Source organism: Streptomyces netropsis, assembly GCF_014203545.1.
GTDB lineage: Bacteria > Actinomycetota > Actinomycetes > Streptomycetales > Streptomycetaceae > Streptomyces > Streptomyces netropsis.
Genome location: NZ_JACHJG010000003.1, coordinates 568,089 through 625,759, shown reverse-complemented (window position 1 = coordinate 625,759; position 57,671 = coordinate 568,089). Strand labels below are relative to the sequence as shown.

The 57,671-nt window shown below is 71.2% G+C and carries 50 protein-coding genes (1 of these 50 only partly in view); 31 read left to right on the top strand and 19 right to left on the bottom strand.

Translation table 11 applies throughout. From position 1 onward, the window contains the following. Both FHS38_RS10635 and FHS38_RS10630 read left to right on the top strand, forming a co-directional pair. Window positions 1-751, top strand: the 3' portion of a protein-coding gene (locus FHS38_RS10635) for an efflux ABC transporter ATPase subunit, DrrA-related (RefSeq protein ID WP_184733167.1). 356 nt of this gene lie to the left of the window's left edge; 751 of the gene's 1,107 nt are visible here — the last part of the coding sequence; the start codon falls outside the window, past its left edge; it ends in the stop codon at window positions 749-751. Further along, window positions 748-1,608: an ABC transporter permease gene (locus tag FHS38_RS10630; RefSeq protein WP_229822279.1), complete on the top strand. Its 861-nt coding sequence runs from the start codon at window positions 748-750 to the stop codon at window positions 1,606-1,608. Before FHS38_RS10635 ends, FHS38_RS10630 begins: the two co-directional genes overlap by 4 nt. 97 nt (window positions 1,609-1,705) lie before the next feature. Here FHS38_RS10630 and greA read toward each other — a convergent pair whose 3' ends face one another. After that, a complete protein-coding gene (gene greA / locus FHS38_RS10625) occupies window positions 1,706-2,203 on the bottom strand; it encodes a transcription elongation factor GreA (RefSeq protein WP_130879623.1) in 498 nt (165 codons plus the stop codon). A 187-nt stretch (window positions 2,204-2,390) separates the two neighbouring features. Continuing rightward, a complete protein-coding gene (locus FHS38_RS10620) occupies window positions 2,391-2,801 on the bottom strand; it encodes a DUF4307 domain-containing protein (RefSeq protein ID WP_184733165.1) in 411 nt (136 codons plus the stop codon). Between the two features lie 119 nt (window positions 2,802-2,920). Between FHS38_RS10620 and mca the strand changes: the two genes are divergently transcribed. Together mca and FHS38_RS35220 are read left to right on the top strand one after the other, a co-directional pair. Then, on the top strand, window positions 2,921-3,790 hold the full coding sequence (gene mca / locus FHS38_RS10615) for a mycothiol conjugate amidase Mca (RefSeq protein ID WP_184733164.1): 870 nt from the start codon (window positions 2,921-2,923) through the stop codon (window positions 3,788-3,790). Window positions 3,791-3,794: 4 nt separating this feature from the next. Continuing rightward, window positions 3,795-4,088, top strand: coding sequence for a hypothetical protein (locus tag FHS38_RS35220; RefSeq protein WP_229822284.1), 294 nt, complete (start codon window positions 3,795-3,797; stop codon window positions 4,086-4,088). Between the two features lie 244 nt (window positions 4,089-4,332). Here the strand turns inward: FHS38_RS35220 and FHS38_RS10605 are convergent, their stop codons facing one another. After that, window positions 4,333-7,683, bottom strand: coding sequence for an ATP-binding protein (locus FHS38_RS10605; RefSeq protein WP_184733162.1), 3,351 nt, complete (start codon window positions 7,681-7,683; stop codon window positions 4,333-4,335). A gap of 161 nt (window positions 7,684-7,844) precedes the next feature. On the opposite strand from FHS38_RS10605, the gene FHS38_RS10600 reads away from it, so the two are divergent. Further along, a complete protein-coding gene (locus tag FHS38_RS10600; protein ID WP_184733160.1) occupies window positions 7,845-9,935 on the top strand; it encodes a thioredoxin domain-containing protein in 2,091 nt (696 codons plus the stop codon). Between the two features lie 30 nt (window positions 9,936-9,965). On the opposite strand, the gene FHS38_RS10595 is transcribed toward FHS38_RS10600, so the two are convergent. Next, window positions 9,966-10,598 (bottom strand): TetR/AcrR family transcriptional regulator, encoded by a 633-nt coding sequence (locus FHS38_RS10595; protein ID WP_184733158.1) that lies wholly within the window; start codon window positions 10,596-10,598, stop codon window positions 9,966-9,968. A 379-nt stretch (window positions 10,599-10,977) separates the two neighbouring features. Beyond that, the gene (trhA, locus tag FHS38_RS10590; protein WP_184733156.1) at window positions 10,978-11,712 is read right to left on the bottom strand and encodes a PAQR family membrane homeostasis protein TrhA; all 735 of its coding nucleotides are present in this window, start codon (window positions 11,710-11,712) and stop codon (window positions 10,978-10,980) included. Window positions 11,713-11,986: 274 nt separating this feature from the next. Here trhA and FHS38_RS10585 point away from each other — a divergent pair, with 274 nt between their 5' ends. Continuing rightward, window positions 11,987-13,807 (top strand): phosphoenolpyruvate carboxykinase (GTP), encoded by a 1,821-nt coding sequence (locus tag FHS38_RS10585; RefSeq protein WP_184733154.1) that lies wholly within the window; start codon window positions 11,987-11,989, stop codon window positions 13,805-13,807. Window positions 13,808-13,924: 117 nt separating this feature from the next. Here FHS38_RS10585 and FHS38_RS10580 read toward each other — a convergent pair whose 3' ends face one another. The 4 genes from FHS38_RS10580 to FHS38_RS10565 form a co-directional block, all read right to left on the bottom strand. Further along, entirely contained in the window at window positions 13,925-14,350 is a 426-nt protein-coding gene (locus FHS38_RS10580) for an SCO4983 family protein (RefSeq protein WP_184733152.1), read from the bottom strand. Window positions 14,351-14,455: 105 nt separating this feature from the next. Continuing rightward, window positions 14,456-15,667, bottom strand: a complete 1,212-nt coding sequence (locus FHS38_RS10575; protein ID WP_184733150.1) for a pyridoxal phosphate-dependent aminotransferase — start codon at window positions 15,665-15,667, stop codon at window positions 14,456-14,458. Between the two features lie 87 nt (window positions 15,668-15,754). Continuing rightward, entirely contained in the window at window positions 15,755-17,371 is a 1,617-nt protein-coding gene (locus FHS38_RS10570) for an N-acyl-D-amino-acid deacylase family protein (protein ID WP_184733148.1), read from the bottom strand. Between the two features lie 105 nt (window positions 17,372-17,476). Next, window positions 17,477-18,781, bottom strand: coding sequence for an amino acid deaminase (locus tag FHS38_RS10565; RefSeq protein ID WP_184733403.1), 1,305 nt, complete (start codon window positions 18,779-18,781; stop codon window positions 17,477-17,479). Window positions 18,782-18,915: 134 nt separating this feature from the next. On the opposite strand from FHS38_RS10565, the gene FHS38_RS10560 reads away from it, so the two are divergent. Genes FHS38_RS10560 through FHS38_RS10550 form a run of 3 tightly spaced genes read left to right on the top strand, consistent with a single transcriptional unit; the run spans window position 18,916 to window position 21,238 of the window. Beyond that, entirely contained in the window at window positions 18,916-20,067 is a 1,152-nt protein-coding gene (locus tag FHS38_RS10560; protein ID WP_268246172.1) for a sugar kinase, read from the top strand. Further along, complete coding sequence (locus FHS38_RS10555; RefSeq protein WP_184733146.1) at window positions 20,064-20,837, top strand: IclR family transcriptional regulator; 774 nt, start codon at window positions 20,064-20,066, stop codon at window positions 20,835-20,837. The genes FHS38_RS10560 and FHS38_RS10555 overlap by 4 nt, the downstream gene beginning before the upstream one ends. Continuing rightward, window positions 20,834-21,238: a RidA family protein gene (locus tag FHS38_RS10550; RefSeq protein ID WP_184733144.1), complete on the top strand. Its 405-nt coding sequence runs from the start codon at window positions 20,834-20,836 to the stop codon at window positions 21,236-21,238. The genes FHS38_RS10555 and FHS38_RS10550 overlap by 4 nt, the downstream gene beginning before the upstream one ends. A gap of 105 nt (window positions 21,239-21,343) precedes the next feature. Here the strand turns inward: FHS38_RS10550 and FHS38_RS10545 are convergent, their stop codons facing one another. After that, a complete protein-coding gene (locus tag FHS38_RS10545; protein WP_184733143.1) occupies window positions 21,344-22,636 on the bottom strand; it encodes a M14 family metallopeptidase in 1,293 nt (430 codons plus the stop codon). Between the two features lie 216 nt (window positions 22,637-22,852). On the opposite strand from FHS38_RS10545, the gene FHS38_RS10540 reads away from it, so the two are divergent. After that, complete coding sequence (locus FHS38_RS10540; RefSeq protein WP_184733141.1) at window positions 22,853-23,758, top strand: trypsin-like serine peptidase; 906 nt, start codon at window positions 22,853-22,855, stop codon at window positions 23,756-23,758. Between the two features lie 64 nt (window positions 23,759-23,822). On the opposite strand, the gene FHS38_RS10535 is transcribed toward FHS38_RS10540, so the two are convergent. Continuing rightward, window positions 23,823-25,565, bottom strand: a complete 1,743-nt coding sequence (locus tag FHS38_RS10535; protein ID WP_229822287.1) for a chitinase — start codon at window positions 25,563-25,565, stop codon at window positions 23,823-23,825. Window positions 25,566-25,861: 296 nt separating this feature from the next. Between FHS38_RS10535 and FHS38_RS10530 the strand changes: the two genes are divergently transcribed. The 12 genes from FHS38_RS10530 to FHS38_RS10475 all read left to right on the top strand — a co-directional run bounded on the left by FHS38_RS10530 (window position 25,862) and on the right by FHS38_RS10475 (window position 37,366). Beyond that, window positions 25,862-26,749, top strand: coding sequence for a hypothetical protein (locus FHS38_RS10530; protein WP_184733139.1), 888 nt, complete (start codon window positions 25,862-25,864; stop codon window positions 26,747-26,749). Window positions 26,750-26,841: 92 nt separating this feature from the next. Further along, the gene (gene cpaB / locus FHS38_RS10525) at window positions 26,842-27,564 is read left to right on the top strand and encodes a Flp pilus assembly protein CpaB (RefSeq protein WP_184733137.1); all 723 of its coding nucleotides are present in this window, start codon (window positions 26,842-26,844) and stop codon (window positions 27,562-27,564) included. Between the two features lie 26 nt (window positions 27,565-27,590). After that, on the top strand, window positions 27,591-29,276 hold the full coding sequence (locus FHS38_RS10520; protein ID WP_184733135.1) for a P-loop NTPase: 1,686 nt from the start codon (window positions 27,591-27,593) through the stop codon (window positions 29,274-29,276). Window positions 29,277-29,372: 96 nt separating this feature from the next. After that, the gene (locus tag FHS38_RS10515; protein ID WP_229822289.1) at window positions 29,373-29,897 is read left to right on the top strand and encodes a TadE family protein; all 525 of its coding nucleotides are present in this window, start codon (window positions 29,373-29,375) and stop codon (window positions 29,895-29,897) included. After that, window positions 29,894-31,237, top strand: a complete 1,344-nt coding sequence (locus tag FHS38_RS10510; RefSeq protein ID WP_184733130.1) for a TadA family conjugal transfer-associated ATPase — start codon at window positions 29,894-29,896, stop codon at window positions 31,235-31,237. The genes FHS38_RS10515 and FHS38_RS10510 overlap by 4 nt, the downstream gene beginning before the upstream one ends. 17 nt (window positions 31,238-31,254) lie before the next feature. Next, a complete protein-coding gene (locus tag FHS38_RS10505) occupies window positions 31,255-32,193 on the top strand; it encodes a type II secretion system F family protein (protein ID WP_373301791.1) in 939 nt (312 codons plus the stop codon). A gap of 13 nt (window positions 32,194-32,206) precedes the next feature. Further along, complete coding sequence (locus tag FHS38_RS10500; protein ID WP_184733126.1) at window positions 32,207-33,094, top strand: DUF5936 domain-containing protein; 888 nt, start codon at window positions 32,207-32,209, stop codon at window positions 33,092-33,094. A 665-nt stretch (window positions 33,095-33,759) separates the two neighbouring features. Further along, window positions 33,760-33,942 (top strand): Flp family type IVb pilin, encoded by a 183-nt coding sequence (locus FHS38_RS10495; protein WP_184733400.1) that lies wholly within the window; start codon window positions 33,760-33,762, stop codon window positions 33,940-33,942. Next, on the top strand, window positions 33,939-34,616 hold the full coding sequence (locus tag FHS38_RS10490; protein WP_184733124.1) for a pilus assembly protein TadG-related protein: 678 nt from the start codon (window positions 33,939-33,941) through the stop codon (window positions 34,614-34,616). Before FHS38_RS10495 ends, FHS38_RS10490 begins: the two co-directional genes overlap by 4 nt. A 20-nt stretch (window positions 34,617-34,636) precedes the next feature. Next, on the top strand, window positions 34,637-35,209 hold the full coding sequence (locus tag FHS38_RS10485) for a hypothetical protein (RefSeq protein WP_184733123.1): 573 nt from the start codon (window positions 34,637-34,639) through the stop codon (window positions 35,207-35,209). Window positions 35,210-35,216: 7 nt separating this feature from the next. Next, the gene (locus FHS38_RS10480; RefSeq protein WP_184733121.1) at window positions 35,217-35,849 is read left to right on the top strand and encodes an OmpA family protein; all 633 of its coding nucleotides are present in this window, start codon (window positions 35,217-35,219) and stop codon (window positions 35,847-35,849) included. A gap of 257 nt (window positions 35,850-36,106) precedes the next feature. Next, complete coding sequence (locus FHS38_RS10475) at window positions 36,107-37,366, top strand: hypothetical protein (protein ID WP_184733119.1); 1,260 nt, start codon at window positions 36,107-36,109, stop codon at window positions 37,364-37,366. 72 nt (window positions 37,367-37,438) lie between these two features. On the opposite strand, the gene FHS38_RS10470 is transcribed toward FHS38_RS10475, so the two are convergent. Further along, window positions 37,439-37,831, bottom strand: a complete 393-nt coding sequence (locus FHS38_RS10470) for a DUF192 domain-containing protein (protein ID WP_184733118.1) — start codon at window positions 37,829-37,831, stop codon at window positions 37,439-37,441. Between the two features lie 105 nt (window positions 37,832-37,936). Between FHS38_RS10470 and FHS38_RS10465 the strand changes: the two genes are divergently transcribed. The 3 genes from FHS38_RS10465 (at window position 37,937) to FHS38_RS10455 (ending at window position 40,718) form a co-directional block, all read left to right on the top strand. Next, window positions 37,937-38,662 (top strand): prepilin peptidase, encoded by a 726-nt coding sequence (locus FHS38_RS10465; protein ID WP_184733116.1) that lies wholly within the window; start codon window positions 37,937-37,939, stop codon window positions 38,660-38,662. Window positions 38,663-38,758: 96 nt separating this feature from the next. Beyond that, window positions 38,759-39,340: a TetR/AcrR family transcriptional regulator gene (locus FHS38_RS10460; protein WP_184733114.1), complete on the top strand. Its 582-nt coding sequence runs from the start codon at window positions 38,759-38,761 to the stop codon at window positions 39,338-39,340. Window positions 39,341-39,452: 112 nt separating this feature from the next. Further along, complete coding sequence (locus FHS38_RS10455) at window positions 39,453-40,718, top strand: Cmx/CmrA family chloramphenicol efflux MFS transporter (RefSeq protein WP_184733112.1); 1,266 nt, start codon at window positions 39,453-39,455, stop codon at window positions 40,716-40,718. A gap of 356 nt (window positions 40,719-41,074) precedes the next feature. Here FHS38_RS10455 and mgrA read toward each other — a convergent pair whose 3' ends face one another. After that, entirely contained in the window at window positions 41,075-42,112 is a 1,038-nt protein-coding gene (gene mgrA / locus FHS38_RS10450; protein ID WP_184733110.1) for an L-glyceraldehyde 3-phosphate reductase, read from the bottom strand. 112 nt (window positions 42,113-42,224) lie between these two features. On the opposite strand from mgrA, the gene FHS38_RS10445 reads away from it, so the two are divergent. The 4 genes from FHS38_RS10445 to FHS38_RS10430 all read left to right on the top strand — a co-directional run bounded on the left by FHS38_RS10445 (window position 42,225) and on the right by FHS38_RS10430 (window position 47,473). Continuing rightward, complete coding sequence (locus FHS38_RS10445) at window positions 42,225-42,986, top strand: isoprenyl transferase (RefSeq protein WP_229822293.1); 762 nt, start codon at window positions 42,225-42,227, stop codon at window positions 42,984-42,986. A 370-nt stretch (window positions 42,987-43,356) separates the two neighbouring features. Next, a complete protein-coding gene (gene phoH2 / locus FHS38_RS10440; protein WP_184733106.1) occupies window positions 43,357-44,679 on the top strand; it encodes an RNA 5'-3' helicase PhoH2 in 1,323 nt (440 codons plus the stop codon). A gap of 487 nt (window positions 44,680-45,166) precedes the next feature. Beyond that, window positions 45,167-45,883 (top strand): aggregation-promoting factor C-terminal-like domain-containing protein, encoded by a 717-nt coding sequence (locus FHS38_RS10435; protein ID WP_338932024.1) that lies wholly within the window; start codon window positions 45,167-45,169, stop codon window positions 45,881-45,883. Between the two features lie 147 nt (window positions 45,884-46,030). Continuing rightward, a complete protein-coding gene (locus FHS38_RS10430; RefSeq protein WP_184733103.1) occupies window positions 46,031-47,473 on the top strand; it encodes an AI-2E family transporter in 1,443 nt (480 codons plus the stop codon). A gap of 83 nt (window positions 47,474-47,556) precedes the next feature. Here FHS38_RS10430 and FHS38_RS10425 read toward each other — a convergent pair whose 3' ends face one another. Further along, a complete protein-coding gene (locus FHS38_RS10425; RefSeq protein ID WP_184733101.1) occupies window positions 47,557-48,090 on the bottom strand; it encodes an alkyl hydroperoxide reductase in 534 nt (177 codons plus the stop codon). Between the two features lie 6 nt (window positions 48,091-48,096). After that, window positions 48,097-48,651 (bottom strand): peroxiredoxin, encoded by a 555-nt coding sequence (locus FHS38_RS10420; RefSeq protein ID WP_130879659.1) that lies wholly within the window; start codon window positions 48,649-48,651, stop codon window positions 48,097-48,099. A gap of 240 nt (window positions 48,652-48,891) precedes the next feature. Between FHS38_RS10420 and FHS38_RS10415 the strand changes: the two genes are divergently transcribed. Beyond that, a complete protein-coding gene (locus FHS38_RS10415; RefSeq protein WP_260420694.1) occupies window positions 48,892-49,794 on the top strand; it encodes a LysR substrate-binding domain-containing protein in 903 nt (300 codons plus the stop codon). A 145-nt stretch (window positions 49,795-49,939) separates the two neighbouring features. On the opposite strand, the gene FHS38_RS10410 is transcribed toward FHS38_RS10415, so the two are convergent. After that, on the bottom strand, window positions 49,940-50,194 hold the full coding sequence (locus FHS38_RS10410; RefSeq protein WP_184733099.1) for a type II toxin-antitoxin system antitoxin: 255 nt from the start codon (window positions 50,192-50,194) through the stop codon (window positions 49,940-49,942). After that, entirely contained in the window at window positions 50,191-51,147 is a 957-nt protein-coding gene (locus FHS38_RS10405) for an SPFH domain-containing protein (protein WP_184733098.1), read from the bottom strand. Before FHS38_RS10405 ends, FHS38_RS10410 begins: the two co-directional genes overlap by 4 nt. A gap of 250 nt (window positions 51,148-51,397) precedes the next feature. Between FHS38_RS10405 and FHS38_RS10400 the strand changes: the two genes are divergently transcribed. Next, window positions 51,398-53,668: a transglycosylase domain-containing protein gene (locus FHS38_RS10400; RefSeq protein ID WP_184733095.1), complete on the top strand. Its 2,271-nt coding sequence runs from the start codon at window positions 51,398-51,400 to the stop codon at window positions 53,666-53,668. An 86-nt stretch (window positions 53,669-53,754) separates the two neighbouring features. Here the strand turns inward: FHS38_RS10400 and FHS38_RS10395 are convergent, their stop codons facing one another. Both FHS38_RS10395 and FHS38_RS10390 read right to left on the bottom strand, forming a co-directional pair. After that, window positions 53,755-55,218 (bottom strand): catalase, encoded by a 1,464-nt coding sequence (locus tag FHS38_RS10395; RefSeq protein WP_184733093.1) that lies wholly within the window; start codon window positions 55,216-55,218, stop codon window positions 53,755-53,757. A 262-nt stretch (window positions 55,219-55,480) separates the two neighbouring features. Next, window positions 55,481-57,622, bottom strand: coding sequence for an ATP-binding SpoIIE family protein phosphatase (locus FHS38_RS10390; RefSeq protein ID WP_184733091.1), 2,142 nt, complete (start codon window positions 57,620-57,622; stop codon window positions 55,481-55,483). Window positions 57,623-57,671 lie beyond the last annotated feature (49 nt).

Sequence of the window (57,671 nt, the reverse complement as noted above, 5' to 3'; positions counted from 1 at the left end):
GCTGGAGCGCTTCAATCTCGGCGAGGCCGCCGACCGCACCGCCAAGACGTACTCCGGCGGCATGCGCCGCCGCCTCGACCTCGCGGCGGCCCTGGTCGTCAGCCCGCCCGTGATGTTCATGGACGAGCCGACCACCGGGCTCGACCCGCGCAACCGGCAGCAGTTGTGGGAGGTCATCCAGGAGCTCGTCGCCGGCGGTACGACCCTGCTGCTGACCACGCAGTATCTGGAGGAGGCCGACCACCTCGCACACGACATCGCCGTCGTCGACCACGGCCGGGTCATCGCGCGCGGCACCTCCGACCGGCTCAAGGCCCGTACGGGCGGGGAGCGCGTCGAAGTCGTCGTGCACGAGGCCCGCGACATCTCCGTGGCCGACGGGATCCTGCGGTCCTTCGGCAAGGGCGGCTCCAAGATCGAGGAGCACACCCGCAAGGTCACCGTCCCGGTCTCGGGCGGCGCGAAGCTGCTCGCCGAGGTCATCCGCGAGTTGGACGCGCGGGGCATCGAGATCGACGACATCGGACTGCGCCGCCCGACGCTGGACGACGTCTTCATCTCGCTCACCGGCCACGCGGCCGAGGTGGAGGAGGAGCGGGCGAACGGGGCCGGGAAGCCGGGCGGGAAGCCGGACGGGACGCAGGAGGGGGAGCGGGAAGGGGTGCGGGAGGGGGAGCCGGAAGGGGAGCGGGAGCGTCGTCGTCCGGTGGTCGGAGGGCCGACGCGCCAGGACGAGGAGGCCGCCACGTGAGCGTCATCGGCAACACCGCCCTCAGGACGGCGGCCCCCAGAGCGCGCGGCGGGGTCGTCCAGTCCGCGCGGGACTCCCTGGTCGTCGCCAAGCGCAATCTCATCCGCATGGCGCGCATCCCCGAAGTGGTCATCTTCGGGCTGATCCAGCCGATCATGTTCGTGGTGCTGTTCAGCTATGTGTTCGGCGGGTCGATCGCCGTGGGCGGCAGCACCGACCCCTCCACGTACCGGCAGTTCCTGATGGCGGGCATCTTCGCCCAGACCGTCACCTTCGCCACGGCGGGTGCGAGCGCCGGTATCGCCGACGACATGCACAAGGGGCTCATCGACCGCTTCCGGTCCCTGCCCATGGCGCGCGGCGCCGTCCTCACGGGCCGTACGCTCGCCGATCTCGTCCAGACCGCGCTGACGCTGGTGGTGCTGGCGATCGTCGCGGTGATCGTGGGGTGGCGCATCCACGAGGGCATCCTCAAGGCGCTGGCGGGCTTCGCACTGCTTCTGCTGCTCGGCTACGCCTTCTCCTGGATCGGCGCGCTGATCGGGCTGTCGGTACGGACCCCGGAGGCGGCCACCTCGGGCGGACTGATCTGGCTCTTCCCGCTGACCTTCATCTCGAACGCCTTCGTGCCGTCCGACAACATGCCGACGGCGCTGCGCTACATCGCCGAGTGGAACCCGTTCAGCGCGACCGTGCAGGCGGCCCGCCAGCTCTTCGGCAATCTGCCGGTCGGCTATCCGGTGCCGTCGGCGTGGCCGATGCAGCACCCGGTGTGGGCGTCGCTGATCTGGTCGGTGGTGATCATCGTCGCCTTCCGCACCCTGTCGGTCCGCAAATACCGCTCGGCGACGGCTTGAGCGTGAGGTGCCCGGTACGGGTGGGAAGCGAAGAGCCCCGGACCTCATACGAGGTCCGGGGCTCTTCGGCCGCGCCCGGGGGCCGGGCGCGCTCGGATCAGGCCTGGTAGGGCTTGGCCTCCAGGATGCGGACCTTGGCCTTCTTGCCGTTCGGCAGCTCGTACTCGGCGTCCTCGCCGATCTTCTTGCCGTTCACGCCGGTGCCCAGCGGGGACTGGGGGGAGTACGTCTCGATGTCCGAGCTGGCGTACTCGCGCGAGGCGAGCAGGAAGTCGAGCGTGTCGTCCGGGTCGCCGTCGAAGGCGATGGTCACGACCATGCCGGGGGCGACCACACCGGTCGCGGCAGGGGCCTCGCCGACCTTCGCGGCCTCCAGCAGCTGCGTGAGCTGACGCACACGGAGCTCCTGCTTGCCCTGCTCCTCCTTGGCCGCGTGGTACCCGCCGTTCTCTCGCAGGTCACCCTCCTCGCGGGCCGCCGCGATCTTCATCGCGATCTCGGTGCGAGCGGGACCAGACAGGTACTCCAGCTCGGCCTTGAGCTGGTCGTACGCCTCCTGAGTCAGCCAGGTGACGTTGTCGCTGGTCTGGGTCACAGGTGCTCCTCGTCGGTACTGGGAATGCTTGGGGATACATCGCGATACAAATGAACGCCCTACTCAGAAGGGTGCGCCTTCAGAGGTGGGCGAAACCACGAGCCTAACAATTCCGCACGGGAAGGGGGAAGGAGCAAGCGGGCGATACCGCGCAAGAATCGCGTCAGGGCAGGTCAGCGCGGTGCGATCAGCCGCTCGAAGCGAGCTTGCAACCTTCGAGTTGCGTGGCGACGGCCCGCTGTGTCGTGCGGAGCGTGACCAGCTCGGTGAAATGGGTCTCACGGCGGTTCAGCGTGACGTCCTTGCGGCCGGCCTCGGAGCGGTCCTCGGCCAGCGCGCGCAGGGTGCAGACCGCGTCGGCGTCCTTCTCCTTGCGGACTTCCAGCACCGCCTGAACGCTGGTGTCCGACATCGGCTTCGACCGGAGGAGCTCGGCGCTGACATCCGTCTTGGTGATGTAGTGCACGCCGGACCAGACGACCACGCCGAGCAGCGCCGCGCCCAGCACCGCGCCGATGATCTTGAGCTTGCGGTCCGCGCGCTCGTCCGCCGAGCGGCCGTACCGACCCTCGGGCAGCCCGTCACGCACCGCAGCCATGATCTTTCCTCCTGCTCGGGGGGTCGGTGGAAGGCCGGTAGTGGAAGCCGGAATGAATCGACCCCTGCTTCGGTCACTATAGGAGGCGTCTCCCGTGACCAGTGACTGAGGATCGAGCCTTGACTGAGCAGCTCCGACTGATGGCCGTTCACGCCCACCCCGACGACGAGTCGAGCAAGGGCGCGGCCACGATGGCCAAGTACGTGTCCGAGGGGGTGGACGTGCTGGTCGCCACCTGCACGGGTGGTGAGCGTGGCTCCATCCTGAACCCCAAGCTCCAAGGCGATGCCTACATCGAGGAGCACATCCACGAGGTCCGCGCCAAGGAGATGGCCGAGGCGCGCGACATCCTCGGCGTCAAGCAGGAGTGGCTGGGCTTCGTCGACTCCGGGCTGCCCGAGGGCGACCCGCTGCCGCCGCTGCCCGAGGGCTGCTTCGCGCTCCAGGACGTCGAAGAGGCGACCGGGGCGCTGGTCAAGCTGATCCGCGAGTTCAAGCCGCACGTGATCACCACGTACGACGAGAACGGCGGCTACCCGCACCCCGACCACATCATGACCCACAAGATCTCGATGCTGGCCTTCGAGACGGCCGGTGACCCGACCCGCTACCCCGAGGCCGGCGAGCCGTGGCAGCCGCTGAAGCTCTACTACAACCAGGGCTTCAACCGGCAGCGCACCCTGGCGCTCCACGAGGCGCTGCTGGCGCGCGGCATGGAGTCCCCGTACGGGGAGTGGCTGGAGCGGTGGCTCACGGCCGGCCGCGAGCGGACCCTGACCACGTTCGTCCCGTGCGGTGACTTCTTCGAGATCCGTGACAAGGCGCTGATCGCGCACGCCACGCAGATCGACCCGGACGGCGGCTGGTTCCGCGTGCCGCTGGACCTCCAGCGGGAGGTCTGGCCGACCGAGGAGTACGAGCTGGCGAAGTCCCGCGTCGGCACGTCCCTCCCCGAGGACGACCTCTTCGCGGGCATCCGCAACAATTGACCCCATGATGAGCGCGACCGCTTCCCTCGCCGTCACCCACCTGGTGCCGTTCGCCGCTGATGACCTGGACAAGAACAAGGTCACTCCCGGTGTGCTCGGTTTCATCGTCTTCGCCCTCATCGGCGGTGCCGTATGGCTGCTGATGAAGAGCATGAACAAGCACATGAAGAAGGTGGACTTCGAGGAGACCCCGGCGAGCCCGGACCAGGGTGGTGCGGGGCGGGGCGGCAAGACCGTCCAGACCACCGCCACCAACATGACCAAGGGCGCCGTGCCCGAGGGCAAGCCCGCCACCTGACCGGCGGGCTCGGCCACCCCGGTCGGTGAGGCCGGCCGCCCGACGGGCGACCGGTCGACCGCCGGGTGAGGTCGGCGCGCCCGGACGGAACGGTCGACCCACCCCGACGGGTGGTCGACCCGACCGGCGGGCGGGCCGATCCTGACGCGCGGGCCGACACCCCGACGCGAGAGTCGGCCTGCCCGAAAGGCGCGGGCCTGACCTGCGCGTCGGGGCCCTGGTCGCACGACCCGCCACGGGTGGCTCAGGCCTCCCGGGGCAGCACCGCCATGACCTCGCGGGCCCGGCGGTTCGGCACCATGCCGAGCCGCCATGCCTGCCATCCCGTTTCCGGCGAGGCACCTCTCTCCAGCATCACGGCGTACGCCTCCGCGTAGTCCTCCAGAGCCGGGTCGCCCGCCCAGTCGGCGTCCCGCAGCTCGCGCAGGAGCGCGGCCAGCTCCTCCTCGGCCACCGCCGCCCCCACCACCGCGCCTCCCGGCGAGGCGTACGGCAGCAGCGTGCAGCGCAGGAACCGGGCCCAGCTCCCACCGCGTCGGTCGCCGTACTCCGCGAACAGCCGCGTCGCCTCCTCCAGCAGCGTCAGGGCCTGCACCGCGCGCCCGTTGCCCGCGTCGATCACCGCCAGCTCCGTACAGGACCACGCCTCGCCGTGCGGGACGGCCAGACGCCGGAAGTCCGTCCGGGCGTCCTGCAACAACTGCCGGGCGAATCCGCTGTTGCGCAAGCTCCCCGTCTGCGCCGCCCGCTGGTCACGGGTGACCCGCCCCGAGTGGTGCCGGGCGCAGGCCAGGCCGTACCCGTCCCGCATCCGGTTGAACATCGTGCGCGCCCGCTCAAGGGACCGCACCGCCGCGGCCTGGTCCCCGCACTCCTCCAGCGACTGGCCCAGGTAGTACAGCGACCAGGCCTCGCCGCGCGCGTCCTCGTTCTCCCGGTGGCGGGCCGTCGCCCGCCGCAGCTGATCCGCCGCTCTGGCCGGATCCCCGGCCACCAGGCGGGCCCGCGCCAGCTGGGTCAGGGCCCAGGCCTCACCACGGCTGTCCCGTGTCCGCCCGTAGCTCTCCAGGGCCTCGCGGAGCTCCGCCTCCGCGCGGGTCACCTGGCCCATCCGCAGCCGCACCTGGCCGAGCTGGAAGTGCGCCCAGGCCTGGCCGTGCACGCTCTCGCTCCGCCGGTGCAGCTCCAGCGCCTCGTTCAGCAGGTCCAGTGCTTGCGCTATCCGTGCCCGGTCCCGCTCGACCGCCGCCAGGGCGTGCATGGTCCAGGCCCGGTCCCCGCTCAGCTCCGGCGCGGCCTGGAGATCCAGCGCCTCCCGGAGCCTCACCGCCGCCTCCTGGAGATTGCCCTGATGCTGCAAGGTGACGCCCAGGTCGCGCAGCGCCCGGGCGGCCCCCGCCGGATGCTGGGCGTCGAAGTACAGATCGACGACGGAGGACAGGGTCGTACGGGACTTGTCCAGCTCGCCCAGCTGCCGGGCCGCGACACCCGTGCGCCACTGCACCGAACGCGACAGCAGGCCCCGGTCCGTGGCCTGTGTCAGGTCACTCAGCTCACCCAGCCGGTAGAGATCGCCACGCAGCAGGCAGTAGTCGCACAGGGCGCCCAGCAGGTGCAGCACCGCCGCCTGGTCGACGCCCTCCGCGTGGCGCAGGGCCGCGGTGATGAAGCTGGACTCGTCGTCCAGCCAGCGCAGCGCCGCGGCCAGTGAGGCGAAGCCGTGGCCCCCGGCGGCGCCCTGGGTGAACATGTCCGCCCGGGTCGAGGTCTTGCCGTCGACCATGCGGATCACCGTGTCGGCCAGCTCCGCGTAGCTGCGGATCAGCCGCTCCTGTGCCGCCGCCCGCTCGTCGGGCTCCTCCTCGTCGAGCAGCCGGGCCTGTGCGAAGTCCCGGACGAGGTCGTGCATCCGGTACCGGTTGGCGCGTACGTTCTCGATCAGCCCGGCCCGGGCGAGTGCCGTCAGCTGGTGGGCCGCCTCCTGCTCGTCCGTCGCCAGCAGCGCCGCCGCCGCGGCCGCCCCGAGCGAGGCCCGCCCCGCCAGCGCCAGCCGCCGCAGGAGCCGACGGGCGCTGTCCTCCTGGTCGGCGTAGCGCAGTCGCAGGGCCCGCTCCACCGGATCGGCCGTTCTGTGCGCCTCCAGGTCCGCTGCCAGCGACTGCGGGCTGCGTGACCCCAGTGAGGAGCCCGCCACGCGCAGGGCGAGCGGCAGCCCGCCGCACAGCTCCCGCACCCGGGCCATGGCCTTCTCCTCGTCCGGTCCCGGCGCCGCGGGATCGGGCGAGGCCGGTCCGGAGTGCTCCCGCGGCCCGTCGGGGCCTCCCGGGGCTGTGGCCGGGGGAGATTCCTCGGCCGCCGAACGCAGCAGCTCCTCCGCGCCCGCCTCGTCCAGCGGCTCGACCGGCAGCTCGTGCACCCAGGCCACCAGATCCGGGGGCAGGGCCAACGGGGCGCGGGCCGTGACCAGCACCAGGCTGTCGGAGCGCTCCGGGATCAGCGTGCGGACCTGCTCCGCGTCCGAGGCGTCCTCCAGGACCACCGTCACCGGCAGCCCCGTGAGGTGCTGGTGGTAGAGCTCGGACAACCGCCGCAGGTGCCGCTCCTGCGGGGAGCGCTCCCGGAACAGCAGCTGATCGCGCGGCGCGCCCAGCCTGTTGAGCAGATGCAGCAGCGCGTCCCGGGTCGGCAAGGGCGGCGCCCCCTGGGTCTCCCCGCGCAGGTCCACCACGCACGCGCCCCGGAACTGGTCGCGCAAATGGTGGGCGGCCCGCACCGCGAGCGTCGAACGGCCGGACCCGGGCGGCCCGTACAGCAGGACGACCGTCGGTCTGGTCTCCGTGCTCGCCCGCGCCTGATGGACCCACTGGGCGATCTGCGTGATCTGCGCCCTGCGCCCCGCGAACAGACCGTCCGGGGCCGGGAGGTGATCGAAGGACTGCTCCAGCACACTGCGCCGCAGGGCGGCCGCGCTACGGTCCGTGCCCCGTCGCAGCGGGTCGTGGCCCACGGTGTCCGTGCTCGGCTGCCCGCCCGTGCCGTTGGCGCGCGTCGCCGCCGACACGATGCGCTGCTGGTCCAGGAACGGGCGGATGCCCCGCACCTCCACCGCCGTCAGCCACTGCAAGCGCAACTGCTCGGCGCCGCCGGGCTGCCCCCGCAAGCCCGCCCGCCGGTGCGCGGCCGGCCAGTGCCCGGCCGTCAGCTTGAGGAGGGTGGCGGCCGAACCGGCCACGGCCACCACGGCCCCCGCGCCGAGTGCGGTCCCGGCCGACGTCCCGTACCCCAGGTCGACACCGAACGCCGTCGCCGCCGCCACGGCCGTGACCAGCAGCGGAGTGCTGAGCGCGGCACGTGACAGACGGGCCGTCAGCGGCCGTGCCGACGCCGCCTCCTCGTCGAGGGCGCGCACATACGCGCCGTACTCCTCGGCCGCCGTGGCCGCTATGGCGTCGAGCTCCTCGCGCGCCCGGCGCAACAGCGCCACGCCGTCGGCCCGGCCACCCGAACGGCGCACCTCTTCCTCGACGGCGCGCCCCAACAAGCCCTCGACATCCGTGCGGTGGACCTCTCGCAACACAGCCAGCGAACCCGGCATGTGGTTCCCCCTTCACCAGCGATTGCTCTGTGCCTCACGTGTTCACCCCAAGTGTTCCGCCTGGACAAGTTTTCCGGCAGCCCTGTGGATAACCGAAGGGCCGCGCTTGTCGTGCTTGTGGATAACTCACCCTCGGGCTCGGTTGGGGTAAGGATGGGGTCATGCCGAACCGCCTGGCGCATGAGACGTCCCCGTACCTCCTCCAGCACGCAGAGAACCCGGTCGACTGGTGGCCCTGGTCTCCCGAGGCCTTCGACGAGGCCCGGCGCCGTGGTGTGCCCGTGCTTCTGAGCGTCGGGTATTCGAGTTGTCACTGGTGCCACGTGATGGCGCACGAGTCGTTCGAGGACGGGCCGACCGCCGGGTTCCTCAACGAGCACTTCGTGTCCGTCAAGGTCGACCGCGAGGAGCGGCCGGACATCGACGCGGTGTACATGGAGGCCGTCCAGGCCGCCACCGGTCAGGGCGGCTGGCCGATGACGGTCTTCCTCACCCCCGAGGCCGAGCCCTTCTACTTCGGCACCTACTTCCCGCCCGCGCCCAAGCACGGCATGCCGTCGTTCCGGCAGGTGCTGGAGGGGGTGAAGGTCGCGTGGACCGACCGCCGCGAAGAGGTCGGAGAGGTCGCCGGCCGTATCGTGCGGGACCTGTCCGAGCGCACCCTGGCCTTCGGCGTGCCGACGTCGGAGGACGGCGGCCCGGCCGCCCCGCAGCCGCCGACCGTCGAGGACCCGCACAGGGCGCTGATGGGGCTGACCCGCGATTTCGACGCCGTGCGCGGCGGCTTCGGCGGTGCGCCGAAGTTCCCGCCGTCCATGACGCTGGAGTTCCTGCTGCGCCACCAGGCCCGCACCGGTTCGGCGGCCGCCCTCCAGATGGCGGAGGCCACCTGTGAGGCGATGGCCCGCGGCGGGATCTACGACCAGCTCGGAGGCGGCTTCGCGCGGTACTCCGTCGACGCCTCGTGGGTCGTGCCGCACTTCGAGAAGATGCTGTACGACAACGCCCTGCTGTGCCGGGTCTACGCGCATCTGTGGCGTGCCACCGGCTCCGAGCTCGCCCGGCGGGTGGCTCTGGAGACGGCCGACTTCCTGGTGCGCGAAATGCGCACGGAGCAGGGCGGGTTCGCCTCCGCTCTGGACGCCGACAGCGCGGTGCCGGGCGACGGGAGCGGCAAGCACGTCGAGGGCGCCTATTACGTCTGGACCCCCGCCCAGCTGAGGGAAGTGCTGGGGGAGCAGGACGCGGCGCTCGCCGCGGCCCACTTCGGGGTGACCGAGGACGGCACCTTCGAGGAAGGTGCCTCCGTCCTTCAGCTGCCCGACACCGAGCAGCTCATGGAAGCGGGGAAGATCGCGTCCGTACGGGCCCGGCTGCTCGCGGCGCGCGAGGAGCGGCCGCGGCCCGGCCGTGACGACAAGGTCGTGGCCGCCTGGAACGGCCTGGCCATCGCCGCGCTCGCCGAGACCGGCGCCTACTTCGATCGCCCCGACCTCGTCCAGGCCGCGACGGACGCCGCGGACCTGCTCGTACGCACCCACATGGACTGGCACGCGCGGCTGTTCCGCACCTCCCTGGACGGTGTCGCCGGCTCCCACGCCGGCGTCCTGGAGGACTACGCCGACGTCGCCGAGGGCTTCCTCGCCCTCTCCGGTGTCACCGGAGAGGGGGTGTGGGTCGACTTCGCGGGGTTGCTCCTGGACACCGTCCTGGTCCACTTCACCGCCCCGAACGGCACGCTGTACGACACCGCCGACGACGCCGAGGCCCTCATCCGCCGCCCGCAGGACCCCACGGACAACGCCACGCCCTCCGGATGGACGGCGGCCGCCGGGGCGCTGCTGTCCTACGCCGCCTACACGGGCAGCTCCCCGCACCGGGAAGCGGCGGAGCGCGCGCTCGGTGTGGTGCGGGTGCTCGGCCCGAAGGCACCCCGTTTCATCAGCTGGGGTCTGGCCGTCACGGAGGCGCTGCTGGACGGTCCCCGCGAGGTCGCCGTCGTCGGCCCGCACGACCACCCGGCCACCGGTGAACTGCACCGCACCGCTCTGCTGTCCACGGCGCCCGGCCTGGTCGTCGCGGTGGGCGAGCCGCCGTCGGGCGCGGAGGGAGAGCAGGTGGAGGTCCCGTTGCTGGCCGGTCGTTCGCTGGTCGACGCCCGTCCGGCCGCCTATGTGTGCCGCCACTTCACCTGCGACGCGCCGACGGCCGACCCCAAGACCCTGGAGGAGCAGCTGACGGGGCAGCAGTGAGGCCGCGGGCGGCCGTGAGGGGGGGGGCGGTCAGAGGGTCAGGCCGCGCGCCAATACGTCCAGGCTGCGGCCGATGATGGCCATGAGGTCCTCGCCCTGACCGCGGTCCACCCACGTCATCATGGCCTCCTGTATCGCCGCGAGGATCGCGACGGCGGCGACCCGCACCTCCAGGTCGTCCGCCGACCGCCCCGTACGCTCCGCCAGCACCGCGCGGAGCATGCGGGACGACTCCGCCGTGCCCTCCGCCGTTCTGCCGCGCAGCGCCGGGACCGCCCGTACGAGCCTGGTGCGCTGCATGAGTTCGGTGATGTCGTGCTCGATGGTGTGGCGCAGAAAGTCCAGGACGCCGTGCCGGACGGCTTCCAGCGGTGACTCGTGCGGTGGGCGGGCCCTGATCGCGGCTTCCATGACGCGGTCGTACTCGTCGGTGAGGACGAGGTCCTCCTTGGTCGGGAAGTACCGGAACACGGTGCTGGGGGAGACGTCGGCGGCCTCCGCGATCTGGTCCACCGGCGTCGCGTCGTACCCCTGCCTCTCGAAGAGCCGGTAGGCGGCGCGGCGGATCGCCTGCCGGGTCTGGATCTTCTTCCGCTCGCGCAACCCGAGCCTGGGCTGGGGCTGCGCCGCGGATGATGTCTGAACTGAGGCCATGGAGAGCATTCTCAGGCATGTGTGTTTTGCGGAACCACATCGCCCGCGTGCGGGAGTTGGCGTGGAAAGAAGGCGACTTTCAAAAGCGTGTGGCCCTCAATCGCGCCGTCTTGATGGCACGCTGATTGTCGGTGCCGTGTGTCACGCTCAGTGGAGGGCAAAGGTTCACTCAGTGATGATCGGAGGGGACATGCTGATAGGTGCCGTTGCGAAGCTGATGGCCACGCTGGTCGCGGCGTTATGCGTCGGAGGCTTCCTGGTCGCGGGTGAGGTCGCGGTGCTGGCCGTGGTCCTGGCGGGTGTCGGTGTCCTGACATGGCGAGTGGCCGTGGCATCGAGGCCACGGCCACCGCGAAGGAGCCGACGGGCGCGTCTCGCGCCGGGTGTCTCAGGCGTGCGAATAGGCCACCAGAGAGATGCCCACGTAGTGCACGACGAAGGCCGCCAGCGTCAGTGAGTGGAAGACCTCGTGGAAGCCGAACCACCGGGGGGACGGGTTGGGGCGCTTGATGCCGTAGATCACGCCGCCCACGCTGTAGAGCAGACCGCCGACGACCACGCAGACGAGCACGGCGATGCCGCCCTTGCGCAGGAAGTCCGGGAGGAAGAAGACGGCGGCCCAGCCCATGGCGATGTAGCAGGGGGTGTAGAGCCAGCGTGGAGCGCCGACCCAGAAGACCCGGAAGGCTATGCCGGCCACGGCGGCCGCCCAGACCGCCCACAGCAGCGCCTGCCCCCGGCCGCCGGGCACCAGCAGCATGGTCAGCGGCGTATAGGTGCCCGCGATGATCAGGAAGATGTTCGCGTGGTCGAGGCGGCGCAGCAGGCCGCTGACGCGCGGGCTCCAGTTGCCCCGGTGGTAGAGCGCGCTGATGCCGAACAGCAGACACGCGGTCAGGACGTAGACCGCGCAGGCGATCCGGCCGCGGGTGCTGTCGGCCAGGGCGGTCAGGAACATGCCGGCGATCAGGACGGCGGGAAACATCCCGGCGTGCAGCCAGCCGCGCAGTCGCGGCTTGACCGGAATCGCCGGGTCCAGCGGCGTGCCGTCGGGGAGTGCGGCGGTCGCGGCGCCGGCGGGAGCGGGGGGCGCGTTGTGCGCTGCGTCGGGCGCGGATGTCATGCCCGACATGCTACCTACGCCACCGTAGGTTACGGACCGGTATCACGTGGCGATGGTCACGGGGGCGCCCCCTGGACAGATCGGAAGAGGAGTCGGATGATCAAATGAGTGCGGGCGGCACCGGATGAGCGGTCACGAAGCGTCTGGGTCGCAGCTCCCAAGGGGCAACCATCACGAAGCGGACTTCGCTGGCAGAACGGCCAAAAAGGCAAGGTCCGTTCCAACCCTCAACATCTGACGCCGGGCACCGCGGTTCCGGCGGGACGGAGCGATCGTGGCGCGCAGCAATGCGGCTCCCACCAGCCTCACCAACCACCAGGAGCTCATCTCCTGGGTCGACGAGATTGCCGCCCTCACCGAGCCGGCCCAGGTGGTCTGGTGCGACGGTTCCGAAGCCGAGTACGAGCGCCTGTGCGAGGAGCTCGTCGCCAAGGGCACCTTCAAGAAGCTCGACCCGGTCAAGCGCCCGAACTCCTACTACGCCGCCTCCGACCCCAGCGACGTGGCGCGCGTCGAGGACCGCACGTTCATCTGCTCCGAGAAGGAGGAGGACGCGGGCCCGACCAACCACTGGAAGGCCCCGGCCGAGATGCGGGAGATCTTCTCCGGCGAGAAGGGCATCTTCCGGGGTTCGATGCGTGGCCGCACCATGTACGTCGTGCCGTTCTGCATGGGGCCGCTCGGCTCGCCGCTGTCCGCGATCGGCGTCGAGATCACCGACTCGGCGTACGTCGCCGTCTCGATGCGCACCATGACCCGGATGGGCCGCCCCGTCCTCGACGAGCTCGGCTCCGACGGCTTCTTCGTCAAGGCCGTGCACACCCTCGGCGCCCCGCTGGCCGAGGGTGAGGCCGACGTCCCGTGGCCGTGCAGCAGCACCAAGTACATCTCGCACTTCCCCGAGGACCGCGAGATCTGGTCCTACGGCTCCGGCTACGGCGGCAACGCCCTGCTGGGCAAGAAGTGCTACGCCCTGCGCATCGCCTCCGTCATGGCCCGCGACGAGGGCTGGCTGGCCGAGCACATGCTCATCCTCAAGCTCACCCCGCCGACCGGTGAGTCCAAGTACGTCGCCGCCGCCTTCCCGTCCGCCTGCGGCAAGACCAACCTCGCCATGCTGGAGCCGACCATCTCCGGCTGGACCGTGGAGACCATCGGCGACGACATCGCCTGGATGCGCTTCGGCGAGGACGGCCGCCTCTACGCCATCAACCCCGAGGCCGGCTTCTTCGGCGTGGCCCCCGGCACCGGCGAGAGCACCAACGCCAACGCGATGAAGACCCTCTGGGGCAACTCGGTCTTCACCAACGTCGCCCTCACCGACGACAACGACGTCTGGTGGGAGGGTATGACGGAGGAGCAGCCCGCACACCTGACGGACTGGAAGGGCAACGACTGGACCCCGGCCGCCGGGACCCCGGCCGCCCACCCCAACGCCCGCTTCACCACCCCCGCCTCCCAGTGTCCGATCATCGCGCCCGAGTGGGAGGACCCCAAGGGCGTGCCGATCTCGGCGATCCTCTTCGGCGGCCGCCGCGCCTCGGCCGTGCCGCTGGTGACCGAGTCCTTCGACTGGCAGCACGGTGTGTTCCTCGGAGCCAACGTCGCCTCCGAGAAGACCGCCGCCGCCGAGGGCAAGGTCGGCGAGCTGCGCCGCGACCCCTTCGCCATGCTGCCCTTCTGCGGGTACAACATGGGCGACTACATGGGCCACTGGATCAAGGTCGGAAAGGACAAGGACCAGGCGAAGCTGCCCAAGATCTACTACGTCAACTGGTTCCGCAAGGACGCGGAGGGCCGCTTCGTGTGGCCCGGCTTCGGCGAGAACGGCCGGGTGCTGAAGTGGATCGTGGAGCGCCTGGAGGGCAAGGCGGAGGGCGTCGAGACCCCGATCGGCGTACTGCCGACGCGTGCGGCGCTCGACACCGACGGCCTGGAGATCGGCGACGCCGACCTCGATCTGCTGCTCACGGTCGACAAGAAGGTGTGGCGCGAGGAGGCATCGCTGGTGCCCGAGCACCTCAACACCTTCGGTGACCACACTCCGAAGGAGCTGTGGGACGAATACCGGGCGCTGGTCGAGCGCCTGGGCTGATCGCTCCCCGAAAACCCCCGTGGGCCCGGTCCGACCTGTCTCGGACCGGGCCCACGGGCGTACGAAACGCGAGGCGAAGAAACACGTCGGCGGGGGAGCGTCGGCCGAAGGGGCGCGTCAGGCCGCTTCGGCGATGCCGAGCGTCGTCGCGTGGGCGCGCAGCCGCTCGGCGGCCAGCGCCGAGCCGGCGACGTCACCTCGGGACGTGGCGACCACCAGGGCCTGTCCGGCGAGGGTGTGCGCGCGCTGGTGCAGCGAAGCGACCCGGGAGGCCGTCCGGGCGGAGGTGCCGGCCGACGGCGTGGCCCGCAGCGGCGGGTGTCCGCCGCTCAGCCGCGCCACCCGCTCGGCGAGTCGGTGCGCGGCGTCGTCCAGCGAGGCGTCGGGCGTGAGCGCGCGCAGCTCGTCGGTGACGGTCAGCAGCGCGGTCAGATGCCCGGCCAGCCGGATGTCGAGCTCCTCCTCGCGGGAGCGGTGCGGACCGTGGGCCGTGCGGGTCTCGGCCATGGTGTGGACCGATTTGGTACGGATCGGCTCGTACATGGATGGCCTCCTGAACAGTCTCAGAAGGCCATCCTAACTTAGACGGCGTCTAAAGTTGTTTTGCTTACAGATCGGATTCGGGGTGCGGCGGGCTGTAACCGCCGCTCACGTCTGGCTGTACCCGTCCAGGAAGGTGCCGATCCGTGTCACCGCTTCCGCCAGGTCCTTCGCGTTCGGCAGGGTGACCAGGCGGAAGTGGTCGGGCTCCGGCCAGTTGAAGCCCGTACCGTGCACGACCATGATCTTTTCGGCCCGGAGCAGGTCCAGCACCATCTGCCGGTCGTCCTTGATCTTGTAGACCTTCGGATCGAGCCTCGGGAAGGCGTACAGCGCGCCCTTGGGCTTGACGCAGCTGACGCCCGGGATCTGGCTCAGCAGCTCGTACGCCACGTCGCGCTGCTCCAGCAGCCGACCGCCCGGCAGCACCAGGTCGTTGATCGTCTGCCGGCCGCCGAGGGCCGTGGCCACCGCGTACTGCGCGGGCATGTTCGCGCACAGGCGCATGTTCGCCAGGATCGTCAGACCCTCGATGTAGCTGTCGGCGTGTGCCTTCGGGCCGCAGACCGCCATCCAGCCGCTGCGGTAGCCCGCCACCCGGTAGGACTTGGACAGGCCGTTGAAGGTCAGCGTCAGCAGGTCGGGGGCGATCGCGGCGGTCGGGGTGTGGGTCACGCCGTCGTAGAGGATCTTGTCGTAGATCTCGTCGGAGCAGACGATCAGATTGTGGCGCCGGGCGATCTCGGTGAGGCCGCGCAGCATCTCGTCGTCGTAGACGGCACCCGTGGGGTTGTTCGGGTTGATGATGACGATGGCCTTGGTGCGGTCGGTGACCTTGCGCTCGATGTCGGCGAGGTCCGGCATCCAGTCCGACTGCTCGTCGCAGCGGTAGTGCACGGCCGTGCCGCCCGCCAGGGACACCGAGGCGGTCCACAGCGGATAGTCCGGGGCGGGGACGAGCACCTCGTCGCCGTCGTCGAGCAGCGCCTGCATCGACATCTGGATCAGCTCGGAGACGCCGTTGCCGAGGTAGACGTCCTCGACGGACAGCTCGATGCCCTTGGTCTCGTAGTGCTGCACCACCGCGCGCCGGGCCGCGAGCAGCCCCTTGGCGTCGCCGTAGCCGTGCGCGTCGCCCACGTTGCGCAGCATGTCCTCGAGGATCTCCGGCGGGCACTCGAACCCGAAGATCGCGGGGTTGCCGGTGTTGAGCTTGAGGATGCGGTGACCTGCCGCCTCCAGCCGCATGGCCTCCTCGAGCACCGGGCCACGGATTTCGTAGCAGACGTTTGCGAGCTTCGTTGACTGGATCACCTGCATGACGGCCACCATACGGGGGCACGAAAAGAGGCGCGCACTGTTTAGTGCCGGGCGTGCCTCACACCGGCGGGGCCCGCGCGCACCGGATCAGCCGACCGGCGTGCGCCGCACCGCGCGCCCTGCCAGGACGTCCGTACGCCGCCCGTCTTCCATCACAAAGCGACCGTCGATCAGGACGTACGGAATGCCGGTCGGAAGCGTCCGGGGGGCTTCGAAAGTGGCACCGGCGGCCACGGTCTCGGGGTCGAAGAGAACGAGGTCCGCACGGAATCCCGGGCGGATGACACCTCGATCCGGCAGCCGCAGCCGGGCGGCGGGACGGGACGTGAGATGCGCCACGCACTCCTCCAGCGGCAGTACGCCCAGCTCACGCGCGTACCGGCCCAGGTACTGCGGGAAGGTGCCGTACGCGCGCGGGTGCGGCTTCTCGCCGTGCAGGATGCCGTCACTGCCACCGGTGTGCACGGGGTGCCGCATGATCGTCCGGACGTTCTCCTCGTGCCCGACGTGCTGGAGGATCGTGGACCCCAGCCGGTCCTCGATCAGCAGCCGTCGGGCCGTGCGCCACGGCTCCTCGCCGCGCTCGCGGGCACAGCGGGCGACGGACCGGCCGACGTGGTCCGCCAGCCCCGGGTCCGCGACACCGGAGATCTCGACGGTGTCCCAGTCGATCGGCACTCCGTGGCAGCCGTCCGCGCCCTCGACCTCCACGGCCCGCCGGATCCGCTCGGCCGTCGCGTCGTCGCGCAGCCGCGCGAGCACCGCCTCCGGCCCGCCCTCGCCCGCCCAGCTCGGCAGCATCGCGACGAGCGTGGTGCAGCCCGGGGTGTACGGGTAGGTGTCCAGGGAGATGTCGGCGCCCGCCGCGAGCGCGGTGTCGAGAAGACCCAGCAGCTCGGGGGCGCGGCCCTTGTTCACGTCGAAGTTCATGACGGCGTGGGCCAGGTGCAGGGCGCAGCCCGCCTCGCGGGTGAGGGTGACCATCTCCTCGTACGCCCGCAGCGCGTCGGCCCCGTAGGAGCGGTGGTGCGGGCAGTAGTAGCCGCCGTAACGTGCCACCACCCGGCACAGCTCGGTCAGCTCGGCGTCGGTGGCGTACATGCCGGGCGTATAGGTGAGCCCCGAGGAGAGCCCCACCGCGCCCTGCTCCAGGCCCTCGGCGACCAGGCGCTTCATCCGCCCGGTCTCCTCGGCCGTGGCGGCGCGGCGCTCCCAGCCCACGGCGAGCATCCGGACGCTCCCCTGCGGCACGAGGTAGGCGGCGTTGACCGCGATGCCCTTGCCGCCGAAACCGTGGTCGAGACGGTCGAGGTACTCCCCGACGCTCCGCCAGGTGAAGTCGATGTCGTGGCCGTCGCCGTTCCAGCCGGTGATCTGCGTACGGACCTCGGCGAGGGTGCGGTCGTCGACCGGCGCGTACGACAGGCCGTCCTGGCCGACGACCTCCAGCGTCACGCCCTGCGCGGCCTTCGCCTCGTGGCCCGGGTCGCGCAGCAGGGCGAGGTCGCTGTGGGCGTGCATGTCGATGAAGCCGGGCGCGAGCGCCAGCCCGTGGGCGTTCAGGACACGGCTGCCGCCAGGACGGCGGCCGTCGCCCTCCCGATGGATCGCGGCGATCCGGCCGCCCGCGACGGCCACGTCCGCCCGGTAGGAGGCGCCGCCGGTGCCGTCGACGACGCGTGTGTCACGGATGACGAGGTCCATGGGTGCGTGCCCTTCTCATCGCCGGACGGGCTTGCTGTTCCCGTGCCCCGGTCGCCGGACGGGCCGTGGAAACGGCGGGCCCGTCCGGCGACGGGGCACCGAGGGCTAGAAGAACGTGCGGATGTAGTCCGTGACCGTTCCGTCCGCCTCGGCCAGCGGGATCAGCTGCCACTTGTCGAAGACCGTGCAGGGGTGCGACAGCCCCAGCCCCACCCAGTCGCCGACCTCCAGCTCCGCGCCCTCCGCCATCTCGACGAAGGCGTGCTGGTCGGCGAGCGCGGTGATCTTCAGCCCCTCGGCGGGCCGCAGTGAGCCGTCCCGGCCGGACCGTACGACCTGGGCCTCCGGCAGGTCGAGGTCGTACGCGGCGTCGCGCTTGCCCGCGTTGAGGTAGGCCCGGCCGGGCTCGGGCTGCGAGACGACCTGCGCCCACAGCCGGAAGGCGGGCTGGAGGGCGCCCTCCTCGGGGTGGCGGTTGAAGGGGGTCTTGCGCCGGTACTGCCCGTCGTCGTGGGTGACGTACGCGCCGGAGCGCAGCAGCTTGAGCACCGGCGCGGACAGTGGCGGGAGCTCCGCGAAGACCTCGGCGACGGCGTCGAACCAGGCGCTGCCGCCCGCGCTGACGACGATCTCCGCCACGCCCGCGAAGTGGCCCGCCTTGTCGAGTTCGGCGGCGAGCGCGGTGAGCCGGCGCAGCCAGGCGCGCACCTTCTCGCCGTCGGCCTGCGGAACCTCCGCCTCGTAGCAGGCGACGCCGACCAGGCGCAGGGTGCCCGTGGCCGCCACCGCTTCGGCGAGCGCCAGGCTCTCGGCCTCGGTCCGTACGCCCGTGCGGCCGCCCGCGACGCCCAGCTCGATGACGACGTCGAGGGGGCGTCCGGCCCCGGCGCCGCGCAGGGCGGCGTCCATCAGCTCGACGCCGCGCACGGAGTCGACGTAGGTGATCAGCTGGAAGTCGGGGTCGGCGGCCAGCTCGCCGGCGATCCAGCGCAGCGCGGCCGCGTCGACCACCTCGTTGGCGAGGAAGATCCGCCGCACGCCGAAGGCGCGGTAGACGCGGACCTGGGTGGGGACGGCGGCGGTGATGCCCCAGGCGCCGTGGTCGAGCTGCCGCTCGAAGAGCTGCGGGGCGAGCGTGGTCTTGCCGTGCGGGGCGAAGGCGAGGCCGTGCTCGGTGGAGTAGCGCTCCATGAGGGCGAGGTTGTGCGCGAGCGCCTCGGCGGACAGGGCGAGCACGGGCGTGGTGAAACCGCCGGTGAACAGCGAGCGGCGCTCGGCGGCCAGCTCGCCGACGGTCAGCCCTTCCGCGTCCGGGGGCAGCCCCTTGAAGCGGTGGTCCACCCGGTCCTGGGCGAGACGGGTGACGGCGTCGTGGGCGGCCAAGAGAGCCTCCAGAGAAGTAGGTTGCATCATGTGCAACACCCATTGCGTGTAGCGCTCGGTGCTGTCTAACATCCGGGCAAGCGCCCGGTCAACGGTGTCCGGGACTCCTTGGGAGACCGTCACAGAATGCGTGTAAAGCGCGGATCAAGGAGCGAAGGGTCGTGACCGCAGTCGCCCCGGCGCCGCCCCCGGACAGCCGGTCCCGGGACGTCGACGTCGTGTGCCTGGGCGAGTCCATGGTCACCTTCCGCCCGTCGGGTCCGGGGCGCCTCGCCGACGTGCCGTCCTTCGACCGGGGCATCGGCGGCGCCGAATCGAACGTCGCCTGTGCGCTCGCCCGTGCGGGGCACCGCACCCGCTGGGTCAGCCGGGTCGGAGCCGACGGCTTCGGCGACCACCTCGTGGATGCGATCTCCTCGTACGGCGTGGACACCTCCGCCGTCCGGCGCGACCCCGACCGGCCGACCGGCGTTTATTTCCGTACGCCGGGTGAACGGGCGATCGACGTGTCACCGCGGCGCGGGACGGACGGGCACCTCGCCGAAGTCCTCTATTACCGCTCCGGCTCCGCGGCATCGGCCATGGCACCCGGGAAGGCCGTCCGCGCCGCCGCACGGTCCGGGCGGATTCTGCACCTGACCGGCATCACCGCGGCGCTCTCCGCCGGCTGCCTCGCCCTGATGCGTGAACTGACGACCCGGCACCCCGGGCGCCCCCTGGTCTCCTTCGACGTCAACTACCGGGTGGGCCTGTGGCAGGGCACCACGAACGGCCCGGACGTCCTGGCCGAACTCGCCCGGGGGTGCGACCTCGTCTTCGTCGGCGAGGACGAGGCGGCCGCGGCCTGGGGGCTGCGCGACGCCGCCGCCGTCCGGGCCGCCCTCCCGGAGCCCGAGGTGCTGGTCGTCAAACGGGGCGCGGCGGGCGCCACGGTGTACGCGCGGCGGGAAGCCGGGGACGGGGCCCTGGAGACCTCGACCCCGCGCCCCGCCGACGCCGTCGTCTCGGCGCCGGCGCTCCGCGTCGACGTCGTCGCCCCCGTCGGGGCCGGCGACGCCTTCGCCGCGGGATTCCTGTCCGGGACGCTGCGGGGGCTGACGCTCCACGAGCGGCTGCGCCACGGCCACCTCATGGCCGCCGCCGCCCTCACCGCGCCCGGTGATCTCGGCGAGCCGCCCCGCCGGGCACACGCCGACCGATGGGCAGCCCTCGATGCCGACGGCTGGGAGAGACTGCGACTCGGCCCCGGCTGGACCGGGTGTCCCGCCGAGGCCGAGGACCGGTCCGCAAGGGTGGAGGACCACACCGCATGAGCCAGACCGTCGACCGCGCCCTGCGCATCCTGCCGCTGCTCGCCGAGGGGCCCGCCAACCTGGAGAAGGTGGCGGGCCGGCTCGGGGTCCACAAGTCGACCGCGCTGCGCCTGCTGCGCACGCTGCACGAGCACGGCATGGTCTACCGCCAGCAGGACCAGCGCTACCGCCTCGGGGCCCGGTTGTTCGCCCTCGCTCAGGAGGCCGTCGAGAACCTCGACGTACGGGAGATCGCCCACCCCCATCTCGCCGCCCTCAACGAACAGTGCGGGCACACCGTCCACCTGGCCGTGTACGAGGAGAACGAGGTCCTCTACATCGACAAGGTCGAGAGCCGCTATCCGGTGCGCATGTACTCCCGCATCGGCAAGCCCGTCGCGATCACCGTCGCCGCCGTCGCCAAACTGCTCCTCGCCGACCTTCCCGAACCCGAGCGGCGGATCGTCGCCGAGCGGCTCGACTACCCCGCCTACACCTCCCGTTCGACACCGAACGCCGCCGCGTTCCTGAAGGAACTGGCCGCCGTACGGGACCAGGGCTGGGCCACCGACCTCGGCGGCCACGAGGAGTCCATCAACTGCGTCGGCGCCCCGATCCGCGGCACCGACGGGCGCACCGTCGCCGCCTGCTCGATCTCCGCGCCGAACGTCGTCGTCACCGCCGAGGAACTCCTCGCACTGCTCCCGCTGCTGCGCCGCACCGCCGACGCCATCAGCGCCGAGTACTCCGGAAGCACCCCACCCGTGAACCCTGCGAAGGCACTGTCATGACCGCGAAGACCGCCATCACCCCGGCCACCCACACGACCCCGCCCGCCAAGTTCTCCCACGGGGTGCGGAAGGGCAACATCCTCCAGGTCGCCGGCCAGGTCGGCTTCCTGCCCGCCGTCCCGGGGCAGCCCCCCACCGTGGCCGGTCCCACCCTGCGTGAGCAGACCCTGCAGACGCTCGCCAATGTGCGCTCGGTCCTCGAAGCGGGCGGCGCGACGTGGGAGGACGTGATGATGCTGCGCGTCTATCTCACCGACACCGCGCACTTCGCCGAGATGAACGCGCTCTACAACGACTACTTCGCCGACCTCAAGGAGGCCCCGGCGGCCCGTACGACCGTGTACGTCGGCCTGCCCGAGGGGCTGCTCATCGAGATCGACGCCCTGGCCGTCCTCGGCTGAGTGCGGCCGTAGCGGGACCCGGCGCCGAACCGCCCCGCCGGATCCGTCGATCCGGCGGGGCGGGGTGCTTGTCGGTCGTTCCGCGCGTGGTCCTGTGCGCGTTCCCTAGGCGCAGTACTGCCCTTCCTTGCCGATGGCCCGGTACATGCAGTCCGCGTTCTCCAGCAGTTGGAGCACCGCGTCGCGGTTGCGGGCGGTCTCCCGGCCGATCACCTCGTCGGGCGGGTAGAAGCCGCCGGAGCCGTACGGGCCCGGATACATCTCGAAGGTGTAGGCGAAGATCTTCTGGTTGCCCCACAGCCAGTCGTCGATCGAACCGTCGGTGATGTAGAGGTCGCTGGACTGTTCGGGCGTGTAGCGGTTGGAGGCGGCCATGGACTTGCCGATGGCCGCGAAGGCGTCGCGGTCGTCCTTGGTCATGCCGGTGGTGGTGTCGTCGTACGTCCAGCCGAACGGCCAGAGCACCAGCTCGCTGTAGGTGTGGAAGTCGATCGCGGCCTTGATCTGTTGCTTTCCGCCGACGACCCGGCTGCGGGTGAAGTCGGCCACGACCTTCACCTCGGGCGCCGACTCGGGGGCGGTGCCGCGGTAGGTCTCGGAGCCCGCGCTGCCCGAGGAGCCGCCGCAGCAGCCCCACTTGTAGTCCCAGTTGCGGTTGAGGTCGGTGCCGCGCGAGGAGGAGCCGGCGTTGGGCTGACGGTTCTTGCGCCAGCTGCGGTACGCGCCGGTCGCGATGTCGTATTCCCCGCCGTCCGGGTTGACATCGGGCACGATCCAGATCTCCCGGCTGTCGACCATCTTGGTGACGCGCGGGTCGCTGCCGTACGTGCCGCCGAACTCCTTCAGCAGGTAGAGCGCCATCTCCACGGTCAGGTGCTCACGCGCGTGCTGGTGGTGGGTGAAGAGCACCTCCGGCTCGGCCTCGTCCGTACCGACGTTGTCACTGACCTTGATGGCGACGATGTCCCGGCCCTCGTAGGACTTGCCGATGACCTTCTTGGCCATGATCGAGGGGTACTTGGCCACCGCGGCGTTGATCTCCGTGAGGGCCTCGTTGTAGTTGTGATAGCCGGAGTCGGCGGGCGGGAAGTCGTACGGCTTGAGCTTGCCGCCGCCGCTCCGCTCCGGGGGTCCGGCCAGTCGCTTCAGCCGGTAGCCGAGCCGTCGTACGGCGTCGGCCTGTGCGTCGTCCGCCGTGATGACGACGGACTGCTCGCGGACGGCGTCCACGGAGGCGCCGGTGGCGGCGAGGGCCGTGCGCTCGGTGGCGGTCCGGGCGCCGATGACCTCGTACTCGTGGGCCTGATCCTCGGCGGCGGGGGACGCCGGCGCGGCGAGGGCCAGGGTGAGCAGGGCGGCGAGGGCGGTGGCCCATCTGCCCTGGGAACGCAGTCGCATGCGGTCTCCTGGAGGGTCCGTTAGTGCGACGGGTGGGGGGTGTGAGCCTCACCAGTGTTCGAGCGTTGACATGCAACGGTCAAGGCCTTGCGAGTGGGGGAATCAAGCCAACTTCACTCGCACTTACGTCCGGTTGATTGCTCATCGGTCCCACCGGTACCAACAATGAACACGTCAAAACCGAAAAGCACGTCGGTCTAGAGAGGACCACCCCCCATGAGACGACCTCTCGTCGGTGCGCTCGCGACGCTCCTCCTCACCGGAGCCACCGTCGGCGTCGGCACGACCTCCGCCTTCGCGACCTCGCAGGAGAAGGCGGACAGCAAGGCGGCCGTGGCCGTCACGGCCCCGGCCGACGCCGCGGCCGCGCAGGCCGCGGTCAAGCCCAAGGCCGTCGACTTCGCCGGCACGATCGCGCTCAGCAACTGCTCCGGTTCGCTGATCCGCATGCCCAACTCGGCCGACAACGACCCCGCTCTCGTCATGACCAACGGTCACTGTCTGGAGAGCGGCATGCCGGGTCCCGGCGAGGTCGTCACCGACAAGCCCTCCAGCCGCACCTTCAGCCTGCTCAACTCCACCGCGGGCAAGGTCGCGACGCTGCGCGCCACCAAGATCTCGTACGCCACGATGACGGACACCGACGTCACGCTCTATGAGCTGAACACCACGTACGCGCAGATCAAGCAGCGGTACAACATCAACGCGCTCAGCCTGTCGGGCGACCACCCGACCGCGGGCTCCGCGATCAAGGTCGTCTCCGGCTACTGGAAGCGGATCTACTCCTGCAACTCCGACGCGTTCGTGTACCGGCTCAAGGAGGGGGAGTGGACCTGGAAGGACTCCCTGCGCTACACCTCGGCCTGCAACACCATAGGTGGCACGTCGGGCTCGCCGGTGATCGACGTCAACTCCGGCAAGGTCGTCGCCATCAACAACACCGGCAACGAGAGCGGTGAGCGCTGCACGGTCAACAACCCGTGCGAGGTCGACGAGAAGGGTCAGGTCACGGTCCGCAAGGGCATCAACTACGCCCAGCAGACCTACCAGATAACCAAGTGCGTCGGCACCGGCAACAAGATCGACCTCGGTCTGCCCGGCTGCACGCTGCCCAAGCCGTAGCCGCCCGTCCCGAGCGCCGGACGGGCTTCCCCGCCCGTCCGGCGCTCGCGCGCTCCCGCGACGTCTACGGCAGGCCGTGGACGTGCGGTCCCACCGCGTTCGACCAGGCGCTGCCGTTCGCGGCGTCCCAATTGGTCGACCAGGTCATCGCACCCCGGATGTCCGGATAGGTCCTGGCGGGCTTGAAGGAGCCGCAGCCCGCGCCCTTGGCGAGACAGTCGAGCGCGTTGTTGACCACGGACGGGGAGACGTAGCCGCTGCCCGCGCCGCGGGGCGAGGCCGGCAGGCCGAGGCCGACCTGCGACGGGGCGAGGCCGCCTTCGAGCTGGATGCAGGCCAGCGCGGTGAGGAAGTCCACCGAACCCTGCGAGTAGACCTTGCCGTCACACCCGTTCATGGAACCGCTGTTGTAGTACTGCATGTTGACGACGGTGAGGATGTCCTTGATGTTCAGGGCCGTCTTGAAGTAGCCGGCCGAGGTCGACTGCATGTCGATGGTCTGCGGGGCCATGGTGATGACGAGCTTGCTGCCCGCCTTCGCCGACAGGGCGCGCAGCGCCTGCGTCATGTACGTCGGGTCGATCCCGTTCTCCAGGTCGATGTCGACGCCGTCGAAGCCGTACTTCCGCATCAGGGCGTGGACGGAGTCGGCGAAGTTGGCGGCGGACGTCGCGTCATTGACGGTGACCGTCCCCCTCTCGCCGCCGACGGAGATGACGACGGACTTGCCCGCCGCCTGTTTGGCGGCGATATCGCTCTTGAACCGCTCTTCCGTGTACTTCAGGGCGGGGTCGAGGGTGAAGTCGACCGCCCCGCGGGTGGCCGTCGCGTCGGCGAAGGCGACGGCGATGATGTCGTACTGGCTCGGTACGTCACTGATCTTCTGGACCGTGGCACCGTTGTCGAAGTTCTGCCAGTAGCCCGTGACGGCGTGCTTGGGTACGCCGGGACCGTTGCCGCTTCCGGCGGTGGTGGTGCCGGTGACGGCCGCCGACTTCGGGGACTCGCCCGTGGCGTTCGTCGCCGTCACCTCGAACCGGTACGAGGTCGAGGGCGCGAGTCCCGTCACGGTCGCCGAAGTGCCGCTGACGGCCTGCACTTTGCTGCCGTCCCGGTAGACGTGGTAACCGGTGGCGCCGCCGACCGGGTTCCACGACAGGGCGACGGACGAGGACGTCGCGGTGCCGGCCTTCAGCCCGTCCGGGGCGGCCGGTATCGGGTCGCCGGGGTCGGTGCCGCCGGGGCCCGACAGTTCGACGTCGTCGGCGAAGTAGCCGGGCTGCCCGTACCAGCCGTGGGTGTAGACGGTGACGGAAGTGGTGTCCGCGCCGGTCGTGAAGCGGGTGGTGAGCTGCTGCCAGCCGCTCGCCGCGGGCGTCCAGGTCGACACGTCCGTGGTGCCGGTGCCGCTCGCGCCGAGGTGGACGTAGCTGCCCTGGACCCACGCGCTCAGCGTGTAGGAGGAGCCGGGCCGGACGGCGACGGTCTGCGCGCACCTGGCATGGTCGGACCCGGCGGGGGTGGCCTTGAGCGCGGCCGAGCCGGAGCGCGCGGGCGAGGTGACCGGCAGGCCGCTGCCGCCCGAACAGGTCCAGTCGGCCAGCCCCGACTCGAAGCCCGGGTTCTTGACGAGGTTGGCCTGGGCGGCCGTGACGGGCGTCGTCGCGCCCGCGCCGACCGCCTCGGCGTTCGCGCCGCCGGCGGCGACGAGCGTGCCGGCCGCGAGGACGAGGGCGGCGAGGACGCCGCCGAGCCGGCGTCTTCCTCCGATGGAGCCGGTATGGCCGATGTGACGTACCCGATCCACGAGTGCCTCCGGTGGTAAGGGAGTTGGTGGGGGTGAGGGAGAGCCCTGGGGGGTATGACCGTGGGGGTGGTGGGCTCTGTATGCGCGTAAAGATGGTCCAGACCAATGCTTGCGTCAAGGGCCGGGAACGGTTCGGTGAACTCCCGTCCACGCCGCGTCGGAGCGTCGGCGGCAAACCCCGAAGAACGGTTCTCAGCCGCTCCATTCGTGGATAAAGTGCGGAGGCACCAGCACCGGGCAGTATCGATCCGCGTCCGCCGGAGCCCCCCGCGGCCGGAGTGAACGGGGAAGCCGACGTGCCCATCGCGATAGCAGTCACCAGCTCCGATCTGGTGCTCCCGCCCCCCGACGGGAAGACTCCGCACTCCGCCGTGTTCCAGCCGCCCGAAGCGCAGCCGCTGGAGACCGCGGTCGCCCAGGCGGGCGTCCTGCTCGACCAGTGCGGCCATCTGGTCGTCCTCTTCCCCGACTCGCTCCCCGGCCCGTACGTCCGACGCCTGCACACGATCCGGTCCGTCCTGGAGAGCGACCGGGTGGCCCTGCTGCCCATCGCGCTGCCGCCGCTCGCCGTCGGCGTACTGGCCTGCCAGTTACGGCAGTTGTCCGTGTCGGACCTGAGCCCCGGCGTGCTCGCCTCCGCGGCCCGGCTGCTCGCCCACTACATCTACGCGGGAGCCCAGCTCTCCAGCGTCACCCGGCTCGACCGGGCGGACGTCGGTCTCGGCAACCACCTGGCGTCCCTGCTGCCCGGCGCCCGCTTCGGGGCCCTCGTCAACCCCGTGTCCCGGCTGTTACGGATCGGCGCCGGTGAGACCCCCGACGGCCCCGGTTTCGGCACCCGGCTGACGCTCGCCCGCGGCAGGCCCGTCGCCGGCGAGGACTGGGTCCTCGACACCGTCGCGCCGCACTGGCGGGTCCAGGGCGTCCAGGAGGCCGTCTTCCCCGCCGAGTCCGCGCGCTGGTGGGGCACCCGCCGGGCCGTCGAGTTCGCCGCCGCCATCTGGGACCCCTCCGTGCTCTACCAGCTCGTCACGTCCGTACGGCGGGAAGAGTGCCGCTGGTGCGGGCTCGAACTCATCGGCGACCGCTGCGGGTTCTGCCGTGCGGCCGTGCCGCGTGCCGCCGCGGGCGCCCTCGGCCCGCCGGTACGGGCCGGGGCGAGTGCCCCGCACAGCCGTCGCTGACCCCCGCCGCACCCGGCCCGTGCGCCCGGTCGCCGCCGCTCCGCCGGGCCGCCACACCCCGGTCACATCCGACGAACGAGGTTCGCAGCCCCATGAATTCACGCCAGCGCCGCGGGATCATCCTGCTGCTCCTGTCGGTCCTCTGCGCCGTCGGCGCGTTCGTCGGAGTGTTCTCGGTCATCGACGACGTCGAATCGAAGGTCGGCCCCGAGATCACCGCCTACCGGCTGAAGGCCGACGTCCCCGCCTACCGGACCCTCGAAGAGGACGAGTTCGAGCAGGTCTCGATGCCCAGGCGCTGGCTCCCCGCCACCGCCGTCACCGACCTCGCCCGGGTGCGCGGGAAGATCGCCGTCACCCCGCTGCGCAAGGGCTCGCTGCTGCAGAGCGACATGATCGTCGCGCGTCCGGCGCTGACGGCCGGACAGCAGGAGATCGCCATCATGATCGACGCGGCGACGGGCGTGGCGGGGAAGATCAACCCGGGGGCGAAGGTCAACATCTACGCGACCTTCGACGCCAAGGAACAGGGCGCCAAGCCCGTCTCCAAGGTCATCGTCAGCGGCGCCCAGGTCATCGACGTCGGCAAGCTCACCCCCCTCGACCGCGACGGCGGCGGCCGAGGGGGCGGCACGACGCGCAAGGCGGCCGGTGACGCGGTGCCGATCACCTTCGCCCTCGGCACCAAGGACGCCCAGCGCGTCGCGTACGCCGAGTCGTTCGCCTCGCACGTCCGGCTCGCCCTCGTCGCTCCCGGCGGCGACGAGACGGTCAGCGAGGGCGACCGCACCTACACCCTCGACGGCGACAAGTAGCGGCACAAGAGAGGCAAGGGGCCACGGTGACGATCAGAATCCTCCCGGCCATCGGCGACCCGGACACCGCCCGTTCCATCGGCGGCCTGCTCGGCCAGCTCCCCGGCGTCGAGCCACTGCCGACCGTCGGGGACACCACCCGGCTCCTCGACACCCTCGCCGTCCTCGCGGCAGCCTCCATCGAGGAGCTCCCCGAAGTCGTCCTCGTGCACGAGCGCATCGGACCGGTGCCCGCCCTCGAACTCATCCGCGAGGTAGCCCTCCGCTTCCCGGCCACCGGGGTCGTCCTGGCCGCCGCCGACGCCGGGCCCGCGCTGTACGCCGCCGCCATGGACTCCGGAGCACGCGGCCTCGTCGGCATGCCGCTGTCCTACGAGGAACTGGGCGCCCGCGTCCAGGCCGCCGCGCAGTGGGCGAGCGGGGTCCGCCGGCATCTGGGCGGCACCGGCGACGTCCTCCCCGGGGCTGGTCCCGGCGGCCGGCTCATCGCCGTCATCGGCGCCAAGGGCGGCGTGGGTACGACCGTCACCGCCGTACAGCTCGCGCTCGCCGCGTGCGCCGCCGGTCGCGAGGTCGCCCTGGTCGACATGGACCTCCAGTCCGGCGACGTCGCCTCCTACCTGGACGTCCAGTTCCGCCGGTCCATCGCCGACCTGGCGGGCATCAACGACATCTCCCCCCGGGTTTTGCAGGACGCCGTCTTCCCCCACCCCACCGGGCTCGGGCTGCTGCTCGCCCCGGCGGAGGGCGAGCGCGGCGAGGAGGTCGGCGACCTCGCCGCCCGCCAGATCGCCGCCGCGCTCCGGAGCCGCTACGAACTCGTCGTCGTCGACTGCGGCACCCAGATCACGGCCGCCGGTGCGGCCGTGGTCGAGACCGCCGACACGGCCCTGCTGGTCACGACCCCGGACGTGGTGTCCGTACGGGCCGCCAAGCGCATGGTCCGGCTCTGGGACCGGCTCCAGATCCGCAAGGCCGAGGAGACCACGACCGTCGTCAACCGCCACACCCGCACCGCCGAGATCCAGCCTTCCCTCGTCGAACGGACCACGGGCACCAAGACCGCGCGGACCACGATCCCCGCCGGTTACAAGGAGCTCCAGGCCGCCGTCGACTCCGGCCGCATGCAGGACCTCGACGCCAAGTCCTCCGTCAAAGGGGCCCTGTGGACGCTGGCCGGCGAGCTGGGGCTGGCCGACGCCCCCGGCACCCGGCTCGCGCACGGCGGAGCCCACGCCGCCCACGCCGACCGCTCGATCGCGGGCGCACCGCGCCGACGGCGGGCCATAGGGGGCCCCGCCCCCGCCACCGGCGGCACCGGCCCGGACCAGCTGGCCCCCGTGCCCACCAGCCGCTTCCGCAGACGCGGCGGCGGCGATCGGGGGCAGGTCGCGGTGGAGTTCGCGGGCGTACTGCCGCTGATCCTCGTGGTGCTGGCGGTGGTCTGGCAGTGCGTCCTGGTCGGCTACACGTACTCCCTCGCCGGGAACGCGGCGGACAAGGGCGCCCGGGCGGGAGCGGTGGGCGGCGACTGCGCTGCCGCCGCGCAGGCCGACTTACCCGGCGCCTGGGGCGGCGACGGCATCGGCTGCGGCGAGGAGAACGGGGTCTACCGGGCGACGGTCTCCCTGGACGTCCCGGTGCTCTTCCCGGGGGCGGTGAGCTGGCCCTGGCAGGTGGAGAGCTCGGCCGGCGCGGCGCGGGAGGACTGAGCGATGCGTTGGCGACCGCGGACGGCGGCGGCACACGGGCGCGCGGCGGGCGAGGGTGTCCGGGCCGGGCGGACGCGGTGCCGATCGTCCCCCCGCGTGCGGGGCAGCGGTCCGGCCGGGGAGCCTGGTGACCGGGCTCCCCGGGCCCGCCCGGCAGACGAGGGCGGCTCCACCGGCCGGCCGCACCCGGCGGCCCGCCCGGCCGCCAGGGACCGCGGCATCGCGTCGATCGAGTTCCTCGGGTTCCTGCCCCTGCTGCTGATCGTCGCGCTGGCCGCCATTCAGCTGGGGATCGCCGCCTTCGCCACACAGCAGGCGGGCAGCGGGGCCCGCGCGGCGGCCCGTACGGCGACGCTGGACCGAACGCCGGGCGGGGAGCCCCCCGACCCGGAGGCCGCGGCGCGGTCCGCGATGACCGACTGGGTCGCCGACCGCGCCGAGATCGGAGCGCCGACGTGCCCGGACGGCGGTGAGGTCACCGCGACCGTCACGGTCACCGTCCCCGAGATCATCCCCGGCACCGGATTCAGCACCACGCGCCGCGCCACGATGCCCTGCCCCGCCGCCCTGGAATCCGGCTGGTCCCCGTATCCACCCCCGTACGCGAGGAGTGCGCCATGAGCCTGAGGGCGCGGATCGTCGCACCGGAAGCACCCGCAGACGGGCGGGAGTCGAGCCATCTCGTCCCCGTCTACCGCGCGAAGCTGCTGGAGGAGATCGACCTCGCCGAGATGTCCGCGCTGGCCGCCGCCGAGCGGCGCACCCGGCTGGAGCGGGTGCTCGGCCACATCATCAGCCGCGAGGGGCCGGTGCTGTCCACCGCCGAGCGCGACCGGCTGATCCGCCGGGTCGTGGACGAGGCGCTGGGCCTCGGGGTCCTCGAACCCCTCCTGGAGGACCCCTCCGTCACCGAGATCATGGTCAACGGCCCCGACCAGGTCTTCGTCGAGCGCGCGGGCCGCGTCGAACTCGTCCCCGTACGGTTCGCCTCCAACGAGCAGCTGATGCAGACCATCGAACGCATCGTCTCCACCGTCAACCGCCGCGTGGACGAGTCGAATCCGATGGTCGACGCCCGGCTGCCGAGCGGGGAACGCGTCAACGTGATTATTCCGCCCCTCGCGCTGAACGGCGCGACCCTGACGATCCGCCGTTTCCCGCGCGCCTACACGCTGCGGGAGCTCATCGGCATGGGGACGCTGGACGAGCAGACGCTGATGCTGCTGGCAGCGCTCGTGCGCGCCAAGTTCAACGTGGTCGTCTCCGGGCCGACCGGCTCCGGCAAGACCACCCTGCTGAACGCCCTCTCCGGGCTGATCCCCGAGGGCGAGCGCATCATCACCGTCGAGGACGCGGCCGAGCTGCAACTCCAGCAGACGCACGTCATCCGCCTCGAATCCCGGCCCCCGAACGTCGAGGGCAAGGGCCGCATCACCATCCGCGACCTCGTACGCAACTCCCTGCGGATGCGCCCGGACCGCATCATCGTCGGTGAGGTGCGCGGCGGTGAGACCCTCGACATGCTCCAGGCCATGTCCACCGGCCACGACGGTTCGCTGGCCACCGTCCACGCCAACAGCGCCGAGGACGCGCTCATGCGGCTCCAGACCCTGGCGTCCATGTCCGAGGTCAAGATCCCGTACGAGGCCCTGCGGGACCAGATCAACAGTGCCGTCGACTGCCTCGTCCAGCTCACCCGCAACGCCGACGGATCGCGCCGCGTCGCCGAGGTCGCCCTCCTCGACTCGCACGGCCGGGAGGACTACCGCCTCGCCACCGTCTGCCGCTTCGACGCCCGGCCGATGGGCGCGGACCGCGTCGTGCGCGGGCACTTCACGCACTTCCCCGTTCCCGAACGGGTCGCGGAGCGACTGCGGCTGGCCGACGAGGCCGTGCCACCGGCCTTCGGCGTCGCCGCGTCACCCACCGAACGCAGCCCCCGAGAGGCCGGACAGAGGTAACGCCGTACATGGACAGTATGGACAATCTCGCAACCGTCACCGCCGGACTCACCCTGGTGTGCGGCGCCCTGGGGGTCGCCGGCGTACACCTGTACGCCGCCGGGCGGGCCCAGCGCCAGGCGCTGGTCGACCGTCTCTCCGACACCCCCGCGCTGCCGCCCGCCGGGCGGGCCCGGCATTTCAGCGGCCTCGACCGGAGGCTGCGCGGCACCCGCTTCGGCTGTCGTCTGGAGTCGCGGATCGCCTCGACGGGGCTGGACGTCACCCCTGCCGAGTTCGCCCTGTGCACGCTCGCCGCGGCGGCCGGGCTGTGGCTCGTCGCGGCCGCCTCCCTCGCGCCGTTCTTCGGCCCGCTGGCCGGGGTCGTCGCGGTCTGGTCCGCGTTCGCCTTCCTCGCCTGGCAGCGCCGCAAACGCATCGAGAAGTTCATCAACCAGCTCCCCGAGCTGTCCCGCATCCTCGCCAACGCCACACAGGCCGGACTCGCCCTGCGTACCGCCCTCGGCATGGCGGCGGACGAGATGGAGGCCCCGGCGGGCGAGGAACTCGCCAAGGTCGCCGACAAACTGGCCGTCGGTCACTCCATCGACGCGGCACTCGACGAACTCGCCGACCGGCTGCCCTCACGCGAACTGGTCGTCCTGGTCACGACCTTGGTGCTGTCCAACAAGGCGGGCGGCACGGTCGTCAGCTCGCTGCGCAACCTCACGACGACACTGGAGGAGCGGAAGGAGACCCGGCGGGAGGTCCGCACCCAACTCTCCCAGGTGACCGTGACGGCCTACGTCGTCCCCCTGATGGGCATCGGCACGCTGCTGCTCATGGACCGCATCGCACCGGGGTCGATCGAGCGGATGACCGCAGGATTCCCGGGGCGGGCGGCCGTGGTCGCGGCCTTCGGGCTGTACGGGCTCGGTTTCTTCCTCATCCGCCGCATGTCCAAGATCGACGTCTGAGGGGCGGCCGGGAATGGGACTTCTGCTGGCGCTGCTGGTCGGGCTGTCCGTGGCGGGTGCCTGCTACGGCATCGCCCTCTGCCGCAGCGAGGCCAAGCTGCCCGCCGATCTGGCGCTGGCCCTGGAGGTCGGCGCGACCCGGACGACCGCCGTGGGGTCGGCCGTCGACCGGCTCGGCATGCGGTACGCACCGCTCGTGCTGCGCATGATGGGCGGCAAACGGGTCGCGAAGGTCCGCACCCGCATCGACCGGGCCGGCAACCCCGGCGGCCTCACGGTCGACCGGTACGCGGCGCGCCGCGCGGTCTACGGCTTCCTCGGCTTCGGTGGCGCGCTGGTGATGCTGCTCGAAGGACACGTCCTCATGGCACTGCTGCTGGTCGCCTTCGGTCTCTTCTGGATCGAGGTCGGCATCTGGGTGGCCGTGCGCGAGCGCAAGGACGCGATCGAGCGCACACTGCCCGACTTCCTCGACGTCCTCGCGGTGGTGGTGAGCGCGGGGCTGAGCTTCCGGCAGGCCCTGGACCGCGTCTCGGAGAAGTACGAGGGGCCGTGGGCCGACGAGCTGCGGATCACCCTGCGCCAGATGGACATGGGCGTCAGCCGCCGCCAGGCGTTCGAGGAGCTGCGCAAACGCAACGACTCCGAGCAGGTGGCGCAGTTCGTCACGGCGTTGCAGCAGGGCGAGGAGCTGGGCGCCCCGATCGTCGACACCCTGATCGACATCGCCAACGACATGCGCCGCACCGACGCCCAGCAGGCCCGCCGCCGCGCGGCCCGGGCCGTACCGAAGGCGACCATGGTCGTCACCACTTTCATGGTTCCGGGCACGATGATCCTGCTGATCGCGGGGTTCTTCCTCGGCTCCGGCACGGACTTCGGCTCCATCACGGGGGATTGAGCTGCCCACACCTCGCCCGCACCACCGCACTAGGAGACCCGATGGACACCCCGCCCCGTCCCGCCCGACCACCGGAGGGCGTTCCCCAGCAGCCCCTGTACGACGCCGGTGCCTCGCAGCACGCCTCCCAGCACACCTCTCCGCACCACGCCGCGCCCTGCTCGGAGCGAGCCCGTCCGACGGAGTTCGAGCAGGGCGCGGGGGCTGTGGGGGACCGGCTCGGGATCCGGGCCGACGCCGGGTTCGATACCCGGTTCGGGATACGCGAAGAGCCTTCACGTCTGCAATCGGATAGGGGATGGTCGTCCTCTGACGGGCCCCCGGAGGGGACCGCCGACGGCTCCTCCAAGGGTCTGACGGAGCGGTGGTGAGACGCATGGGCCGCCCGGGGTGGGTGAGTTTCAGGAGACGCGTGGTGTCCCAACTCCCCCACTGGGGAAGGGAATGGTGCCACGCGACCTGTTCCGCCACCGCCGATTCGGCGTACTTTTCTGGTGCCGCGAACGGGGACGCGGGTCGCACCACGGGGATCCACCCGCCGGACCGGACGGGCCCGGCTGCCCACGGAGGGGAAGACGATGGGAAAGCGGTTCTGGGAAGACGGCCTGGGGCACCGCCCGGGAGACGTCCGGAACGACGACCGGGACACCAGCCGGAGGGCCGGCCTGCGCGGCGCACGGGACCATGGGCGGGTCGGCGACCGGGACGCCGATCGGGGACAGACCTCGATCGAGTACCTGGGCATCATCGCCGTGGTCGTGGCGATCATCCTGGTGCTGACGACGACCGACTTCGGCACGATGATCGCGACGGCCATCACCAACCAGATCTCCCAGATCACCGGGTGAGCCGGGCGCCCTCCGCGCGTCACCCGACCGACGCCGGGCAGGCCTTCCCCCTCTACATCACGGCGGTGGCGGGCCTGCTCTTCATCGCCCTGGCCTTCTACGCGGTCGGCCGGGCCGGAGCCACGAAGAACGGCGCGCAGACGGCGGCGGACGCCGCGGCCCTCGCGGCGGCGCAGAGCTACCGCGATCAGCTGGGTGCGAGCTTCCTGCACGCCCTGCGCACCGACGCGGCGTGGCAGGGCATCCTCCTCGACGGCCGGCTGACGGACGCCGTCGACGTCTGCGGCGCGGCGGTGAAGTTCGCGAAGAGCAACGGCGCCTCGGTACGCGACTGCGCCCCGGCCGACCCGTCGCCGTCCTTCACCGTCGCGGTCGAGTCCCTCAAGGGCGTGGGGAAGTCGGTGATCCCCGGCACGGAGGGCAAGAAGGCCACCGCGACGGCGACGGCGGCCGTCACACCGCTCTGCGTGCCGGACGCCGCACCGCCGAAGGAAGAGCCGAAGCCCTCACCGTCGAAGGACAAGGGCGACGGGGACAAGGGCGGCGAGAAGCCGCCTGAGAGGCCCCCCGCCCTCTTTCTCGACTGCGACGGCAAGCACGTGACGATCGACCCGGGTCACCTCGACCGGCTTCCGGACACGGCGGAGCTGTTCGCCGTGCACCTCGCCGACTGACCAGCGAAGGAAAGTTGCCCATGAGCATTCGGCAGACGACGACGGCCCGGAGGGGTGCGGCCGGTGCGGCGCTGGCGGCCGTCATAGCCCTCGCCGTGGCGGGCTGCGGGAGCGACGGCGAGGAGAAGGACGGACCCGGCACCCCCCGCGCGTCCGGCGCCCCCCGTACGGCCGGGGACAAGCCCGCGCCGACGCCGAGCGAGACCATCGGCGAGATCAAGGGGCCCGAGGGGGTGGTCGTCGTCCTCCACTCCGCCGTGCGCGACACCGGGGGGTTCGTCACGGTCAGCGGGGTGGTCGCGAACCGCGGCTCGAAGCCCTACACCCCGCTGACCTGGCGCTCCAAGGAGACGGAGATGAAGTCCCAGTCGTCGGTGTCCGGGGCGTCCCTCGTGGACCGGGCCAGCAAGAAGCGGTACCTCGTGCTCCGGGACACGGACGGCGAGTGCCTGTGCACCACGGGCCTGGTCAACATCCGGCCCGAGGAGAGCCGGCCCGTCTTCGCGCAGTTTCCCGCGCCGCCCGCGAGCGTCACGGACGTCGACTTCCAACTGCCCACCATGCCGACCGTCCGCATCAAGATCTCGGGGTGACCGTCCCATGCCGACGCACCGGACCCGCCGCGGCGCGGCCGTGGCGACCACCGTGCTCGCCGCGCTCGTAACCCTCGCGCCGTCCCCCACGCCCGCCCACGCCGTCGGCGGTCCCGGGGGGCCCGCCGACACCGCGCCGCCCGTGAAGATCGACGGCGCTGATCCGGACCTCAAGATGCGCGCCGGGGCGAAGCTCGCGCCGGGGCGGGTCCTCGACATCAAATCCGTGGTCGAGACGGACGACGGCGACGAGCGCCGCGAGGTCACCAACGTCAACGTGACCTTCGCCCTCCAGGCCGAAGTGCTCTTCGACAAGGACAGCGCCACGCTCAACAGCGCGGCCAACGCCCGGATCCGGACCATCGCCGACGAGGTCACCAAACACCGCGCGGCCACCGTGCGCGTGTTCGGCTTCACCGACAGCCTCGGCTCCACGGGCCACGGCATGGTGCTCTCCAAGCAGCGGGCCGACGCCGTGCAGCGCCAACTCGCCCAGAACGTCGGTTCGTCGGCGGGGTCGTCGCGCATCAGCTACCAGATCCGCGGCTACGGCGAGCAGTATCCGATCGCCGACAACTCCACCGAGGAGGGCCGCAGGAAGAACCGCCGTGTGGAGGTCAGCTTCCCGCGTCGGTCATAGGGCGGCAGCCCCGACGAACGGCGCGGCCCATCCGTGCCGCGGGCGCGGTGAAGCGCGAGCTTCCGATCAAGAGGCGCGCGCCGCGCCCCCGCGCCCCCACTCCCGCCCGCCGAGCGGTTGGGGCCGGTGTGCGGGGGTGTTCGGCGGGGCAGGATGGGGCAGCCCGAAGGTTGGGGGAGAGCTGAGGGAGGCGGGAAATGAGGGGCCGACGGAAAGCCAGGGGCGGGCTCGTCGGGGTTGCTGCGGTGGGGGCGTTGATGACGGCCGGTCCTGCGGGGGCGGTCGGGAATGCCGAGGACGGGGGTGCGTACCGGATGGCGCCCGGTGCGAGCCCCGTCAAAGGCGCGACGACTGCGGGCGACGCGCCCCCGCTCGCCGAAGGGATGTACACGGACAGCATCAAGCCGGGGGCGACGAAGTACTACAGCATCGAGTTGGACGACGCGTCGAGCGCGTACGTCTCGGCGATCGCCGTGCCCCGGGAGGGCAGTGTGCCGGGGGCCCAGGACGGCATCGGCGTGTCGATGCTGACCGAGGACGGCAGGCGGTGCGGCCTCGGACGCCGGCGCACCTTCGCGGCGCAGGGCGGTGCGTATCCGACGGGGGACTACGCGGAGCGGGTGGTCGAGCCGCGTGGCGTGTGCCGGAGTGCCGGGCGCTACGTCGTCACCGTGACGCGCGGGGAGGCCACCGGCGGCGGGAGCGCGGCGGCGCTGCCGATCGAGCTGGCGTACATGTCCGAACCCGCCGTGCGGAAGGGCACCGAAGGCTCCCCGGCGGCCGACGGCAAGGGAATGCCGGGGGCCGCCCGGGAGCCCGCGGCGTCCCCGCCCGTGACCTCGGGCGGAGCGGAACAGAACGCCGAGGGCGGCACGGGCTTCAACGACGCCGCCGATGTGCGGGCCGGCTCGGTGAAGGGATCGGTCGAGCCCGGCGGCACGCGGTTCTACCGCGTGCCGGTCGGATGGGGGCAACGGCTGCGGGTCACGGCGGAATTCGGGGCCGTTCCCGCGGGGGCCGCGTTCCACGCGGCGAACGGCGTGCGGCTGGCGTTGAGCAACACCGCGCGCGGCCTGGTCACCAACCGGAACGGCGGCTATCAGGGCAAGCCGAAGGCCCTCTCCCTGGAGACGGCCCCGGTCGCTTACGCCAACCGTCTCGGTGCGGGCCTGGACGCGGCCACCAGGGCGATGCGCTTCGCCGGCGCCTACTACATCCAGGTCAGCGTCAATCCGGCCGTGGCCGGGAAGGTCTCCGGAAGCGTGCCGTTCACCTTGCGCATCGGCGTGGAGGGCGAGCCCGACAAGGGCCCGGAGTACGCGAAGGACCCGGGGGAGTTCGGGGGCGGGATGCTCCCTCTCGCGGGTGACGGAATGGGGCCCGGCGGCGCGCGGGACGGCGGCTCCGGCCGGAGCGACCGGCTGCGGCTGGTCGGATACGCCGGTGTCGGTACGGGATCCGTGCTGCTGCTCGGGCTCGGCGGGTGGACGCTGGCCGCGCGTCGCTGGAAGAGCTGACGGAGGAGCCGGCGGAGGAGCTGACGGAAGGGCGGTCGGAGGAGCGATCGGCCGCCGGATCCGCGCGCCGCGTCAGGGCGAGATCTCCACGCGGACGCCCGGACGGAGCCCCCAGCGGGCCATGGCCCCCGCCGTCGCTTCCAGCACATGACGGGCCCGGATCCGTGGCAGACCGAGACGGCCGGGCGGCATGGTCCGTACCGCCAGGACGGTCATGTGCCGGTCCAGGTAGGCGACGTCGATGGCGAAACGCATCCGGAAGGTGTGAACGCTGCCGGCGGGCGTGAGCAACAGAGCGCCCTCGATGCCGTCCCGGCCGAGCAGCCCCCGGGTGCGGGCCCGGTAGGAGGAGGCGATTTCCAGCGGGACGGGCGCATGCCGCGGGCCGCTGTCCGATGCGGCCCCGCCCGGCAACGGATCTGGCAGTACGCGGAGTTGGGCGCCGCCGTCCTGCCGTTGAGCCATGCCCTGCTCCCTTCGGCCGGTCGCCCGTGCCGGTGCGCGGCGCGTCCTCGGCCACTTTATCCACAGGCTTCAGCGGGGATCCCGAAGCGTGCGTAGCCTCGGAGCATGTACTCGCTGCTGATCGTCGCCGCCGCCGTGTTCGGCTTCGTGGCGGGGCTGTTGGTGCCGCGCGCCCGGTATCGGCTGTCCGTCGAGCCCGAGGAGGAATGGCGGTCGGCGGGCCCGTGCGGGCATGCCGTCGGCGGGTGGATCGGGCGGGCGCGCTGCGCGGTGTGCGAAGGGGGATACGGGGTGGGCGCGCTGCCTTCGGCGGCGTCGACGGCCCTGGTGTGCGCGAGTCTCGCGGCCGTGGTGGGGATGCGTCCCGAGCTGGTGGTGTGGCTGGCGGCGGCGCCGATGGCGGTGCTGTTGGCGGGGGTTGACGTATCGGTGCGCCGACTGCCGGATGTATTGACCTTGCCGTTGGCGGCGGGGGTGGCGGTGCTGCTCGGGGTGGCGGCGCTGATCCCCGGGGCGGCGGGGTCGTGGTGGGGGTCGTTGTGGGGCGGACTGGCGATGGGGGGTGGTTATTTCGGGCTGTTCCTCGTCCACCCGGGCGGGATGGGCTTCGGTGACGCGAAGTTGGCCGTCGGGCTGGGGTGCGTGCTGGGGTGGTACGGCTGGACGGTGCTGCTTCTCGGGGCGTTCGCGGGGCTGCTGCTGGGGTCGCTGTACGGGGTGGCTCTGCTGGTGATGCGGCGGGCGCGGCGCGGAGAGGCGCTGGCCTTCGGGCCGTTCATGATCGTGGGGGCGTGGCTGGGGGTACTGATAGGCGGGGCGACGAGCGGGTGAGCCCGGGATGAGCTTCCGTGCGAGCCCCTCCGGTCCGCGGAGTCGGCCCGCAAGCGTTTATGTACCGAGCGATCCAAAACATGCTACGGTCACACCATGGCCCGACCGAGGAAGTTCGACGAGGAGCGGGCGGTCGACGCCGCGCTGGAGGCGTTCTGGACCGCCGGGTACGAGGCGACCTCGACCCAGGATCTGTGTGACGCCACCGGTCTCGGCCGGAGCAGCATCTACAACACGTTCAAGAGCAAGCGTGATCTCTTTCAGCGTGCCCTTCTCCTCTATATGGAGCGCAAGACCGGCGAATTGATCGAGTTGCTGGAGAGCGATCTGCCCGTCCGGGAGAAGCTCCGGATCGCGCTCGTCCGCATCATCGACGAGGAGTCGGCGTACGTCGACGACGGCCGCGGCTGTCTGGTCGTCAACACCGCCGTCGAGTTGGCCGCGCGCGACCGTGAGGTGGCGCACGACCTGGAGCGGGACTACGGGCGCCGGCTCGAAGCGCTCGCCGCCGCCATCGAGGCCGGGCAGCGGGACGGCGACATCGACCGCGCCAAGGACGCCCGTACGCTCGCGCACTTCCTGATCGCGTCCGTCGGTGGCATGCGGGTCTCCGCCCGCGCCGGTGCGGGGCGGGCCGCGCTCGAAGGGGTCGTGCGCACCACGCTCGACGCGCTCTGAGTCCCGGACGGCCCGTCGCACGGGGGCGTCGCCCGGGCTTCCGCATGGGCTCGTTTTGAACTGATCAATACAAAACAACCGACGTCAACGAGAACTCACAGGGGGACCTGCTGTGCCCGTCGCCGTATACATCCTGAGTCTGGGGATATTCGCCCAAGGCACCTCGGAATTCATGCTTTCCGGCCTGCTGCCCACCATGGCCGAGGATCTGGGCGTGTCCATCCCGGACGCCGGGCTGTTGATCTCGGCCTTCGCCGTCGGCATGCTCGTCGGCGCGCCCCTGCTGGCCGTGGCCACCTTGCGCATGCCGCGCCGCACCGCTCTCGTGGCCTTCCAGGCCGTCTTCATCGCCGGGCACGTGGTCGGGGCGCTGTCGCCCTCGTACGAGCTGCTGTTCGCGACCCGCATCGTCACCGCCGTCGCGTACGCCGGGTTCTGGGCGGTGGCGGCCGTCACGGCCGTGAGCATGGTGCCCGTGGAGAGCCGGGCCAAGGCGATGTCCGTGGTCGCCACGGGGCTGAGTCTTGCCACCGTGCTCGGTGTGCCGGCCGGCACCGTACTGGGGCAGCACGCCGGCTGGCGGGCGGCGTTCTGGGCGGTCGCCGTGCTCACCGCGGCGAGCCTGGTGAGCGTGGTGCTGTTCCTGCCGGGCCGCCTGGGCGCGGACGGCCCGGCGCGCACCGTCCGGCAGGAGCTGGTGGCGTTCGTCCGGCCGCGGCTGTGGCTCTCGTACGGCATCACCGCGCTCAGCGTCGGCGGGGTCATCGTTTCCTTCAGCTACCTCGCCCCGCTCCTGACCGAGGTGAGCGGCGTGCCGGAGAGCTGGGTCCCCGCCGTGCTGTCGCTGTACGGGGTGGGCGCGCTCGTGGGGCTGACGATCGGCGGCCGTACCGCCGACGCCCGGCCGTTCCCGACGCTCTTCGTCGGCCTCGGCGGTGTCGTGGCCTTCTCCCTGGCGCTGTGGTGGGCCGCGGGCAACACGGTGCTCGCCGTCGTGCTGGTCTTCTTCCTGGGCCTCGTGGGCTTCGTGACCAATCCGGCCGTGCAGGCCCGCGTCTTCGCGATAGGCGGTGACGCCCCCACCCTGGTCGGAGCGGTGAACACCTCGGCGTTCAACGTCGGCATCACGGTGGCACCGATGCTGGGCGGCCTGGCCATCGACGCGGGGCTCGGCTACCGCTCCGTCGCCTGGGTCGGCGCGGCGATCGGCGTGGCCGGTCTGCTGGCGACCGCCCTGGCCGCCGCGCTGGAGCGGCGCGACGGCGACGCCCGGCCCGGACCGGGACAGGGGCCGCGCGAGGAGGAGACCCCGGAGCCCCGACCGCAGCCGATTCCGGAGGACGTCGCCCGTGTGGCGTCAATGACGTCAAACCGGTGACGAATTTGTAGGACGTTCGGGGAAGGTGCGGCGGGCGCCATTCCGGCTGGAACACACGGGGCGTTCTACGCTGTATGCCCAGTGCTGGCGGGCCCAGGGGGATTTCCCGCGGTCACGCCCATCGAAGTGTTCAAGATCAATAAGGCGGTCGCCCGTCAGCACGCCACGGATTGTCACCCCCGAGGATGCGCGAAGCATGCCCTCCGACCGGTTATGGTGGAAACCCCCCCTCGGGCCGGTCCGTATCCCCCCCACGGACCGGCCCGTTTTCTTTCCCGGCCCTTACTCTCCGTGTGCATTCATGTGCCACGCACCGGATGGCCGAGAAGTCGATCAACGCTTGACCGGAAGTTGATCTAGGAGCGGCGGGCCCAGATATTGACGCCCTCGGTGCTCACCGCGAGGGCGTCGATCTCCGCCAGCTCCCCTTCGGTCAGCTTCGCCGAGCCGAGCGCCGCCACATTCGCCTCCAGCTGGCTCACGCTGGACGCCCCGATCAGGGCCGAGGTCATCCGCTCGTCGCGCAGCACCCACGTCAGGGCGAGCTGGGCGAGGGACTGGCCGCGGCGCTGCGCGATCTCGTTCAGCCCGCGCAGCCGGCGCACGACGTCGTCGGTGAGCAGCCCCGGGTCCAGCGACTTCCCCTGCGCCGCGCGCGAGCCCTCCGGGATGCCCTTCAGGTACTTGTCGGTCAGCAGCCCCTGTGCGAGCGGCGCGAAGGAGATGCAGCCCATGCCCTCCGCCTCCAGGGTGTCGAGCAGCTCGTCGTCCTCCGTCCACCGGTTGATCATGGAGTAGGACGGCTGGTGGATGAGCGCCGGGACGCCCATCTCGCGCAGCAGCCGAGCGGCTTCGCGGGTCTGCTCCGCGTTGTACGAGGAGACGCCCGCGTACAGCGCCTTGCCCTGGCGGACGGCGGACGCGAGCGCGCCCATCGTCTCCTCCAGCGGGGTTTCCGGGTCGAACCGGTGCGAATAGAAGATGTCGACGTAGTCCACACCCATTCGGCCCAGGGACGCGTCGAGCGAGGACAGCAGGTACTTCCGCGAGCCCCACTCGCCGTACGGGCCGGGGTGCATGAGGTAGCCGGCCTTGGTGGAGAGGACCAGCTCGTCCCGGTACGGGCGGAAGTCCTGCGCGAACAGCTTGCCGAAGTTCAGCTCGGCGGACCCCGGCGGCGGGCCGTAGTTGTTGGCCAGGTCGAAGTGCGTGACACCCAGATCGAAGGCGCGGCGCAGGATGGCGCGCTGCGACTCCAGGGTGCGGTCGTCACCGAAGTTGTGCCACAGTCCGAGGGAAATGGCGGGAAGCTTGAGGCCGCTGCGACCCGTACGCCGATACTCCATGGAGTCGTATCGGTTTTCGGCCGCGCGGAAATGCGTGGAATCGGTCATGTCCACCTGACTATCACGCGCTTGTGACAGACCGAGTTGGGTCCCCGTGACACGCGGGCAGTAGGGTGGCGCCTTCGGGGCGACCGCCATGACATGGAGGGGCTGGGAAGACGTGAAGTTGCGCGACCTGGTGTACAGGCTCTACGCACGCCGGGTGGAAGGCCGCCTCGACCATGCGCAGGTGCCCAAACACATCGGTGTCATCCTCGATGGCAACCGCCGCTGGGCGCGCGCGGACGGCCGTACGACGGAACAGGGTCATCAGGCGGGTGCCGACAAGATCCAGGAGCTGCTCGGCTGGTGCGCCGAGACCGACGTCGAGGTCGTGACGCTCTGGATGCTGTCCACCGACAACCTGGACCGGCCCGCCGAGGAGCTCAACCCGCTGCTGGGCATCATCGAGAACACCGTGCGCGGCCTGGCCGAGGACGGGCGCTGGCGCGTCCACCACGTGGGCACGCTCGATCTGCTCCCGGCCCGCACCCAGCGGGTGCTGAAGGAAGCCGAGCAGGCGACCGACGACATCGCCGGGATATTGGTCAACGTCGCCGTCGGCTACGGCGGCCGGCAGGAGATCGCGGACGCGGTGCGCTCCCTGGTGCTGGAGGCCGCGGAGAACGGCAGCTCCTTCGAGGAGCTGGCCGAGACCGTCGACGTCGAGCACATCTCCAAGCACCTCTACACCCGCGGCCAGCCCGACCCGGACCTCGTGATCCGAACGAGCGGTGAACAGCGGCTGTCCGGCTTCATGCTCTGGCAGAGCGCGCACTCGGAGTACTACTTCTGCGAGGTCTTCTGGCCCGCCTTCCGGAAGGTCGACTTCCTGCGGGCCCTGCGCGACTACGCGGCCCGCCACCGGAGGTACGGGTTCTGACCCCTCGAAGGGGTCGGTGGGGAACGACGGCGCGCGGTCGCACCGCGCGCCGCCCGGGGTACGGCGGCTGACGGATCGATCGTTCACTTGGTCGTCGCATATGCCGTTGCATGGGCAAGCGCTCGGAAGGGAATATCCCCTCCAGGCCGACGGTCTGTCCTAAGACCGTCGCTCTGCCAGCGGGCGGCATGGGGCCGCCCGCCCGGGAGGCCCTTTGCACACGGACGACGACCGTGCGGATCGAGCGGACCCACGCGGTCGCGCGGTCGACGCGGAGGGCCGGTGTCCGGCCCTCGAAGGGCGAGCACCCGGCCCCATACCCCGCGACGCCGTCGCGCCCCGACCTCTTACCGAGGGGGTTCGTCCACCCGTGGTGACCAGCAAGAATCGCCGTGAGAACGACCGGCGCACGTATGTCCTCGACACCAGCGTCCTGCTGGCCGACCCAGGAGCCATGGCCCGCTTCGAGGAGCACGAGGTCGTGCTGCCCGTCGTGGTGGTCACGGAGTTGGAGGCCAAGAGGCACCACCCGGAGCTCGGCTACTTCGCCCGGAAGGCACTGCGCCTGCTGGACGAATACCGGGTGCAATTCGGCCGTCTCGATTCACCGATTCCGATCGGCGAGCTGGGCGGAACGTTGCGGGTCGAGCTCAATCATTCCGATCCGGGCATACTGCCCGCCGGCTTCCGCCTCGGTGACAACGACTCGCGGATCCTCGCGGTCGCCCGCAACCTCCAGGCCGAGGGGTACGACGTCACCGTCGTCTCCAAGGACCTGCCGCTGCGGATCAAGGCGTCGGCGGTCGGGCTGCTCGCGGAGGAATACCGCGCCGAGCTCGCCATCACCGACTCGGGTTGGACGGGGATGGCGGAGCTGGCCATCACCGCCGAGCAGGTCGACGAACTCTTCGCCGACGAGCGGGCATACGTGCCCGAAGCGGCCGAACTGCCCGTGCACACCGGCCTGGTGCTCCAGTCCGAGCGCGGCAAGGCGCTGGGGAGGGTCTGCGCCGACGGTTCGGTGCGGCTCGTGCGGGGCGACCGGGAGGCCTTCGGGATCCACGGCCGCAGCGCCGAGCAGCGGGTCGCGCTCGATCTGCTGCTGGACCCCGACATCGGGATCGTCTCGATGGGCGGCCGGGCGGGTACGGGCAAGTCGGCGCTGGCGCTGTGCGCCGGGCTGGAGGCGGTGCTGGAGCGCCGCCAGCACCGGAAGGTGATGGTCTTCCGGCCGCTGTACGCGGTGGGCGGGCAGGAGTTGGGGTATCTGCCGGGCAGCGAAGCGGAGAAGATGAGCCCGTGGGCCCAGGCCGTCTTCGACACGCTCTCGGCGGTGACGAGCGCCGAGGTGATCGAGGAGGTCGTGGGGCGCGGCATGCTGGAGGTGCTGCCGCTCACGCACATCCGCGGCCGGTCGCTGCACGACGCCTTCGTGATCGTCGACGAGGCGCAGTCGCTCGAGCGGAACGTGCTCCTGACCGTTCTGTCCCGGATCGGCGCCAATTCGCGGGTGGTCCTCACTCATGACGTGGCCCAGCGGGACAATCTGCGCGTCGGGCGGTACGACGGTGTGGCCGCCGTGGTCGAGAAGCTGAAGGGGCATCCCCTCTTCTCGCACGTCACCCTCACGCGTTCGGAGCGGTCGCCCATCGCGGCCCTGGTGACCGAAATGCTGGAGGACGGCCGTATCTGAAGCGCGCGCCGACAGTTGTACGGATGGGACGTGCGGCAGGATCTCCGCGCATCTCGACCCAACCCCGTACAACCCGGTGTGTGTTCCGCCCAGGGCAGTGCGCGGCAAAGCGACAGAGCTTAGCCGCGCGCTGTTGTGCGGCGCCAAGGTTTCCGTAAAACCCCTCGAGTAAACGGCGTGTGAGCTTTCCCACGCAACGAAGAATTGCTTCGGGGCATCCTCGTCGGGCAAAGTCTGGGGCCTGTCAGGCCCCGCATACGGCACACCTGCATCCTCAGGGATGTGGCACCACAGAACTCAACAGCGTTGCCGTATGCCACCCGAGCACCATGCGGGCCTCCTTCGCGGGAGGGCTGCCCACCGGGTCAGTGCCTTCCGTGACCAACCGGTCCCTCGGTTCCCGAGGCCGGTCCGAGTGGAGGCCAGCGCCAGGGGCACGATTGCGCCCGCGAGGTCACCTATGCGGGCGATGCTGGAAGGAAACCGTGTGAGCCGGATTTCGGTCCGGGGATTCGCCGTGGCATCCGCCACCGCGGTCACCACCGTCGGCGCCGTCGTTGGCGTCGCCTCGGGCAACGAGCAGGGCGCGACCGGTCAGGTCGAGGCCACTGCCGCCGATGCGACGATCCTCGCGGAGATCCCCGCCGGACAGAAGCTCCAGGCCCAGACCGCATCCCTCACGGAGCAGGCGGACACGCAGTCCGCCGCTGCCGAGACGGCGGCGAAGAAGGAAGCCGAGGAGGCCGCGCGCAAGCAGGCCGCCGAGGACGCCTCCGCCAAGAAGGAAGCCGCCGAGGAGGCGGAGAAGAAAGAGGCCGAGGAGAAGGCCGAGAAGGAGCGCGAGAAGAAGGAAGAGGTCAGCAGCCGTTCGGCCACGCGTGACGCTTCCAGCTTCGAGGCCAAGGGCTCCTACAGCACCGCCGAGGTCCAGGCGATGGCCCGGCAGATGGTCCCCGGCGACCAGTTCCAGTGCTTCAGCAACATCGTGAACAACGAGAGCACCTGGGACTACACCGCGGAGAACCCCTCCTCCGGCGCGTACGGACTCGTGCAGTCGCTCCCCGGCTCCAAGATGGCCTCCGCCGGCGCCGACTGGCGGACCAACCCGGCCACCCAGATCAAGTGGGGCCTCGGCTACATGAACGAGCGCTACGGCAGCCCCTGCGGCGCCTGGTCGTTCTGGCAAGCCAACCAGTGGTACTAGGCCGCACCTTCACCTTCACCGAGCCCTCGACCTCAACCGGTCGGGGGCTTTGTGTGTCTTGTCTGACGACAGGCCGCGCGTTCGACGGAGCCGGGCACAGGTAACGTCGTCACGATGACCACGGGGGAGTGGGGTAGAGGAAGAGAAATGTCCAGATTGCCACAATGGGTCGGCGGCTTGGGGGCGGGCCTGACGCGGTTCGCCCAGCGGCTCGACGAACGCAAAGCGCAGACGTCGGGGACCGCGGCTGCGTCGGGGGAGGCGCGTGTGCCGACTCCGGCGGGTGCGGGCGATTCCTCCGATGCGCACGGTTCATCCGGTTCGGCCGTCTCGTCCGGCAGGGCCGAACCCGCGACCGGGCAGGCCCCCGTCGGCGTGGCCGTCTCCGAGCACGAGCATGTGCCGCCGCCGCCCGGCTACGCCCCTTCGGTCGCTCCCCGCCCGGACCCCGTGGCCGCCGTCCCCTGGGGCGTGCGGGTCGCGGCCGAGGTGGCCTGGCGGCTGCTGATACTCGCGGCCTCGCTGTGGGTGCTGATGCGGATGATCAGCGCCGTGCAGCTGGTGGTGCTGGCCTTCGTCGCCGCCCTGCTCATCACGGCGCTGCTCCAGCCCACCGTCGCCCTGCTCAGACGGCACGGTGTGCCCCGGGGCCTCGCCACGGCCATGACCTTCATCTCCGGCTTCGTCGTCATGGGGCTGGTCTGCTGGTTCGTGGTGTGGCAGGTGACGGAGAACCTCGACGACCTGACCGAGAACGTGCAGCACGGCATCACCGAGCTGAAGCACTGGCTGCTGAACAGCCCGTTCCATGTCACCGAGGACCAGATCAACAACATCGCCGACAACCTCAGCAAGGCGATCGGCACCAACACCAAGGACATCACCTCGGCCGGCATCGAGGGCGTCACGGTCATCCTCGAGGTGCTGACCGGCATCCTGCTGGCGATGTTCTCGACGCTCTTCCTGCTCTACGACGGCCCCAAGATCTGGGGCTGGCTGCTGAAGCTGTTCCCGGCGGCGGCCCGCGACGGCGTCGCGGGCGCGGGCCCGCGCGCGTGGGCGACGCTCACCGCCTATGTGCGCGGCACGGTGATAGTGGCCCTGATCGACGCGATCTTCATCGGCATCGGGCTGTTCTTCCTCGACGTGCCGATGGCGGTGCCGCTGGCCGTCTTCATCTTCCTCTTCGCCTTCATCCCGCTCGTCGGCGCCGTCGTCTCCGGCGCGCTCGCGGTCGTCGTGGCGCTGGTGACGCGCGACATGTTCACGGCGACGATGGTGCTCGCGGTCGTGCTCGCCGTGCAGCAGATCGAGGGCCACGTCCTGCAGCCCTTCATCCTCGGCCGCGCCGTGCGCGTCCACCCGCTCGCGGTGGTCCTCTCGGTGGCCGCCGGCTCGCTGATCGCGGGCATCGGCGGAGCGGTGGTCGCCGTCCCGCTGGTCGCGGTCACCAATGCCGTCGTGGGATACCTCCGGGCGTACGCGCGGGAGAACGCGCTGCGGACCGCCGCCGGGGAGTCCTCGCCCGAGGTTCCCGGGCAGGCCGTCCCGGCCGGGAGCGCGGGGCCGCCCGGGGAGGGCCGGGGCTGAGACCCGGACTGCCGCACACGACGAGAGCGCCCGCCGACCAGAAGGTCGGCGGGCGCTCTCGTCGTGCGGTGAGGCGGGCGGCCTCAGCCGTTCAGCACGGCCTCGGAGTCGAGGGTCGCACCGACGGCCTGGAGGACGGCGGCGATCTTGAAGGCTTCCTGGATCGTCTCGCGGTCCACGCCGGCCTTGCGGAGCACCTGCTCGTGCGAGTCGAGGCACATGCCGCAGCCGTTGATGGCCGAGACGGCCAGGGACCACAGCTCGAAGTCGACCTTCTCCACGCCCGGGTTGCCGATGACGTTCATCCGCAGGCCCGCGCGCAGGTTGCCGTACTCCGGGTCCGACAGCAGGTGCCGGGTCCGGTAGTAGACGTTGTTCATCGCCATGATGGCGGCGGCGGACTTGGCGGCGGTGTACGCCTCCGGGGAGAGGTTGGCCTTGGCCTCCGGCTCCAGCTCCTTGAGCACGCGCGGCGAACGCGAGGCGATCGCGCAGGCGAGCACGGTGCCCCACAGCTGCTGCTGCGGGAGGTCGGAGTTGCCGATGACCGAGCCGAGGTTCAGCTTCAGGTCCTTGGCGAAGTCCGGTATCGCGGACTTCAGCTCGTCGAGGGCCATGTCAGATCACTCGCCCGCGAGCAGCGCGACCGGGTCAAGGGTGGTCTCGCCCTTGGACCAGTTGCAGGGGCACAGCTCGTCCGTCTGCAGCGCGTCGAGGACCCGGAGGACCTCCTTGGGGTTACGGCCGACGGAACCGGCGGTCACCATGGTGAACTGGATCTCGTTGTTCGGGTCCACGATGAAGACGGCGCGCTGGGCGTAGCCGTCCTCGCCCTCGACGCCGCAGTCGCGCATGAGCTCGTGCTTGGCGTCGGCCAGCATCGGGAAGGGCAGGTCACGCAGGTCGGCGTGGTCCTTGCGCCAGGCGTGGTGGACGAACTCGGAGTCGCCGGAGACGCCGAGGATCTGGGCGTCGCGGTCCGCGAACTCGTCGTTCAGCTTGCCGAACGCGGCGATCTCGGTCGGGCAGACGAAGGTGAAGTCCTTCGGCCAGAAGAAGACGACCTTCCACTTGCCCTCGTAGGTCTTGTGGTCGATCTGCGCGAAGGCCTTGTCCGCGTCGAGGTCCACACAGGCGGTCAGGTCGAACTCGGGGAACTTGTCACCGACAGTGAGCACGCGCTCTCCTTGCAACGGGAAATCCCACTCAGGGGTTTCCTGCGGGGTTGGACGGCCTCCACAGTGCCACAGGAGGCATTGATAGCGGAAATAGCTAGACTGAGTGGTGTTGATCGGAGGTGGCTATCAGTGAAGCCCATATCCCAGCCGTCCGGTGGCGGCCGAGGCCCGTCGCGCGGCCCCGGCGGCGGACCCGCGAGGGGGCCGCAGGCGCGGCCCCGGCAGCCCAGCCTCGCCCAGCTGCGGGCCTTCGCCGCCGTCGCGGAGCAGCTCCACTTCCGTGACGCGGCGACCGCCATCGGCATGAGCCAGCCCGCCCTCTCGGGCGCCGTCTCGGCGCTGGAGGAGACGCTCGGAGTACAGCTCCTCGAGCGTACGACGAGAAAGGTGCTGCTCAGTCCAGCGGGGGAGCGGCTCGCCGCACGCGCCCGGACGGTCCTCGACGCGGTCGGCGCCTTCATGGAGGAGGCCGACGCGGCCCGCGCGCCCTTCACCGGGGTGCTCCGGCTCGGCGTCATCCCGACCGTGGCGCCCTATCTGCTCCCCACCGTCCTGCGCCTGGTCCACGAGTCCTATCCCGACCTCGATCTCCAGGTCCACGAGGAGCAGACCTCCTCGCTGCTGGACGGGCTCACCCAGGGGCGGCTGGACCTGCTGCTCCTCGCCGTGCCGCTCGGCGCGCCCGGCGTCACCGAGATTCCGCTCTTCGACGAGGACTTCGTGCTCGTCACACCGAGTGACCACTGGCTGGCCGGGCGCGGCGACATCCCGCGGGCCGCGCTGCGCGAGCTGGAGCTGCTGCTGCTGGACGAGGGGCACTGTCTGCGCGACCAGGCCCTCGACGTCTGCCGCGAGGCGGGCCGCACGGAGGGGGCCCCGGTCACGACCAGCGCCGCGGGCCTGTCCACCCTGGTGCAGCTGGTGGGCGGCGGCCTGGGGGTCACCCTGCTGCCGCGTACCGCCCTGCGCGTCGAGACCGGGCGCAACGACCAGCTCTCCACCGGGTACTTCGCCGACCCCGCGCCCTCCCGGCGGATCGCCCTGGCCATGCGCGCCGGGGCGGCGCGGCAGGGCGAGTTCGAGGAGTTCGCGGTCGCCCTGCGGACGGCGCTGCGAAGCCTGCCGGTGCGGATCGCCGGCTGACGGCCGGGCGGTGTGCACCTCCGCTGCGCGGTGGTGTCCTCAATCGCCGGACGGGCTGCTGTGCTGTGTCCTCAATCGCCGGACGGGCTGGGCGGCTGAGCGGATCGAGGACGCGGCGCAGGGCGCTCGCCGCCGCGGGCGGCCCCTACCGCTCGTCGGTGTCCTCCGGCGGTCGGTCGGACTTCGGGGGGCGGCCCCGGCGGGGCATCGCGCCGGTGTCCCGCGGCAGCCGTCCCGCGTCGCCGAGCGCCTTGCGCAGCAGGAACTCGATCTGCGCGTTGGCGCTGCGCAGTTCCTCGCCCGCCCAGCGCGCCAGTGCGTCGTGGACCAAGGGGTCCAGCCGCAGCAGCACCTGCTTGCGCTGCCGCGGCCGGCCCTTGGGCGGTAGGTCGTCCGTCACTGGTAGAGGGTGCCGGTGTTGAGGACGGGCTGGGCGGCCCGGTCGCCGCACAGCACCACCATCAGATTGCTCACCATGGCCGCCTTCCGCTCCTCGTCCAACTCCACGATGCCCTGCTCGCTGATCCGCTCCAGGGCCTGCTCGACCATGCCGACGGCGCCTTCCACGATCAGCTTGCGGGCGGCGACGACCGCGCCCGCCTGCTGACGCTGGAGCATCGCGGAGGCGATCTCCGGAGCGTAGGCGAGATGCGTGAAGCGCGACTCGATGATGTGGACACCGGCGGTCTCGACGCGGGCGTGCAGCTCCACGGCGAGCATGTCGGTGATCTCCTCGGCGTTCCCGCGGAGCGAGAGGCCGCCCTCCTCGTGGGCGTCATAGGGGTACTCGATGGCGATGTGCCGCACGGCCGCCTCGGTCTGGGTGGCGACGAACTCCTGGAAGTCCTCCACCGCGAACGTCGCCTGGGCGGTGTCCTCGACCCGCCACACGACCACGGCCGCCAGCTCGATCGGGTTGCCGTACGCGTCGTTGACCTTCAGTACGGCCGTCTCGTGGTTGCGCACCCGGATGGAGACCTTCTCGCGGCTGGTGAAGGGGTTGACCCAACGCAGGCCCTCGTTGCGGATCGTGCCCCGGTAGCGGCCGAAGAGCTGGACGACGCGGGTCTCACCGGGGGAGATCGTGTTCAGTCCGCTCATCGCGATGATCGCGCCGAGGCCGACGAGGATGCCGACCGCGACGAACGCGGCACACAGGCCCGGCTTGCCGTCGTTGCCGAAGAAGACCCCGAGGGCCACCCCGCCCGCCCCTATGAGCAGCCCCACCAGGCCGAGGAGCAGGGCCAGCCCGCCGCCGATGTCGTGCGCCGGGCGCTCCCGGACGATCGGCCGCGCCACGACGGGCGCGGCTGCGGGTGGGGCGGTGTCGGTGGTGCCGGTGGTGTCGGACATGGATGGGTCCCCCGCATCTGATGGCGCGCGCAGCCGTGACCGGCTCGACGCGCGGTTAACGCTGTCTAGCAAAGTGATATCACTTTAGCGCCCTGTACGGTTTCCCGCACTACGCCGTACCCGGGTTCCCGCCTTCCGGGGTGCTGTATGTCACGTGTGTCGAAGCCTTGATCGATGGGCGTTTGATGCCAGTTGCGGTGTTAGCTTCGTGAGCTGGGTTGGGGGCGGACAGACTGGAGCTACGGGAGAGATGGGCCGAGCGGAAGCGCGACGGGCGCAGGACAGCACCCGCAATGCAAAGGGCAAGAAGCCCAAGAAGACCGGCATACGCCGGTTCTTCACATGGAAGATGCTGCTTGCCTACTTCGTGGCGGTCATCGGGCTGGGGATGGGCGCCTTCCTGGCGCTCTACTTCTATGTCGACGTGCCCAAGGACGGCAACGGCGCGGCCAAGTTGCAGAGCAACGTCTATAAGGACAGCAACGGCAAGGTGCTGGCGCGCATCGGCGAGGTCAACCGCGAGGAAGTCCCGCTCGCGAAGATCCCCGAGAACGTGCAGCGCGCCGTCGTCGCCGCCGAGAACAAGAACTTCTGGACCGACCCCGGTGTGGATGTGAAGGGCACCGCCCGAGGCATCTTGAACACCGTCATGGGCCGGGGCAAGCAGGGTGGTTCGACCATCACCCAGCAGTACGTGAAGAACTACTACCTCGACCAGCGGCAGACCGTGACCCGCAAGGTCAAGGAACTGATCATCTCGCTCAAGGTGCAGAAGGAGACCTCGAAGGAGAAGATCCTCGAGGGCTACCTGAACACCAGTTACTACGGGCGTGGCGCCTACGGCATCCAGGCCGCCTCCCGTGCGTACTACCAGAAGGACGTCAGCAGCCTCTCCACCGAGGAAGGCGCCTACCTGGCCGCGCTGCTCCAGGCCCCGAGCCAGTACGACTTCGGGCCGGCGGCCACCGAGGCCGGCAAGCAGAACGCCAAGAAGCGCTGGAACTACGTCCTCGACAAGATGGTCGAGATGGACTGGCTGAAGAAGGACGAGCGGCAGGGCATGTCGTTCAAGGACCCGAAGGCCCCGAAGGCGGCCCCGGGTCTCTCCGGCCAGAACGGCTACTTCATCGACGCGGCCAAGCGCGAGGTCATCAAGGCCCTGGAGAAGCAGGGCCGCAAGGAGAGCGACTTCGCCGCCGGCGGCTGGACCGTCACGCTCAGCATCGACCCCAAGAAGCAGGCGGCGCTGGAGAGGGCCGTCAAGGATCAGCTGCTCGACGACCTGGACACCAAGGCCCGCGAGGGGGACAAGAACGTCCAGGTCGGCGCCGTGTCGGTGGACCCGAAGAACGGTCGCATCCAGGCGCTGTACGGCGGTCCGGACTACCTCAAGCACTACACCAACAACGCCACCCGCGAGGACTTCCAGCCGGCGTCGACCTTCAAGCCGATCATTCTCGCCTCCGCGTTGCAGAACAAGTCCAAGACGCAGGACAACGACCCGATCACGCCCAGCACCATCTACGACGGCACCAGCGAGCGGCCGGTCGTGGGCAGTGACGTGCACTTCGCCCCGGAGAACGAGGACGGTTACTCCGAGAAGGCCGTCACCGTGCAGAAGGCGATGAACGACTCGGTCAACTCCGTGTTCGCGCAGATGGCCGTCGACGTCAAGCTCGACAAGGTCAAGCAGACCGCCGTCGACCTGGGCATGAACGGCAAGCAGGCCGGCTTCGTGGAGGCCCCCGCGATGTCGCTGGGCTCCATGGGCGCGAGCCCGCTCGACATGGCCGCGGTCTACGCCACCCTGGACAACCACGGCAAGAAGGTCACCCCGACCATCCTGAAGTCCGCGTCCCAGAACGGTGTGGAGCTCAAGCGCGACGGCGCGATCGGCGACCAGGCCGTCTCCCGCAACACCGCCGACGGCGTCACCCGCGTCCTGCGGGGCGTGGTCAACGACGGCACGGCGACCGTGGTGGCCAGCGCCAACTACCCGGTGGCGGGCAAGACCGGCACCTCCGACGACAACAAGTCGGCCTGGTTCGCGGGCTACACCCCGAGCCTCGTCACCACCGTCGGCCTCTTCGGTGAGGGCCCCGGCGGCAAGCAGGTGACCCTGCAGGGCACCGGCGGTGGCGGTCGCGTCAACGGTGGCAAGTACCCGGCCCAGATCTGGTCCGCCTACACGGCCGCCGCGCTCGGTGGCGAGGGCGACGACGAGTTCGACCTGGACACCGACATCAGCGCCGGATCGGTCCAGGCGCCGGCCACGGCTCCCGCGGCGACGCCCACCAAGGGCGCGACGCCGACCCCGACGCCGACGAAGTCGGGCGGCGCCACCGGCAAGCCCTCGCCGGGTCCGACGAGGTCCGGCGGCACCACGGGCAAGCCGACGCCGAACCCGACGAAGATCACCCCGACTCCGCCGAAGCCGCCGACGGTGCCCCCGACGTCGTCGCCCAGCGGCGGCGGCACCCGCCCCAACGGCGGCCTGGAGACAGACGGCGTCAAGCCCTGATCCGGACCCGCAGCGGCACCGCACCACCGGCCGCCGACCTCTTCACGAGGTCGGCGGCCGGTGGCGTTTCCGGCAGATCAGGGCGGTCAGCCGCCGTTGACCTCGGTGGCGATCCGGTCGCCGATGTTCTTGTCGATGTTGCGCCAGTACTGCAGCGCGCGGTCCAGTACGGGCCTGCTCACGCCCTTGAGCAGGTGCCCGGAGACGTTGGAGACCAGACGGGCGCGCGCGGCGTCGTCGAGGACCTGGCGGACCATCGTGCCCGGCTGGCCCCAGTCGTCGTCATCGCGGCGCAGCTTGTAGGCCTCGCGGACCATCTCGCCCGCCGTCTCCCAGCCCGCCGGTTCGCCGAAGCGCGCGGTGTCGGCGGCCGGGCCGCCGTAGGAGTTCGGGGCGTACACCGCACCCGTACGGGCCGGCTCGTAGCGCATCGGGCCGTCCTTCGCGTACGAGGCGAGCGGCGAGTGCGGCCGGTTGGGCGGGAGCTGGGCGTAGTTCGGGCCGATGCGGTACCGGTGGGTGTCGGGGTAGGAGAAGAGCCGGCCGAGCAGCATCTTGTCCGGGGACGGGCCGATGCCGGGGACGAGGTTGGAGGGCTCGAACGCGGCCTGCTCGATGTGGACGAAGAAGTCCTCGGGGTTCTTGTTGAGCGTCATCCGGCCGACCTCGATCAGGGGGTAGTCGCCGTGCGGCCACACCTTGGTCAGGTCGAAGGGGTTGAAGCGGTAGTCCGGGGCGTCCTCGAAGGGCATGACCTGGACGTTCATCGTCCAGGAGGGGGCGTTGCCGCTCTCGATGGCCTCGAACAGATCGCGGCGGTGCTTGTCGGCGTCCGAGCCCGCCAGCTCGTCCGCCTCGGCCTGGGTGAGGAAGTCGATGCCCTGGTCGGTCTTGATGTGGTACTTGACCCAGAACTTCTCGCCGCCCGCGTTCACCCACATGTAGGTGTGCGAGCTGTAGCCGTTCATGTGGCGCCAGGTCTTCGGGATGCCGCGGTCGCCCATCAGCCAGGTGACCATGTGCGCGGACTCCGGCGACAGCGTCCAGAAGTCCCACTGCATGTCGTTGCTGCGCAGCCCGGTCTGCGGGTGGCGCTTCTGGCTGCGGATGAAGTCCTGGAACTTCTGCGGGTCGCGGACGAAGAAGACGGGGGTGTTGTTGCCGACCAGGTCGTAGTTGCCGTGCTCGGTGTAGAACTTCAGCGCGAAGCCGCGCGGGTCCCGCCAGGTGTCGGGGCTGCCCTGCTCGCCCGCCACGGTCGAGAAGCGGGCCAGCATCTCGCACCGCTTGCCGGGCTGGAACAGATCGGCCTTCGTGAACTGGCTGACGTCATTGGTGACTTCGAAGACGCCGTAGGCGCCGCCGCCCTTGGCGTGCACCACCCGCTCGGGGACCCGTTCGCGGTTGAACTGGGCCATCTTCTCGATCAGGTAGTGGTCCTGAAGCAGGATGGGGCCGTCCGGGCTGACGGTGAGCGAGTGCTCGTCGCTCTCCACCGGGATACCGGCGTTGTTGGTGGTGTACGGGACCTGTTGCGCGGAGTCGGTCATGGGACGCCTCCCATCGCGGGGGAATGCGGGATCGTGAGGGCATCGTTCCGCCTGCCCTCCACCCCAGCAGTCAACCCCGCCGACGACCTGTCGGCAACAGGAGTCTGGACACTGTCCAGAACTTCACCGTGCCGAGGGACGGGCCGTCTGGTGGTACGGACAATCCCCCTTTGTCAGTGTATGGCGGATGCCTTCAGTGCCCGCCTGCCGCCGTACCGCCTGCCGCCGGGCCGCCGTACCGCCTGCCGCCCCGGCCGTCGGCTCAGCGCGCATGGCCCGGCAGCGCCAGCTCGAACCACACCACCTTGCCCGTGCTCAGCCGGGTGGCCCCCCACCGACGGGCCAGCCTGTTCACCAGGTACAGCCCCCGGCCGCCCTCGTCCGAGGGCCGGGCCTGCCGCAGCCGCGGCAGCTGCGGCACGTCGTCGCCGACCTCGCAGCGCAGCACGTCCGTACGCAGCAGCCGCAGGGTCACCGGCCGCTCCGCATACCGCACGGCATTGGTGACCACCTCGCTGACCAGCAGCTCCACGCTGTCGGTCAGCTCCTCCAGCCCCCAGCGGGTCAGCGCCCGCCGCGCCAGCCGCCGCGCCTGCCCGGCCGTCTGCGGGCGCGGGTCGAGGAACCAGTACGCCACGTCGCTCGGCGCGATGCCCTCGAAGCGGGCCGCGAGCAGCGCGATGTCGTCGTCCCGGTCGCCGGGGCCGAGCATGCCGAGGACCTCGTCGCACAGCGGCTCCAGGGGCGGCGGGTTCGGACCGGTCAGCCGGGCCGTGTCGATCAGCCGCTCGCGCAGCTGCTCTATGCCCGTCCACACGTCCCGGATCCGGGACTCCACCAGGCCGTCCGTGTACAGCAGCAGCGTCGCCCCGGCGGGCGCGTCCAGCTCCACGGCCTCGAAGTCCACCCCGCCCACGCCGATCGGCGCGCCCGGCGGGACGCGCAGCACCTCGGCCCGGCCGCCGCGGTGCAGCAGGATGGGCGGCGGATGGCCGGCGTTGGCGATCACGATGCGGTGGGCGACCGGGTCGTACACCGCGTACAGGCAGGTGGCCATCCGGTCGCTGCCCAGGCGCTGCGCCTGCTCGTCGAGGTGGTGCAGCACCTCGGCCGGAGGCAGATCGAGCCCCGCGAGGGTCTGCGCGGTGGTGCGCAGCTGACCCATGATCGCGGCGGAGGTCATGGAGTGCCCCATGACGTCGCCGACGACGAGCGCCACCCGGTTGCCGGGGAGGGGGATCGCGTCGTACCAGTCGCCGCCGACGCGGGCGGTCTCGGCCGCCGGGAGGTAGCGGCTGGCGAGCCGGACCCCGGTCGGCTGGGGGAGGGAGTCGGGGAGCATCGTGCGCTGGAGCTCGTCCGCGATGTAGACCTCGCGGCCGTAGAGCACGGCCTTGTCCACACCGAGGGCGGTGTGGGTCGCCAGTTGGGCCGCGACCAGGAGGTCGTCGCCCTCGAAGGCGGCCCGGTCCGCCCGGCGTATGAACACCGCCGCGCCGATCACGCGGCGGCGGCCGCGCAGCGGCGCGAGGATCGTGCGGTGCCGGTCGGGGACGTCCTGCTCGTCGCCCAGCAGCTCGGGGAGCGCCGCCCGGGCGGCGGAGGAGTCGCCGAATACGGGCCTGACCCCTCGCAGCACCTCCGCGAGCGGCCCGCCTATCCGTACCTCACAGCGCTCGGCCGCGCCGCCCGCGAGGTCGGGGACGGGCTCGGCGCGGTCCTGCGGCGCGTCCGGGTCCTCCAGGCCGCGCACGTGCTCGGGCAGCTGGTCGGTGCGGCGCAGCCGCAGCACGACGGGCCCGACGGGCCGCTCGTCGCCGACCGGCAGCGGGTCGCGCAGATAGACGAGGATGGCGTCCGCGAAGGTCGGCACGGTCGCCCGGCACAGCCCCAGCACGATCTCGTCCAGGTCGATGCCGCGGGCGATCCGCCGGGTGGCGGCGCCCACGAACCGCAGCCGCTCCCCGCCGGTCGTCCCGGCGTGGCCCTTGCCGGCGCCCCCGTCCGCGCCGCCGGAAGCCGGTCTTTCGGGGCCGTCGCCGACGATGTCGGGCACGGCGGTGCCCCGGTCCGTACCGCCCTGTGCGGCGGCCCCACGGGCCGCCTCCGGGCCGCCGGGGCGGGGGACGGCCGGACGGGGCGCGCCAGGCTCCGGGTGCGCCTCACCGCGCGCCCTGGCGCGTGGGGCCGCGGCCGGTGCGCCGGGCTCGCGCGCCGGGCGCGGCGGGGCCGGCTCGGGGCCGTCGTGGCCGGGGAGCCGGCCGAGCGCGGGGGACTCCGCGCGGCGCGTGCCCTCCGGCTCGTCCGCGACCGCCCGGGCGCGGCCCGGTTCCGGGGCGGGGACAGCGGACTGCCGGACCTGCGCGGTCCGCTGTCTTCCGTGGGAGTTGGGATGCTCCGTCACGTGTGGGGTTCCATCCGTCGGGGCCGTACGCCCAATCGCAGGGGGCGCA

Bases quoted from the DNA above. Each gene is read 5' to 3' on its own strand.
- FHS38_RS10620 (WP_184733165.1), bottom strand. From the start codon at position 2,801: ATGGCTGCGGTGCGTGACGGGCTGCCCGAGGGTCGGTACGGCCGCTCG.
- FHS38_RS35220 (WP_229822284.1), top strand. From the start codon at position 3,795: ATGATGAGCGCGACCGCTTCCCTCGCCGTCACCCACCTGGTGCCGTTC.
- FHS38_RS10605 (WP_184733162.1), bottom strand. From the start codon at position 7,683: ATGCCGGGTTCGCTGGCTGTGTTGCGAGAGGTCCACCGCACGGATGTC.
- FHS38_RS10600 (WP_184733160.1), top strand. From the start codon at position 7,845: ATGCCGAACCGCCTGGCGCATGAGACGTCCCCGTACCTCCTCCAGCAC.
- FHS38_RS10595 (WP_184733158.1), bottom strand. From the start codon at position 10,598: ATGCTCTCCATGGCCTCAGTTCAGACATCATCCGCGGCGCAGCCCCAG.
- trhA (WP_184733156.1), bottom strand. From the start codon at position 11,712: ATGACATCCGCGCCCGACGCAGCGCACAACGCGCCCCCCGCTCCCGCC.
- FHS38_RS10580 (WP_184733152.1), bottom strand. From the start codon at position 14,350: ATGTACGAGCCGATCCGTACCAAATCGGTCCACACCATGGCCGAGACC.
- FHS38_RS10575 (WP_184733150.1), bottom strand. From the start codon at position 15,667: ATGCAGGTGATCCAGTCAACGAAGCTCGCAAACGTCTGCTACGAAATC.
- FHS38_RS10570 (WP_184733148.1), bottom strand. From the start codon at position 17,371: ATGGACCTCGTCATCCGTGACACACGCGTCGTCGACGGCACCGGCGGC.
- FHS38_RS10565 (WP_184733403.1), bottom strand. From the start codon at position 18,781: ATGCAACCTACTTCTCTGGAGGCTCTCTTGGCCGCCCACGACGCCGTC.
- FHS38_RS10555 (WP_184733146.1), top strand. From the start codon at position 20,064: ATGAGCCAGACCGTCGACCGCGCCCTGCGCATCCTGCCGCTGCTCGCC.
- FHS38_RS10550 (WP_184733144.1), top strand. From the start codon at position 20,834: ATGACCGCGAAGACCGCCATCACCCCGGCCACCCACACGACCCCGCCC.
- FHS38_RS10545 (WP_184733143.1), bottom strand. From the start codon at position 22,636: ATGCGACTGCGTTCCCAGGGCAGATGGGCCACCGCCCTCGCCGCCCTG.
- FHS38_RS10540 (WP_184733141.1), top strand. From the start codon at position 22,853: ATGAGACGACCTCTCGTCGGTGCGCTCGCGACGCTCCTCCTCACCGGA.
- cpaB (WP_184733137.1), top strand. From the start codon at position 26,842: ATGAATTCACGCCAGCGCCGCGGGATCATCCTGCTGCTCCTGTCGGTC.
- FHS38_RS10510 (WP_184733130.1), top strand. From the start codon at position 29,894: ATGAGCCTGAGGGCGCGGATCGTCGCACCGGAAGCACCCGCAGACGGG.
- FHS38_RS10505 (WP_373301791.1), top strand. From the start codon at position 31,255: ATGGACAATCTCGCAACCGTCACCGCCGGACTCACCCTGGTGTGCGGC.
- FHS38_RS10500 (WP_184733126.1), top strand. From the start codon at position 32,207: ATGGGACTTCTGCTGGCGCTGCTGGTCGGGCTGTCCGTGGCGGGTGCC.
- FHS38_RS10485 (WP_184733123.1), top strand. From the start codon at position 34,637: ATGAGCATTCGGCAGACGACGACGGCCCGGAGGGGTGCGGCCGGTGCG.
- FHS38_RS10480 (WP_184733121.1), top strand. From the start codon at position 35,217: ATGCCGACGCACCGGACCCGCCGCGGCGCGGCCGTGGCGACCACCGTG.
- FHS38_RS10475 (WP_184733119.1), top strand. From the start codon at position 36,107: ATGACGGCCGGTCCTGCGGGGGCGGTCGGGAATGCCGAGGACGGGGGT.
- FHS38_RS10470 (WP_184733118.1), bottom strand. From the start codon at position 37,831: ATGGCTCAACGGCAGGACGGCGGCGCCCAACTCCGCGTACTGCCAGAT.
- FHS38_RS10465 (WP_184733116.1), top strand. From the start codon at position 37,937: ATGTACTCGCTGCTGATCGTCGCCGCCGCCGTGTTCGGCTTCGTGGCG.
- FHS38_RS10460 (WP_184733114.1), top strand. From the start codon at position 38,759: ATGGCCCGACCGAGGAAGTTCGACGAGGAGCGGGCGGTCGACGCCGCG.
- mgrA (WP_184733110.1), bottom strand. From the start codon at position 42,112: ATGACCGATTCCACGCATTTCCGCGCGGCCGAAAACCGATACGACTCC.
- FHS38_RS10430 (WP_184733103.1), top strand. From the start codon at position 46,031: ATGTCCAGATTGCCACAATGGGTCGGCGGCTTGGGGGCGGGCCTGACG.
- FHS38_RS10425 (WP_184733101.1), bottom strand. From the start codon at position 48,090: ATGGCCCTCGACGAGCTGAAGTCCGCGATACCGGACTTCGCCAAGGAC.
- FHS38_RS10405 (WP_184733098.1), bottom strand. From the start codon at position 51,147: ATGTCCGACACCACCGGCACCACCGACACCGCCCCACCCGCAGCCGCG.
- FHS38_RS10400 (WP_184733095.1), top strand. From the start codon at position 51,398: ATGGGCCGAGCGGAAGCGCGACGGGCGCAGGACAGCACCCGCAATGCA.
- FHS38_RS10395 (WP_184733093.1), bottom strand. From the start codon at position 55,218: ATGACCGACTCCGCGCAACAGGTCCCGTACACCACCAACAACGCCGGT.